The 57,671-nt window shown below is 70.6% G+C and carries 14 protein-coding genes and 2 pseudogenes (1 of these 16 running past the window's edge); 6 read left to right on the forward strand and 10 right to left on the reverse strand.

Going from position 1 to position 57,671, the window contains the following annotated elements; translation table 11 throughout:
- Positions 1-23: 23 nt before the first annotated feature.
- Positions 24-10,502: pseudogene (locus FHR32_RS43735) on the forward strand (type I polyketide synthase); the annotation flags it as partial.
- On the opposite strand, the gene FHR32_RS41640 reads toward FHR32_RS43735, so the two are convergent.
- A complete protein-coding gene (locus tag FHR32_RS41640) occupies positions 10,483-11,250 on the reverse strand; it encodes an ABC transporter permease (protein ID WP_184760102.1) in 768 nt (255 codons plus the stop codon). The pseudogene FHR32_RS43735 and the gene FHR32_RS41640 sit on opposite strands and share 20 nt — an antisense overlap.
- A 3-nt stretch (positions 11,251-11,253) precedes the next feature.
- Positions 11,254-12,219, reverse strand: coding sequence for an ATP-binding cassette domain-containing protein (locus FHR32_RS41645; protein ID WP_184760103.1), 966 nt, complete (start codon positions 12,217-12,219; stop codon positions 11,254-11,256).
- 149 nt (positions 12,220-12,368) lie between these two features.
- On the opposite strand from FHR32_RS41645, the gene FHR32_RS41650 reads away from it, so the two are divergent.
- Together FHR32_RS41650 and FHR32_RS41655 are read left to right on the forward strand one after the other, a co-directional pair.
- Positions 12,369-13,121 (forward strand): thioesterase II family protein, encoded by a 753-nt coding sequence (locus FHR32_RS41650; protein ID WP_184760104.1) that lies wholly within the window; start codon positions 12,369-12,371, stop codon positions 13,119-13,121.
- A 2-nt stretch (positions 13,122-13,123) separates the two neighbouring features.
- Positions 13,124-14,302 carry a cytochrome P450 gene (locus FHR32_RS41655; protein WP_184760105.1) on the forward strand — a complete coding sequence of 393 codons (1,179 nt, stop codon included), beginning with the start codon at positions 13,124-13,126 and terminating at the stop codon, positions 14,300-14,302.
- A gap of 53 nt (positions 14,303-14,355) precedes the next feature.
- On the opposite strand, the gene FHR32_RS47060 is transcribed toward FHR32_RS41655, so the two are convergent.
- Positions 14,356-16,089, reverse strand: coding sequence for a DUF4350 domain-containing protein (locus tag FHR32_RS47060; RefSeq protein ID WP_184760106.1), 1,734 nt, complete (start codon positions 16,087-16,089; stop codon positions 14,356-14,358).
- A 20-nt stretch (positions 16,090-16,109) separates the two neighbouring features.
- Positions 16,110-17,192: a DegT/DnrJ/EryC1/StrS family aminotransferase gene (locus FHR32_RS41665; RefSeq protein ID WP_184760107.1), complete on the reverse strand. Its 1,083-nt coding sequence runs from the start codon at positions 17,190-17,192 to the stop codon at positions 16,110-16,112.
- Positions 17,193-17,452: 260 nt separating this feature from the next.
- Here FHR32_RS41665 and FHR32_RS43740 point away from each other — a divergent pair.
- The 3 genes and pseudogenes from FHR32_RS43740 to FHR32_RS41710 form a co-directional block, all read left to right on the forward strand.
- Positions 17,453-21,130 (forward strand): annotated as a pseudogene (locus tag FHR32_RS43740) (type I polyketide synthase); the annotation flags it as partial.
- Positions 21,131-21,160: 30 nt separating this feature from the next.
- Entirely contained in the window at positions 21,161-52,390 is a 31,230-nt protein-coding gene (locus FHR32_RS45625) for an SDR family NAD(P)-dependent oxidoreductase (RefSeq protein ID WP_312882950.1), read from the forward strand.
- 181 nt (positions 52,391-52,571) lie between these two features.
- On the forward strand, positions 52,572-53,333 hold the full coding sequence (locus FHR32_RS41710) for a DeoR/GlpR family DNA-binding transcription regulator (protein WP_184760108.1): 762 nt from the start codon (positions 52,572-52,574) through the stop codon (positions 53,331-53,333).
- Positions 53,334-53,718: 385 nt separating this feature from the next.
- On the opposite strand, the gene ptsP is transcribed toward FHR32_RS41710, so the two are convergent.
- The 6 genes in view from ptsP to mtlA are tightly spaced (each overlapping or abutting the next) and all read right to left on the reverse strand, a layout consistent with a single transcriptional unit that may run on beyond the window.
- Positions 53,719-55,326, reverse strand: coding sequence for a phosphoenolpyruvate--protein phosphotransferase (gene ptsP / locus FHR32_RS41715; RefSeq protein WP_184760109.1), 1,608 nt, complete (start codon positions 55,324-55,326; stop codon positions 53,719-53,721).
- A complete protein-coding gene (locus FHR32_RS41720) occupies positions 55,319-55,576 on the reverse strand; it encodes an HPr family phosphocarrier protein (RefSeq protein ID WP_184760110.1) in 258 nt (85 codons plus the stop codon). Before FHR32_RS41720 ends, ptsP begins: the two co-directional genes overlap by 8 nt.
- Positions 55,569-56,579: a zinc-dependent dehydrogenase gene (locus tag FHR32_RS41725; protein WP_184760111.1), complete on the reverse strand. Its 1,011-nt coding sequence runs from the start codon at positions 56,577-56,579 to the stop codon at positions 55,569-55,571. Before FHR32_RS41725 ends, FHR32_RS41720 begins: the two co-directional genes overlap by 8 nt.
- Entirely contained in the window at positions 56,576-56,992 is a 417-nt protein-coding gene (locus FHR32_RS41730) for a PTS mannitol transporter subunit IIA (protein ID WP_184760112.1), read from the reverse strand. The genes FHR32_RS41725 and FHR32_RS41730 overlap by 4 nt, the downstream gene beginning before the upstream one ends.
- A complete protein-coding gene (locus FHR32_RS41735) occupies positions 56,985-57,293 on the reverse strand; it encodes a PTS sugar transporter subunit IIBC family protein (protein WP_184760113.1) in 309 nt (102 codons plus the stop codon). Before FHR32_RS41735 ends, FHR32_RS41730 begins: the two co-directional genes overlap by 8 nt.
- Positions 57,290-57,671: the end of a mannitol-specific PTS transporter subunit IIC gene (gene mtlA / locus FHR32_RS41740; protein ID WP_184760114.1), read on the reverse strand. 722 nt of this gene lie beyond the right edge of the window; 382 of the gene's 1,104 nt are visible here — the last part of the coding sequence; the start codon falls outside the window, past its right edge; it ends in the stop codon at positions 57,290-57,292. The genes FHR32_RS41735 and mtlA overlap by 4 nt, the downstream gene beginning before the upstream one ends.

Here is a 57,671-nt window from a genome sequence, read left to right on the forward strand (position 1 = left end):
TGCGCAACCGGCTCAACCCGGCGACAGGGCTGCGGTTGCCTGCCACGCTGGTGTTCGACTACCCGACGCCGACCGTGCTGGCCGAGTTCCTGCTGGCCGAGCTGCTCGGCGAGGACGCGGACGTGACCATCCCCACGGCCGTGATCCCGGTGGCCGACGACCCGATCGTGATCGTGGGCATGGCCTGCCGCTATCCGGGCGGGATCAGCTCTCCCGAGGATCTGTGGCGGCTCGTCACCGAGGGCGGGGACGCGATCTCCGCCTTCCCGACGACGCGCGGCTGGAGCCATGCCTCGTTCTATCCCGGCACGGAGGGCCGAGCCGTCAACTACGTGCAGGCGGGTGGCTTCCTGCACGAGGCAGGGGAGTTCGACCCCGAATTCTTCGGGATCTCGCCGCGTGAGGCGCTGGCCATGGACCCGCAACAACGATTGCTGCTGGAGACCACCTGGGAGGCGATCGAGCGGACCGGGATCGACCCGACCTCGCTGCGCGGCAGCCGCACCGGGGTGTTCGCCGGCGTGATGTACCACGACTACGCGGACAGCATGTCCTTCCCGCCCGAGGTGATGGGCTTCATGGCCACCGGAACCGCCGGTGGGGTCGCGAGCGGCCGGCTGTCCTACACCCTGGGGCTGGAAGGCCCTGCGGTGACGGTGGACACCGCGTGCTCGTCGTCGCTGGTGGCGATGCACCTGGCGGCGCAGGCGCTGCGCGGCGGCGACTGCTCGCTGGCGCTGGCCGGTGGCGTGACCGTGCTGGCGACCGCGAGGCCGTTCATCGACTTCGGGCAGGGCGGGCTGGCCGCCGACGGCCGCTGCAAGTCCTACTCGAACGCGGCCGACGGCGCGGGCTGGTCCGAGGGCGTGGGCATGCTGGTGCTGGAGCGGCTGTCGGACGCGCGGCGCAACGGGCACCGAGTCCTGGCGGCCGTGCGCGGGTCCGCGGTCAATCAGGACGGCGCGTCCAATGGTCTGACGGCGCCGAACGGTCCGTCTCAGCGGCGGTTGATCCGGCAGGCGCTGGCCAGTGCCAGGCTCACCCCCGCTGATGTGGACGCCGTCGAGGGGCACGGGACCGGAACCGTCCTGGGTGACCCGATCGAGGCGCAGGCCCTGCTGGCTGCCTACGGTCAGGACCGTGATCGGCCGCTGCTACTGGGGTCGATCAAGTCGAACATCGGGCACACGCAGGCCGCCGCCGGCGTGGCCGGAGTGATCAAGATGGTCATGGCGATGCAGCATGGGGTTCTGCCCAGGACGCTGCATGTCGACGAGCCGTCGTCGCACGTCGACTGGACCTCGGGAGCGGTACGCTTGCTGACCGAGCCGACGGAGTGGCCGCAGACCGGCCGTCCACGCCGGAGCGGTGTGTCGTCGTTCGGGATCAGCGGCACCAATGCGCACGTGATCCTTGAGCACATCCAAGCTCCGGAGGCGGAAGCGTCGCCGATGCCGGGCGGTGCCGTGCCGGTGCTGGTGTCGGGCCGGTCGGCGGAGGCGTTGCGGGCACAGGCCGAGCGGCTCGCGTCGTACCTGGACGGCGAGCCCGGCCTGGGGCTGGGCGACGTGGCGTTCTCGCTGGCGACGACGCGGTCGGCGTTCGAGCACCGGGCGGCCGTGGTGGCCGCCGACCTCCAGGACGCGGTCACCGGCCTACGGGAGCTGGCCGAGGACCGGCCGGGCGCGGGAGTGCCGCGTGGACTGGCCGCGCCCGAGCCGAAGCTTGCGGTGCTGTTCACCGGTCAGGGCAGTCAGCGGGCCGGGATGGGCCGGGAGTTGTACGAGCGGTTCCCGGTGTTCGCGCGGGCTCTGGATGAGGTGATCGCCGAGTTCGACCCGACGCTGTTCACCGAGACGGAACTGCTGGACCAGACCGGACGGGCGCAGCCGGCGCTGTTCGCGCTGGAGACGGCGCTGTTCCGGCTCGTCGAGTCGTGGGGTGTACGGCCCGCGGCATTGGCCGGCCACTCCATCGGGGAGATCACGGCGGCCCATGTGGCCGGGGTGCTGTCCCTGAAGGACGCGTGCACGCTCGTGGCGGCGCGGGCGCGGTTGATGCAGGCGCTTCCCGCCGGTGGGGCGATGGTGGCGGTGCGGGCGTCCGAGGAGGAGATCGCCGGGCTGCCCTACGAGGTGTCGATCGCCGCGGTGAACGGCCCGTCGTCCACCGTGATCGCCGGTGGAGAAGGGCCGGTGCTGGAGGCGGCCGCTGCTCTGGAGGAGCGGGGTTTCATAACGAAGCGGTTGCGGGTGTCGCATGCTTTCCATTCGCCGCTGATGGACCCGATGCTGGAGGAGTTTCGGGTGGTCGCCGAGACGCTGACCTATGACCGGCCACGGATCCCGATCGTGTCCACACTCACTGGGGAGCTGTCTGAGCAGGTGTGCTCGCCGGACTACTGGGTGGACCAGGTCCGCCGGGCCGTACGGTTCGCCGATGGGGTGCGGGCTCTGCACCGGCAGGGGATCACGGCCTACCTGGAGCTCGGCCCGGACGGGGTGCTGACCGCGATGGCTCAGGACACCCTGGACGACGCGGATCCGGTGATGGTGCCGGTGCTGCGCAAGGATCGGGACGAGCAGAGCGCGGTCATGGCCGCGCTGGCGAGGCTGCACGTGCACGGGGTGCCGGTGGACTGGAAGGCGGCGCTTCACGGCTTCCGCCGGGTCGAGTTGCCGACGTACGCGTTCCAGCACCGGCGTTTCTGGCCTGAATCGGCAGGCCCGCGGGTGGGGAACATGGCCGCCACCGGGCTGGCGGCGGCCGGGCATCCGCTGCTCGGCGCCACGGTCGGGCTGGCCGATTCGGATGAAGTGGTGCTGACCGGGCGTATTTCGCTGGAGTCGCACCCGTGGCTGGCCGATCATGCGGTGGCCGGAACGGTGATCTTCCCGGGCACCGGCTTCCTGGAGCTCGCCATCAGGGCGGGTGACCAGGTCGGCTGCGACCTGGTCGAGGAGCTGGTGCTCGCCGCTCCGCTGGTTCTCGGTGAGGACGCCGCGGTGGCGATCCAGATCTCGGTGAGTGCGCCGCAGGAGACCGGGCGCCGCAGCCTGAGCATCCACACCGGTGACGGCACAGCCTGGGTACGGCACGCCACCGGCACGCTCGCTCCCGACGGCAGGACCCCGGCGCCGTTCGACACCGCGGTCTGGCCCCCGCACGGCGCGGCCCCGATCGAGCTCGACGGCCTCTACGAGGAGCTGACCACCCGAGGCCTGGACTACGGTCCGGTGTTTCAGGGCCTGCGGTCGGCCTGGCGCGGCACGGGCGGCGAAGTCTTCGCCGAGGCCGCCCTGCCCGAGGCGGCTGCGTCAACCGCCGGCTCATACGGCCTGCACCCGGCCCTGCTCGACGCCGCGCTGCACACGGTCACGTTCGCCGGGCTGCAAGGTGAGGGCGGCATGCTGCCGTTCTCGTGGGGTGAGGTGTGCCTGCACGCGGGCGGCGCCGCCCTGCTGCGTATCCGGCTGACGAAGGCGGGCGACGACTCGGTCGAGCTCACGGCGGTAGACCTGTCCGGAGAGCCCGTGCTGTCGGCCCGCTCGCTCACCCTACGACCCTTCACTCCCGACCAGGTCAGCGGCCGGGAGGTGGAACGGGACTCGCTGTTCGGCCTGGACTGGACTCAGATGCAGGAGACGGAGCCACGCTTGACCGCGGTCGAACTGACCGGAGACCTCGACCCGGTCCCGGACGTGGTCACGGTCACCATCGGTTCGGCCGACCAGGAAAGCACGCTGGAGTCGACGCACGAACTGGTCGCGCGAGTCCTGGGCCTGCTGCAGACGTGGCTGGCCGATGAGCGATTCGAGGCTTCCCGTCTGGTGTTCGTCACCCGGGACGCCGTCGAGGCGCGGGAAGGCGACGCGGTCACCGATCTGGCGGCTGCGGCGGTGTGGGGTCTGGTGCGGTCGGCTCAGTCGGAGAATCCTGGCCGGTTCGTGCTGGTGGACGTCGACGTACAGGAGTTCACGCTGCCGGCGCTGGACGAGCCGCAGATGGCGCTGCGCGACGGTGACGTGTGGGTTCCCCGCTTGGCGCGGGTGACGCAGGCCGAGAGCCGGACCTGGGCTCCTGAAGGCACGGTGCTGATCACGGGTGGGACCGGTGGGCTGGGTGCGCAGTTCGCGCGCCACGTGGTGGCCGAGCGCGGGGTACGGCATGTGCTGCTGGCCAGCCGGAGAGGGCTGGACGCTCCGGGTGCGGTGGAGCTGCGGGCCGAGCTGATCGCGCACGGGGCCGACGTCACGGTCGTGGCGTGTGACCTGGCCGATCGGGATGCGGTGGCGGAGCTGCTGACGCAGGTGGACGCCGCGCACCCGCTGACCGCGGTGATCCACACGGCGGGCGTGCTGGATGACGGGACGGTCGCCTCTTTGACGCCGGAGCGGTTGGCTTCGGTGCTGCGACCCAAGGCCGATGCGGCCTGGCATCTGCACGAGCTGACCCGGGATCTGGACCTGGCGGAGTTCGTGCTGTTCTCGTCGCTTGCCGGGGTGATGGGCAACGCGGGACAGGGCAACTACGCCGCCGCCAACGTCTTCCTGGACGCGCTGGCCCAGTATCGGCGGGCGGCGGGTCTGCCCGCGTTGTCGCTGGCGTGGGGCGCCTGGACCCAGGAGGTCGGGCTGACCGGCACGCTGAGCGATGCGGAGATGGCGCGGCTCGCGCGTGCGGGGATGCCTCCGCTGTCGGTGGAGCAGGGCCTGGCGCTGTTCGAGGCCGCCACCCGAGTGCCGCGGCCTGTGGTGATCCCGGTCCGGCTGGAGCCGGCGGCGCTGCGCGCACGCGCTGCCGTACCGGCGTTGCTTCGTGGTCTGGTGCGGGGCATCCGGCGGTCGGCGGTATCCGGTTCGCTGGTGGCCGCGACGTTGCTGCAGCGGCTGGCTCCGCTCGAAGCGGACCGGCGCACCGAGCTCCTGATGGATCTGGTGCGCACCGAGGCGGCCGCAGCGCTGGGCTACGCCTCCCCGGAGATGGTGGGGGTGCGGCGGGAGTTTCGCGAGCTGGGCTTCGACTCGCTCATCGCGGTGGAGTTCCGCAACCGCCTCAACTCGGTGACAGGGCTGCGGTTGCCGGCCACGCTGGTGTTCGACTACCCGACACCGGCCGTGCTGGTGGACTTCCTGCTGGCCGAGCTGCTCGGGGAGGACGTCGGCGTGACCGTCCCCGTGCCTGCGGTCCCGGTGGCCGACGACCCCGTCGTGATCGTGGGCATGGCGTGCCGCTTCCCCGGTGGGGTCACCTCACCGGATGAGCTGTGGCGACTGCTGTCAGAAGGCGGCGACGGGATCGGTGAGTTCCCGTCGGACCGGGGCTGGGACCTGGGTGCTCTGTACAACCCGGATAGGGAGAGCCGGGGGACCAGCTACGCCCGCGAGGGAGGCTTCCTGGAGAGCGCCACGCAGTTCGATCCCGGATTCTTCGGGATCTCGCCGCGTGAGGCGCTGGCGATGGACCCGCAGCAGCGGTTGCTGCTGGAGGCGTCGTGGGAGGCGATCGAGCGGTCCGGAACGGACCCGGTGTCACTGCGCGGGAGCCGTACCGGTGTCTTCGCCGGAATCTTCTACCACGACTACGGCATGAGCGCCCAGTTCCCGCCCGAGGCGATGGGCTTCGTCGGCACAGGCACCGCCGGAAGCGTCGCGACCGGCCGCATCTCCTACACCCTGGGCCTGGAGGGGCCTGCGGTGACGGTGGACACCGCGTGCTCGTCGTCGCTGGTGGCGCTGCATCTGGCGGCGCAGGCACTGCGGTCGGGTGAGTGCGACCTGGCGCTGGCGGGCGGCGCGACCGTCATGGCGACGCCGGGGGCGTTCATCGAGTTCAGCACCCAGGGCGGGCTCTCACCCGATGGCCGGTGCAAGGCGTACGCGGACGCGGCCGACGGGGTGAGCTGGTCCGAGGGGGTGGGCATGCTGGTGCTGGAGCGCCTCTCCGACGCCCAGCGCAACGGCCATGAGGTGCTCGCGATCGTGCGCGGCTCCGCGATCAACCAGGACGGCGCGTCCAACGGCCTGACCGCGCCGAACGGGCCGTCGCAGCAGCGGGTGATCCGGCAGGCGCTGGCCGGTGCCGGACTGACCACCGCCGAGGTGGACGCGGTCGAAGGGCACGGGACCGGGACCACGTTGGGTGACCCGATCGAGGCGCAGGCGCTGCTTGCCACGTATGGTCAGGATCGGGAGCGTTCTCTGTTGCTCGGTTCGGTGAAGTCGAACATCGGCCACACGCAGGCCGCAGCCGGCGTCGCTGGTGTGATCAAGATGGTCATGGCGATGCGGCACGGGGTGCTGCCCAGAACACTCCATGTCGACGCGCCGTCCTCGCACGTGGACTGGTCGGCCGGTGCGGTGGAGGTGCTGGACGAGGCCACCGAATGGCCGGAGACCGGCCGTCCGCGCCGCGCGGGTGTGTCGTCGTTCGGCCTCAGCGGCACCAACGCCCACGTGATCCTGGAGCAGGGTCCGCAGGTTGTGGCGTCTTCTGGTACGGCCGGCGGTGTGGTGCCGTGGGTGGTGTCGGGAAAGACCGAGGAGGCGTTGCGCGCACAGGCGAGCCGTCTGATGTCGCACCTCGCCAACCGTGATGAGCTGGCACCGGTCGACACGGCGTTCTCGCTGGCCACGACGCGGTCGGTGTTCGAGCACCGTGCGGTGGTGATTGGCGGGGAGCTGCTGGCCGGTCTGGGTGCGGTCGCGGCCGGTGAGCCCAGGGCCGGGGTCGTGCGGGGTGTGGCCGACGTCGATGGGAAGTCGGTGTGGGTGTTCCCTGGTCAAGGGGCGCAGTGGGTGGGGATGGGTCGGCGGCTGCTGGAGGAGTCGCCGGTGTTCGCGGGGCGGATGGCGGAGTGTGCGGCGGCTCTTGAGCCGTTCGTGAACTGGTCGTTGCTGGAAGTGATCCGCGGGGGCGACTTGGACAGGGTGGATGTGGTCCAGCCGGTGTCGTGGGCGGTGATGGTGTCGCTGGCGGCGGTGTGGGAATCGCTCGGCCTGCACCCCGATGCGGTGGTTGGGCATTCGCAGGGTGAGATCGCCGCAGCCGTGGTGGCGGGCGGTCTGTCGCTGTCCGATGGGGCTCGGGTGGTGGCCTTGCGGAGCCGTCTGATCGGGGAGCGGCTGGCCGGGCTGGGGGCGATGGCGTCGGTGGCGCTGCCGGTGGAGCAGGTGGAGGAGCGGCTCGCGGCCTGGGGTGGCCGGGTGTCGGTCGCGGCGGTCAACGGCCCCACATCTGTGGTCGTGGCGGGTGAGGTTGGGGCCGTTGAGGAGTTGCTCGGGCAGCTCGATGGGGTGCGGGTGCGGCGGATCGCGGTGGATTACGCCTCGCATTCGGCGCAGGTGGACCAGATTCGGGAAGAGCTGGCTCAGGTGCTGGCGGAGGTGTCGCCGCGGCGGGTGCGGGTGCCGATGCTCTCGACGGTGACCGGCGGGTGGCTGGAAGGCCCGGAGCTTGATGCCGCCTATTGGTGTGAGAACCTGCGCCGCACGGTGGGTTTTGCTCCGGCGGTGGGGCAGTTGCTGCAGCAGCGGCATCGGGTGTTCGTCGAGGTGAGTCCGCATCCGGTGCTGACGGTCGGCATCGGGGAGTGCGTGGACGAGGCCGGTGTGGAGGCTGTGATCGCGGGCACGCTGCGCCGCGACGACGGCGGCCTGGACCGGATGCTGACCTCGGCGGCCGAACTGTTCGTCCGCGGAGCCGAGGTGAACTGGCAGAGTGTGCTGGCCGGTGGGCGCCGGGTGGATCTGCCCACCTACGCCTTCCAGCACCGGCGCTACTGGCCAGAGCCCGGCGGCGTCTTCGCCCGGCGCGCGGCCGACCCGCTGGACGCGGAGTTCTGGGCCAGCATCGAGCGCGAGGACTTCGGAACCCTGGCAGCCAGGCTGGACGTCGAGGAGGACACGCTCAGCGAGGTCCTCCCGGCACTGACGTCGTGGCGCCGGACCCGGCGCGAGGCCTCCGTCGCCGACTCCTGGCGATACCGCGTCACCTGGAAGCCGCTGACCAGCCTTCCCGCCACGGTCGTGCCAGGCTCCTGGCTGATCGTCGTCCCCGAGGAGCTGGAAGGCGACCCCTGGGTGGAGGCCGTGGTCCAGATCTTCGAGGCGGCCGTACGGTTGGACGTATCCGAGCCGGACCGGGCCGCGCTCGCCGACCAAGTGCGCGAGCGCCTCGGCTCGCAGACGGCACCCGCTGGAGTGGTGTCGCTCCTGGCACTGGGTGAGGCCGCCGAGACAGGTGTCACGGACGCGTCGGCGCTCACGATGACGCTGTTGCAGGCGCTCGGTGATGCCGGTGTCGACGCGCCGTTGTGGTGCCTCACGATGGGCGCCGTCTCGATCGGCCAGTCCGACATGGAGCCGAGCCCGGCCCAGGCAGGCGTCTGGGGTCTCGGCCGGGTGGCAGCCCTGGAGCACCCGCACAGATGGGGTGGCTTGATCGACCTTCCCCAGACGCTGGACGAGCAGGCGTTGACCTGGCTGGCGGGCATCCTCACCGTCCCGGACTCCGAGGATCAGGTGGCGATCCGCTCGACCGGGGCGTACGGCCGCAGGCTGGCCCATGCCCCGTACCAGGGTGCCGACGCCACGCCGGCACCGGGTGGCACGGTCCTGATCACCGGTGGTACGGGCGCGCTCGGCGCCCACGTGGCCAGGTCGCTGGCCGCCCGGGGCGTCGACCGGCTCGTGCTGACCAGCAGGCGAGGGATGGACGCCGACGGAGCCGCCGAGCTGTGCGACGAGCTGACCGGCCTGGGCGCCCAGGCGTCCGTCGTGGCCTGCGACGCGGCCGACGCGGATGCCCTCGCCACCGTCCTGGCCGACCACCAGCCGACCGGGGTGGTCCACGCCGCCGGCATCGGCCCGGCGAACACCCTGGACCGGCTGGACACCGCCGAGCTGGCCGAGGTGATGCGGGCCAAGGTCGTCGGCGCGCTGAATCTCGACGCGCTGCTGGCCGACCGCGAGCTCGACTTCTTCGTCCTGTTCTCCTCGATCGCCGGGACCTGGGGCAGCGGCGGCCAGGCGGCCTACGCCGCCGCCAACGCCGCCCTCGACGCGCTGGCCGGCCAGCGGCGGGCACGGGGACTGGTCGCGACCTCGGTGGCCTGGGGTGCTTGGGCCGGCGACGGCATGGTCGCCGACGACGGGGTCCAGGACTATCTGGCCAGGCGCGGCATCCGTGCCATGGAGCCAGGAGCCGCGGTGACCGCGCTGTGGCGGGCGGTCACGCACCAGGACGCGACCGTGGCGGTCGCGGACATCGCCTGGGAGCAGTTCGGCGCGACGTTCACGGCCGTACGGCACAGCGCCCTGCTCGGCGACCTGCCCGAGGTCCGGAGCCTCAGGCAGGCCCCTCAGGCGACGGAGACGTTCCTGGAGCGGCTGCGTGACCTCGGCGAGGAGCAGCAGCTCGAAACCTTGCGGAAGCTGGTGCGGCAGCATGTGGCCGTGGTCCTGGGCCACAGCGACGCATCGGCTGTCGATGTCGGCCGTGACTTCGCCGAGCTGGGCTTCGACTCGCTCATCACGACGGAACTGCGCAACAGCCTCGTCAAGGTGCTCCGGCTGGAGTTCTCGCCGGTGGTGGTCTTCGACAACAACAACGTGGCCGGCCTCGCCAGGTGGCTGCGGGAGGAACTGTTCAAGCGGCCGGGCGGTCAGAGCCGTGCCAGCGACGACGGCGTCAGCACATTGTTCCGCGAAGCCGTCCGCTCCGGCAAGGTGACGGAGGCGTTCAACCTGCTCCACGCGGTGGCGCAGGTCCGGCCCAAGAGCGACGATCTCTCACACGTGCCCCGGCCGGTGACGCTGGCAGAGGGGCCGGGAGGGCCTCGCCTGATCTGCGTGAGCTCCTCCACCGTCGGAGCGGGCGTCCACCAGTACGCCCGGCTGGCCGCGCGGTTCCGCGGGGTCAGGCACGTCTCGGCGGTTCCCCTGCTCGGTTACGCGCCCGGCGAGAGCCTGCCCGCCACCGGCGACACGGCTCTCGCGATCCTCACGGAGAGCATCCTGCGGGCCGCGGCGGGCGAGCCGTACGTGCTGGTCGGTCACTCGGCCGGTGGCAACCTCGCCCACGACGCGGCCGGGGTCCTGCAGCATGCGGAGAACCCGCCGGTGGCACTGGTCATGATGGACTCGTTCGACGCGCGCACGGTCGGGGACTCGCACGCTCTGACCGGCCAGGTCATGGCACAGTTGCTGCTGACAGAGGCGGCGCTCGGCGACTTCACGAGCAATGAGCTGTCCGCGATGGCCCACTGGCACGCCATCGCCTCCGGCCTGAAGGCGGGAGACATGACGGTGCCGGTGCTGTTCATGCAGTGCACGGAGCCCTTCGCCCCGGCCGAACCCGGGGCGGACTACTGGCGATCGACGCCGTTCGACCCCTCGCACGCCGTGCGGACCGTGGCGGCGAACCACTTCTCGATGCTCACCGACCAAGTCGGGGAAACGGCGCGGATCATCGAGGACTGGCTCAGGGGATCTCGCGGTTGAAGGTCCGGGTGCCCCACCAGAGCGACAACCCGGTCATCGCCAGAAGTACGGCACCGCCGATGACGACGGGCTGGAAGGCGTAGTGAACGTTGAAGGCCGCCCGCGATAGGTCCGCGACCCAGGTCAACGGGTTGAAGCGCGACAGGATGTACAGCCACTCGGGAGCCAGATCGCGCGTGATGGGCACCAGGATGCCGGAAAGGAGCGACAGCGGTAGCAGGCATGAGCTGATCACCGCGGTGAAGGTCGGCTCGCGCCTGGCCAGCAGGGCCAGCGTGATCGAGCAGGCGGTGAGCATGAGGGTGATCAGCGCTCCGACAGCCAGGGCGAGCACGATGCCGACGACGGTGATCCGCAGGTCGAAGAGCAGCCAGGCCACCACGAACACCAGCAGGCTCTGCACCGCTGTCTGGAGCACGTACACCACGACCTTGCCGAGCAGCAGAGCCGTACGGCTGGCCGGGGTGACCCTCATGCGCTCCAGCACCCCACTGCGCAGGTCGTTCAGCAGCCGGTACCCGCTGAACGCGCTGCTCATGAGCACCAGGTAGATCGTGATGGACGGCGTCAGAACCATCCAGGCGTCTTCGACCGGCAGACTCGGCGAGTTCTTCAGCGCTCCGGCCATCAGCGGGGTGAAGAGCAGCAGCCAGGCGATGGGCTGCGCGAGATCCAGGGCCAGGCCGGTCAGGGACCGGCTCACGAGGCGCAGTTCGCTCCTGACGATCAACGCTGTGTCGCGGATCATGGGTCACATCCCTGTGGAGTTGGCGTCGTCACGGAAACTGCGGCCGGTCAGCAGGAGGAAGATGTCGTCGAGGGTCGGCTGAACGACCTGGATCGACATCGTGGGGATCTGCGCGAAGTCCAGGGCGCGGATCAGGTGGGGGAGCATGACATCCGCCTTCGGCACCTGGAACCGCACGCTGTCACCGACGACGAAGAGGTTGCTCGCGTCGGCGAGGCGCTCGGTGACGGCGACCGCGGAGGGGATCAGCTCGATCGGCACCGTGATCTCGACCCGGTGCCCGGCCACCTTCGCCTTGAGCGCCTCCGGGGTGCCCTCCGCGATGATCCGCCCGTGGTCGATGATGATCACCCGGTCGGAGAAGGCGTCGGCCTCTTCGAGGTAGTGCGTCGTGACGAACACCGTGGTGCCCAGTTCGGAGCGCAACCTGTGGACGCGCCTCCACAGGGCCGCCCTGCTCTGCGGGTCCAGCCCGGTCGTCGGCTCGTCGAGGAAGACGACGGGAGGCGAGTGGACGAGCCCGAGGGCGATGTCCAGGCGGCGGCGCTGGCCGCCCGAGAGCGTCTTGACGAGCCGTTTGCGCAGCTCGGTCAGGTCGAGCTGCTCCATCACCTCGCCGGCGCGGCGCCGAGCCTCAGCCCTGGACATCCCGTAGAGCTGCCCCTGCAGCTCGATCTCCTCGTGAACCCGGTGCTCGCCGTTGGTCCCGCCGCCCTGGGCGACGTAGCCGATGCGCCTGCGGACGCCCGCCGGATCGGCCAGGAGGTCGTGGCCGGCTACCGTCGCGGTGCCGGCGGTCGGCCTGATCAGCGTCGTGAGCATCCGGAAGGACGTGGTCTTACCCGCTCCGTTGGGGCCCAGCAAGGTGACACCCTCACCCGCCGGCACATCGATGTCGACGCCCTTGACCGCGTCGATCCGCTGACCGCCGGACTTGAAACTCCGCGCCAGTCCACGGGTCGTGATCATGGCTCCGCCTTTCTCCGCAGATGGCAAGCGGAATGACCCTAGACAGCGCGGAGCCGGGAAATCCCCGGAGTTTCTAGTGATTTCGCGAGTCGTGGCCGGGTTTAACTGGTCCGGGCGGGTATTCATCGCGATGAAGGGACCAACGGATCGTGACTATCGCGGACGACGTAAGCACCCTGTGGATCCGTCGATATCATCCGGCGACGAGAGCGGGCACGCGCCTGGTGTGCTTCCCGCACGCGGGCGGATCCGCCACCTTCTTCCACCCGGTCTCGGCCACGTTCTCACCGAAGGCCGATGTGGTGGCCCTGCAGTATCCCGGGCGGCAGGACCGGCTGCGAGAGCCGTGCGTCAACGACATCGGCACGCTGGCGGATCGGATCGTCGACGAGCTCGTCAGGCTGCCGGAGCGGCCGACGGTCTTCTTCGGACACAGCATGGGGGCGGTAATCGGCTTCGAGGTGGCCTGCCGCCTCGAAGACAAGGGCGTCAACGCGCCCCACACCCTGATCGCCTCGGGACGCCGCGGGCCGTCCACCCTGCGGGACGAGGCGGTGCACCGGCGCGACGACGACGGCATCATCGCCGAGCTGAAGCTGCTGAACGGCACGGAGGCCGGAGTACTCGGCGACGAGGAGATCCTCCGGATGGCGCTGCCCGCGCTCCGGGGTGACTACGAGGCGATCGAGACCTACCGCGGCGATCCTGAACAACGCCTGCGTGCCGCGATCACCGTGCTGACCGGTGACGCCGACACGAAGACGACGGTCGATGAGGCGCGGGCCTGGAGCCGGCATACGGAAGGGCGCTTCCGCATCAAGGTGTTCCCCGGCGGACACTTCTTCCTCATCCCGCACAAGCAGGCGATGAACAGGGAGATCGCCCTGGAACTCGGGGTGTGACGATGAACGACGTCGGCCTGCCCGTCCTGGGAGCGCGAGGGTGCCTGGGCCGGCTGAACCCGCTGATCCGCCAGGTACGCGACAACGGCCCCGTCAGCCGGGTGCGTACCGTCACCGGCGACGAGGCGTGGCTGGTGACCCGGCATGCCGAACTCAAGCAGTTGCTCATGGACAGCCGCCTCGGGAACACCCACCCCGATCCGCAGAACAGGCCGCGGTATCTGGACAACGTGCTGCTGGACCTGCTGGTGTCCGACCAGGATCCGGCGGCGGCGCGCCAGTTCCACCTCGACTTCCGGGCGCAGCTCACGCCGCACTTCTCCGCCGCACGCATGTCCGGCCTGCGGGCGCGCGTCGGCGCCGTGGTCGACGAGCTCCTCGGCGACGTCCTCGCCGAGCCGTCGCCGGTGGACATGCACAACGCGTTCTCGCTGCCGCTCTCCTACCAGATCCTGTGCGACCTGATCGGCATCGCCGACAGGGACGAGTACATGGCGGTGCTCCATCCGGCCGGCAACGTCGGGGCCGAATCGGACAGCGTGGGAGGGCTCTACGACTATCTGGTACGGCTGGCAGGGCGCAAGCGCGAGCAGCCGGGCGACGACCTGGCCTCGGCGCTGTGCGCGGCGGGACACCCCGACGAGACCGTCGCCCTGCTTCTGGTCGCCGTGACCATGTCGTACCTGGTCACCCCGCACGGCATCAGCGCGGCGATCGGGCTGTTCGCGATGAACCCCGGCCAGCACAAGCTGGTGGCCGACGATCCGCGGCTGCTGCCCGGCGCCGTGGAGGAGACGCTGCGGCTGAGCAAGTTCAGCGAATCCATGGTGCCGCGGTACGCCAACGCCGACATCGACATCGCCGGGGTCACGATCCGCGCCGGTGACCTCGTGCTGTGCGACCACGGCTCCGTCGGGTTCGACGACCGGGTCTTCAGCGATCCTGAACGCTTCGATGTCACCCGCGCCCCCAACCCCCACCTGGTGTTCAGCCACGGGATCACCTACTGTATCGGCGCCCCGCTGGCTCGGCTGGAGATCCACGAGGTGCTGGCCAGGCTCCTGCCCCGGCTGCCCGTCATGCGACTGGCGATCCCGGTCGACGAGATCCAGCTCTACGGCGACCTGGGTGAGGGGCAACTCGGCGGCGGCATCGCCCATCTGCCGATCGCCTGGGACTGAAAAGGGGCCGGTCTTCGCTCGGAAGCGGCGAAGACCGGCCCCATTTCCCTGCCTCAGGATCCGGGAGGTACGAACTCCGTGTAGATCTCACGCGCTGACTGCTGCCTGTCCTCCTGGGCGGATCGAAGGTCTGTGATCACGTACATGCGCTGCAGCCATCGATCCATTCCGTCGTATCGGGCCGTGAACGGAGCTCGGCCGTGTACCGCCCGCCGGTTGTCGACCACGAGCAGATCGCCCTCATCGAGATACGCGTACTTGAGGTGCTTCTCCGCGGCCTCCCTGGCGTCCCGCAGGGCTGTCCTCGCCTTCTCGTTCAGCCCTTCCATGAGGTCGGGATCGAAAATCATCAGCGGATCCCACGGATCGCCCGACAGCACGGGCAGCACCGGGCCGTTGCCCTTGCACTCGTCGCTGTTGCCGAACGAATAGTCGATGCCCGTCCGGAAATCCGCCGCGAACAGGGCGGCACGGGATCTCGGCGGCAGCTCGCCCAGCAGCATGCGGGTGCCGGAGACGAGAGTGGCCGCCTGCTTGTGGTGGTCGGGACGGATGCAGTAAAGCAGCAGGTAATCGGGCAGATAGGGGTGGAACGCGGTCTCCGTGTGCAGGTCCAAAAGGATCGTCGAGCTCTCCGAGGAGAGCCTTTCCGCATTGCCCGGCGTCGGGCACATGTTCTGGAACAGCTCCCCGTCCTTCTCCTGTGCGTAGGAGATCGGCTCTCCCAGAGCGCACCCCAGCACGGCGAGCCACAGTTCGCTGGCGAAAGTCCTCTTCTCCATCGACCGCCATGAGCTCGGCGGCGTGAGAGGCGTCTTCGGGTCCGGCGGCAGCCCGCGGATCAGGAGGGCGCCGAAATCGTTCGAGCGCCGGCGGAAGTCGATGATCGCGTTCCTGACGGAGCGGGGCAGCTCGTGATAGATCAACTCCGCGTGGGTGAGGAACTCCTCCGGCTGCGCGTAGGGGTCGATGTCGAGCTTGGCCAGTGCCTCGGCCAGCCGGGGCACGTCACGCACGTCGACGACCGGCGCCCCCTCGATCTCCGTGAGGCGAGTCGGCGAGGTGGCCCGGGTGATGCCGGGGCTTCCCGCCGCCATGGCCTGCTCGACGGCATCCGCCTGGACGGCGGCGCCGTTCCCCGCCAACCACGAGAGCGTGCCGGCGAAGAGCCGGGCGTTGTCGTCGCAGCCCCAGAAGGGGAGGGCGAAGAGGTCGGAGTCACCGATCACCGCCACCCTGCCACGGCCGTGTTCGGCGACGGCGACGACGGTCTGTCCGTCTGGGCCGGACAGCAGGGGTACGGCGGCCGCCTCGAAGGTGTCGAGGGCGCTTCCGCCCCAGACGAGCACCTTCTCGACGCCCTCCAGGATCGGGTGCGGCCGAATCGGGGCGCAGGTGACCCTGCGGGTGCTCAGGCGGTGGTCCGTGACCTGGATTCCGAACGGTTTCAGGAGGCCGTTGAGGTCGGCCGACGGGTGCCTGCCCGGTTCGTCGCCGAGGATGAGTGCCGCTCCGCCCTCGGATATCCACTCCCGGAACAGCTCGATCTCCGCTCCCGTGAACTCCTCGCGCGGGTGGGCGATGATGAGGACGTCGCAGGCCGGCAGAGTCTCCTGGCGCCACGACCGCGTGATGGCGTTCGCCGTGCTCCCGAACATGGCCAGCGTGAGGTCGGCCAGGTGCCCGTAGTAGGCCTGATCCGGATTCTCCCGAGCCAGTTCCGCAGCACGTGCGGCGTCGATCGTCCAGCGTTCGCCGTGGGCCTCGTCGTATGCGAATGTGGGCACTCCGCGTCCCTTTCCGTAGGTCATATCCGGGTACGCAGCGTCGCCCGACCGTCCGCGTAGAACTCGCGGATCTTGCCGATCACGAAGTCCTGGTCCGATTCGGACAGCGCCGGGTCGGTGGGAAGATAGAGGCCATCGGCCGCGTAGCGGGCGGCGTTCAGCGACGTCCAGCCGGGGTCGAAGTACATCGGCTGGCGGCTCATGGGCTGGAAGAACACTCGGGTCTCGATGCCCGAGTCCGCCAGGAACTCCCGCAGCTCCTCCCGCCGCTCCGCCCGGATGTCGTACATCCACAGGACGTCGCGCGGCGGCATGAGGGTGATCCCGTCTATGCCGTCGAGCCCCTGGTCGTAGTGGCTCTCGATGCGCTTGCGGATATCGAGGATCTCCTCGATCCGCTCCAGTTGGGCCAGGGCGACCGCAGCCTGCATATTCGTCATGCGGAAGTTGTAGGCCAGTTTCTTGTGGATGAAGTTGTGTTCCTTGGTGAAGGCCATGCCGCGCAGGTGGGTCATCTGCCGGGCCAGCCGCTCGCTGTCGGTGACGCAGACGCCGCCCTCGCCGGCAGTGATGATCTTGTTGGCGTACAGCGAGAAGCACGCCACGTCGCCGACCGGGCGCACGCCGATCGCCTCCGCGGAGTCCTCGACCACGCGCAGGTTGTACTCGTAGGCCACGTTCATGATCGCGTCCATGTCGCACCGCCGGCCGTAGACGTGCACCGGCATGATGGCCTTGGTCCGCGGCGTGATCTTCTCCTCGATCAGCGACACGTCGATGTTGAGGTCGTCGGCGCAGTCCACGAACACCGGCACCGCACCCGTGTAGCTGACCGCCCAGGCCGTGGCGACCATGGTGAACTCCGGCACCAGGACCTCGTCGCCTGGGCCGACTCCCAGGGCGCGCAGCGCGAGGGTGAGCGCGGTCGTGCCGGAGGAGCACGCGACGCCGTACGAGAAGCCGTTGTACTGAGCGAACTCCTCCTCGAATCGTCCGACGAAAGGGCCCTGCGAGGATATCCAGCCGGAATCGACGGCCTCGTTGAGGTACTGCAGTTCCCGTCCGGTGAGGTACGGCTTCGACACGTGATATTTGAACGCCATTGTTTCCCTCACTCATAAGCCGTTCGGCTCGTCGGCACAGGGCGGGAAAGGATGCGCGCCGAACAGGCGCCGGGGCACGTATAGAAGAACCCGGACGGCACTCGTGAAATCACTAGGAATCCAGGTCACCGACTCCGCGGCGCCGGACTACTAGTGAAACGCGCAGCGGGTGCTCGGCATAGTTTGTCGCGGCTGGGAGCGGGAGCCGCGCTATTCCCGTTTCCGCCTGGTGGCACGACAACGGCATTGGGGAGCGGCGCGTGAATCGGTCCGAGTTCACGAGTGACGACGCCATCGCGATCGTCGGAGTGTCCTGCCGGCTGCCCTCCGCGCCGGGACCGGCCGAGTTCTGGCGGTTGCTGCACGACGGCGTCAGCGCCGTGTCCACCGTGCCGCCCGGCCGCTGGGACGCGGGCCAGGAGCCCGGACCCAGCGCATACGGCGCGTTCCTGGACGAGGTCGACCGGTTCGACGCCGCCTTCTTCGGGATCTCGCCCCGCGAGGCCCGCGCAATGGATCCCCAGCAGCGGCTGACGCTGGAACTCAGCTGGGAGGCCCTGGAGAACGCGCGCATCGCGCCCACCCGGGTCCGTGATGCCGACGTCGGCGTGTTCATCGGCGTGATGGCCGACGACTACGCCCTGCTGAGCCGCCAGGCCGGTACGGCGGGCATCGGCCGTCACTCGCTCACGGGCGTCAACCGCGGCATCATCGCCAACCGCGTCTCGCACTTTCTCGCTCTGACCGGCCCGAGCGTGGCGGTGGACACCGGCCAGTCGTCGTCGCTGGTGGCGGTGCACCTGGCCTGCGAGAGCATCCGCAGCGGCGAGTCCAGCATGGCCCTCGCCGGCGGGGTCCAGCTCAACCTGGCCGTGGAAGGCGCCATGGCGCCCGCGGAGCTCGGCGCACTCTCTCCCGACGGCAGGTGCTTCACCTTCGACGAGCGGGCCAACGGGTACGTCCGCGGCGAGGGCGGCGCCGTCGTGCTGCTCAAGCCGTTGTCGCGGGCCGTCGCGGACGGCGACCACGTCTACTGCGTCATCGCGGGCAGCGCGGTCAACAACGACGGCCCCGGCGACACGCTCACCACACCGAGCGCCCTTGCCCAGGAGCGCGTGCTGAGGTCGGCGTGCGGGCGCGCCGGCGTGGATCCGGCGAGCGTCGGTTACGTGGAGCTGCACGGAACCGGCACCAAGGTGGGCGACCCCACGGAGGCCGCTGCCCTCGGCGCGGTCTACGGCGCGGAACGACCCCTGTGGGTGGGGTCGGCCAAGACCAACGTCGGCCACCTGGAGGGTGCCGCCGGGATCGTCGGCCTGCTCAAGACCGTGCTGGCCGTCGAGCAGCGGGTGCTGCCGCCGAGCCTCAACTTCGAGCGGCCGAACCCCGCGATCCGCTTCGACGAGTGGAACCTGCGGGTGGTGCGGTCGGCGATGCCGTGGCCGGCCGGTGAGGGTGCCCCGATCGTGGCGGGCGTCTCGTCCTTCGGGCTCGGCGGTACCAACTGCCACGTCGTGCTGACCTCCGCTCCGGCGCCTGTTGCCGGGACCGCGTCCGCTGCACGCGAGAGTGGGTATTGGACGCTGTCCGGCCACACCGAGAGCGCGCTGCGAGCCCAGGCGGCCCGGCTGGCGAGCCACATCAGGGAACGCGCGGACCTGTCGATCGCCGACGTGGCCTTCTCACTGGCGACGACCCGGGCGGGCCTGCGTCATCGGGCGGTCGTCGTCGGGGACAGACGCGAGCAGCTGCTGCGCGGGCTCGACGCCTTGTCGGAGGGGCGCTCGGCACGCGGGGTGGTGCGCGGCGGGGAACGTCCCGGCGATCAGGTGTTCGTCTTCCCCGGCCAGGGATCGCAGTGGGCCGGGATGGGGGTGGAGCTGCTCGACTCGGCGCCGGTGTTCGCGGCCGCCATGGCGGAGTGCGAGGCGGCGCTGGCACCCTTCGTCGACTGGTCGCTGACGAGCGTCGTCCGCGGTGAACCCGGCAGCCCGCCCAGGGAACGCGCCGACGTGATCCAGCCCGTGCTGTGGGCGATCATGGTCTCGCTGGCGGCGTTGTGGCGGTCGTACGGCGTGTGGCCCGCCGCGGTCGTGGGGCACTCCCAGGGGGAGGTCGCCGCCGCATGCGTTGCGGGCGCGCTGTCACTCGAGGATGGGGCCCGGATCGTGACCGCCAGGTCCCGGCTGGTCACCGAGGTGCTCGCCGGCGCCGGCGGCATGGTCTCCGTGGGACTGCCCGCGGATGTCGTGAACGAGCGGCTGGCCCGCTGGGAGGGCCGGCTGTCCGTTGCGGTCGTCAACGGCCCGTCCTCCGTCGTCGTCTCGGGTGACGACGAGGCGCTGGCCGAGATGATGGCCGAACTGGCGGGCACGGCGCAGGTGCGGCGGATCAAGGTCGACTACGCCTCGCACTGTTCCATGGTCGAGCGGATCGAGGACCTGCTGGCGCCGATGCTGGCATCGATCCGGCCTCGCGGCTCGGAGATCCCCTTCTACTCGACGGTGACCGGCGCGCTCCTGGACACGGCGGAGCTCGACGGTGATTACTGGTACCGCAACCTGCGCCGGCCGGTCGACTTCCAGGGCACGGTCGCGCGGATGCTGGCCGATGGGTTCGGCGTGTTCGTCGAGGTGAGCCCGCATCCGGTGCTGACCGGGAGCATCCAGGAAAGCGCGCAGGCCGCCGGGCGTCCGGCGGTGGCCGTCTGCACCAGTCGGAGGAACGCCGCCGGGATCTCCCGTGTGGTCACCTCTCTGGCCGAACTCCATGTCAACGGGGTGGAGGTCGGCTGGGAGAGGGTCGTTCCCGCCGCATCCCGGGTCGAGCTGCCGACATACGCGTTCCAGCGGGAGCGGTACCGGCTCGAAGAGCCCCGGCGCACGGAAGTGGGCTCGGCCGTTCTCACCCCCGTTGTCGCGGGGCTCACTATGAGCCCGCAGGCGGTGGGCGACGGAAGGAGCGGTCCTGGCGACGATCTGCTCGCGGTGGTCCGTGACGCGTGCGCGACCGTCCTCGGAACGGACGATCCCGACGCGGTCGAGCTCGGCCTGCCCTTCAAGGAGCTCGGTTTCGACTCCGCGATGCTCGTCGAGCTCACGACCAGGCTCAACGCGGCCGCCGGGCTGACGCTGACCGCGAACACCCTCTTCGACCACCCCACCCCGGCGAGACTCGCCGCCTTCCTGCGCTCCACACCCGGATCCCCGGAACCGGTGGAGTCCACTCCCACGGCCGACGAGCCCATCGCGATCATCGGGATGGCCTGCCGCTACCCCGGCGGGATCGACTCACCGGAAAGCCTGTGGCGGCTGGTCCACGCCGGGACGGACGCCGTGTCCACGATGCCATCCGACCGCGGCTGGCGGACCGCCGCCGTTCCCGGCGGCTTCCTCTACGATGCGGCCGACTTCGACGCTGCGTTCTTCGGTATCTCGCCGCGTGAGGCGCTGGCGATGGACCCGCAGCAGCGGCTGGCGCTCGAAGTGTCCTGGGAGGCGGTGGAGCGGGCAGGAATCCTGCCTTCGACCCTGTACGGCACGCGGACCGGCGTCTACCTCGGCGCGATGGCGCAGGACTACGGCGCCCGGATGCACGAGGTGTCCGGCGACGCCGAGGGCTACACGCTGACCGGTACCTCGCCCAGCGTCCTGTCAGGCCGCGTCGCCTACACCCTGGGCCTGGAAGGTCCCGCGATCACGGTGGACACCGCGTGCTCGTCGTCACTGGTCGGCATGCACCTGGCCGCGCAGGGACTGCGGTCGGGGGAGTGCTCGCTGGCGCTGGCGGGCGGTGTCACCGTCATGTCGACGCCCGGCATCTTCCTGTAGTTCGCCAAGCAGGGCGGCCTGTCCCCGGACGGGCGTTGTAAGGCGTTCTCCAACGCCGCCGACGGAACGGGATGGGCGGAGGGCGTCGGCGTCCTGCTCCTGGAACGGCTGTCGGACGCGCGCCGCCACGGGCACGAGGTGCTGGCCGTACTGCGTGGTTCCGCCGTCAACTCCGACGGGGCCTCCAACGGCCTGACCGCCCCCAGCGGCGCCTCCCAGAAGCGGGTGATCGGGCAGGCCCTGCGCAGCGCCGGCCTGACCCCGGCGGATGTGGACGTGGTCGAGGCGCACGGGACCGGCACCACCCTGGGCGATCCGATCGAGGCCCAGGCGGTGCTGGAGACGTACGGCCAGGACCGCGAGAGGCCGCTGCTGCTCGGGTCCATCAAGTCGAACATCGGTCACAGCCAGGCGGCCGCCGGTGTCGCGGGTGTGATCAAGATGGTGATGGCCATGCGGCAGGGGATCGTGCCGCGGACGTTGCACGCCGGCGAGCGCACGTCCCGGGTCGACTGGTCGGCCGGCGCCGTGGAACTGGTGACCTCGCCGGTGGAATGGCCCGAGAGCGGTCGTCTGCGCCGGGCGGGTGTGTCGTCGTTCGGGATCGGCGGCACCAACGCGCACGTGATCATCGAGGACGTCCCGGCCCCTGAACCAGGGACGGCATCCGGCATGGTACCGGCGGTTGTGCCGTGGGTGGTCTCCGCCAAGAGCGAGGCCGCGCTCGGCGCCCAGATCGAACGGCTGATGTCCTTCGAGACCGGGGCGGATCCGGCCGATCTCGGATACTCGCTGCTGACGGCTCGCTCGGTATTCGCCCACCGGGCCGTCCTGCTGGCCACCGGCGACGGCGTGGTCGAGGCCGCACGTGGTGTGGCCGGTCCGCCCGGCGCGCTGGCGGTGCTGTTCGCGGGACAGGGTGCGCAGCGGATCGGGATGGGCCGCGACCTCGCCGCCCGGTTCCCGGTCTTCGCCCACGCGCTCGACGACATTCTCACGCGGCTGCCCGAAGGCCTGAAGCAGGTGATGTACGGCGAGGATCCGGAGCTGTTGGACCGTACCGAGTTCGCCCAGCCGGCGCTCTTCGCGATCGAGGTCGCGCTCTTCCGCCTGATCGAGTCCTGGGGCGTGACGCCTGACCTGCTGCTGGGGCACTCGATCGGCGAGATCGCCGCCGCCCATGTGGCCGGTGTGCTCTCCCTGGCCGACGCCTGCACGCTGGTCGCGGCCCGTGGCCGCCTGATGCAGCGGCTGCCTGAGGGCGGGACGATGGTGTCCGTACAGGCCGGCGAGACTGAGGTCGAGCCGCTGCTGGAGAGCGGAGCCGTCATCGCCGCGGTGAACGGGCCGTCGTCCGTCGTGATCGCCGGGGACGAGGACGCCGTCCTTGAGACCACCGCGCGCTTCGCCAAGTCCACCCGCCTGCGCGTGAGCCACGCTTTCCACTCGCCGCTGATGGAACCGATGCTCGCGGAGTTCAGGGAGATCGTCGAGGGGCTGATCTTCCACGAGCCGAGGACGCCGATCATCTCCACCGTGACCGGCGAGCCGGTCGACGCCGCGTACCTGTGCTCGCCGCAGTACTGGGTGGACCATGTCGTGCGTCCGGTGCGGTTCGCCGCGGCGGTGCGCGCCGCCGGAGCCGAGCTGTTCCTGGAGCTCGGTCCCGACGGCGGGCTCTCGGCCCTCGTCCATCAGAATCTCTCGGACGTCGCCGCCTTCCCGATCCTGCGCAGGGACCGAGGCGAGGAAGAGACTGCGCTCACCGCTGTCGCCCGGCTGCACGTGCACGGCGTGCCGGTGCGCTGGCAGGAACTGGTCCCGGCCGCGCGCCGCGTGGACCTGCCGACCTACGCCTTCCAGAGGGAGCGGTACTGGCCCAAGCTCTCGCAGGTCGCGGGCGACGTCACCGCCGCCGGGCTGGACCGGCCGCGTCACCCGCTGCTCGGCGCGGCCACGGAGTTGCCCGACACCGGCGGATTCCTGTTCACCGGCATGGTCTCGACCGCCGCGCATCCCTGGCTGGCCGATCATGTGGTGGCCGGTCAGGTGCTGCTCCCCGGCACGGCCTTCGTCGAACTGGCGCTCGGGGCCGGTGACGAGGTCGGCTGCGGCCTGCTGGAGGAGCTCACGCTCACCTCCCCGCTCGTGCTGCCAGAGCGGGGAGGTGTCCAGGTGCGGGTGGCGCTCGGCGCCGACGCGGGCGGCAGCCGTACGGTCGGCGTGTACTCCCGTCCCGAGGGCGAGCCGGACGCGCCGTGGATCCAGCATGCCACCGGCGTGCTGTCGTCTGGTGTGCCGAGCGCCCAGGACGCCGGATGGTCCCACGCGGACGCCGTTCCGGTCGATCTCGACGGCTTCTACGAGCGGCGGGCGGAGGCGGGTTTCTCGTACGGCCCGGCGTTCCAGGGGGTGCGTGCCGCCTGGCGGACCGAGCGGGAGGTGTTCGCCGAGGTCGCCCTGCCGGAAGACGCCGACGCCGGCTCCTACGGTCTGCATCCCGCGCTGCTCGATGCCGCGCTGCAGGTGGCATCCCTGGCCGGGCTCGACGAGGCTGGGCTGCTGCCGTTCGCCTGGAGCGGGGTGTCCCTGCACGCGTCCGGCGCGTCGGCGCTCCGGGTCCGGATGAGCTTGGCTGGTCAGGACACGATCACGCTGGTCGTGGCCGATGCGGGGGGCGTGGTCGCCTCGGTGCGCTCCCTCGCCTTCCGTGCGCCCAGCCGTACGGCACGCGCCGGCGGCGGGCCGCTGCTGCGGCTGGACTGGCAGCCCGCGGCGGCATCCGGGGAGCCTGCGGCCAGGCGGTGGTCGGTGCTCGGCCCGGACGAGTGGGGTCTGGCCGCTGCCCTGCGCGAGGCGGGGCACGCGGTGGAGACCGGTTCCGCTGCGGAGGTGACGCTCGTGCCGATGGCGATCCCCGCCGGGAACGACGTTCCGCTCGCCGTACGGTCGGCGACCTCGACGGTGCTGGCCCGGCTGCAGGAGGCAGGAAGCGGCGAGCGCATCGTCTTCGTGACCTCAGGGGCGATGGACACCGCGCCCGACCCGGTCGCGGCGGCGGTCTGGGGCCTCGTGCGTTCGGCGCAGGTGGAGAACCCGGGGCGGTTCGTCCTGCTGGACCTCGACCCCGATCACCTCGACGGCCGGACGCTGGCCGCGGCGCTCGACTCCGCGGAGCCGCAACTGGCGGTGCGCGACGGTCTGCTCAAGGTGCCGCGACTGATCAGAGCCGACGCCCCCGCTGCGGATGACGTCGCGACGACCTGGAGTGCCGATGGCACCGTGCTGGTCACCGGCGGCCTGAGCGGCCTCGGCGCGCTCGTCGCCCGCCACCTCGTCACCGAACACGGTGTACGCCACCTGACCTTGGCCGGTCGTCGCGGCCCGGACACCGAGGGCGCCGCTGACCTGGTGGCGGATCTGACCGACCTGGGCGCCGAGGTCATGGCCGTCACCTGCGACGTGTCCGACCGTGACGCCCTGGCCCGGCTGATCGCCGCGATCCCACCGGAGCACCCCCTCACCGGCGTGGTCCACGCCGCCGGAGTGATCGACGACGCCCCGGCCGAGACCCTGCCCCCGGAACGGATGGAAGCCGTACTCCGTCCCAAGGTGGACGGTGCCTGGCACCTGCACGAACTTACCCGCGACCTCGGCCTGACCGCGTTCGTGGTGTTCTCCTCGGTCTCCGCGATCCTCGGCAGCGGCGGCCAGGCGAGCTACACCGCCGCGAACGCCTTCCTCGACGCTCTCGTACGGCAGCGCGCCGCCCAGGGTCTGCCGGGCATGTCCATCGCGTGGGGTCCCTGGGCGCAGGACACGGGGATGACCAGCGCCCTCACCGACACGGACCTGCGCCGAATGGCCAGGTTCGGCCTGCGACCGCTCTCCGCAGATCAGGGACTCGCCTGGTTCGATGCCGCCCTGGTGAGCCCGGAACCGGTGCTGGTGGCAGCCCGGGTGGACCGGGCAGCGCTGCGGGCACAGCGCCGGGTCCCGGCGGTGTTGCGCGCGCTCGTCCCCGCGCCCATGCGCCAGGCGGCCGCCCCCGCTCCCAGCGAGTTCTCGGGAGAGGAAGCGTCCACGCTGGTGCTCGCGCAGGTGGCGGCCGTTCTGGGGCATGCCTCCGCGAACGCGATCTCGCCGGACCTGACCTTTCAGGACCTCGGCCTCGACTCCCTCACCTCGGTGGAGCTGCGCAATCGGCTGATCGAGGCAACAGGACTGCGCCTGCCCGCCACACTGGTGTTCGATCACCCGACCCCGGCGGCGGTGGCCCGCTTCATCCACGGCCGGTTCGATGGCGTCGAGTCCGCGGCTCCCGTGCACGTCACGGCTCCTGTCACCGGAGACCCGATCGTCATCGTCGGCATGGCCTGCCGGTATCCGGGCGGCGTCACCTCACCGGAACAGCTCTGGGAGCTGGTCGCCGAGGGCAGGGACGCCATCTCCGGCTTCCCCGCCGACCGCGGTTGGGAACTCCAGGACACCTCGTTCGCACGCGCAGGCGGATTCCTGTACGACGCGGCCGAATTCGACGCGCAGTTCTTCGGCATCTCACCCCGCGAGGCCCTCGCGATCGACGCCCAGCAGCGGCTGCTGCTGGAGACCTCCTGGGAAGCCATCGAACGGGCGGGCATCGACCCGCTCTCCCTGAAGGGCAGCCCGACCGGTGTCTTCGCCGGGATGATGTACCACGACTACCCATCCACCGGGGACGTCGTCAACGGGACGACGGGCAGCATCACCTCCGGCCGTGTGTCGTACACGCTGGGCCTGGAGGGCCCGGCGGTGACCGTGGACACGGCGTGCTCGTCGTCGCTGGTGGCGCTGCATATGGCGGCCCAGGCGCTCCGCTCGGGGGAATGCTCGCTGGCGCTGGCGGGCGGTGTGACGGTGATGTCCACGCCGGACACCTTTGTCGGCTTCTCCCGCCAGGGCGGGCTGAGCTCTGACGGGCGATGCAAGGCGTTCTCCGACAGCGCCGACGGCGTGGGCTGGTCGGAGGGCGTGGGCGTGCTCGTGCTGGAACGGCTGTCCGGCGCTCGGCGCAATGGTCACCAGGTGCTCGCGGTGGTCCGTGGCTCCGCGATCAACCAGGACGGCGCGTCCAACGGCCTGACGGCGCCGAACGGTCCGTCGCAGCAGCGGGTGATCCATCAGGCGCTGGCCGGTGCGGGACTGTCCCATACGGATGTCGACGTGGTCGAGGCCCATGGGACGGGGACCACCCTGGGCGACCCGATCGAGGCCCAGGCGCTGCTCGCCACCTACGGTCAGGACCGTGATCGTCCCCTGCTTCTGGGGTCCATCAAGTCGAACATCGGTCACACGCAGGCCGCTGCCGGTGTGGCCGGTGTGATCAAGATGGTCATGGCGATGCGCGAGGGTGTGGTGCCGCGCACGTTGCACGTGGACGCGCCGTCGTCGCACGTGGACTGGACCGAAGGCGCTGTCGAACTGGTGACGTCGCCGGTGGAGTGGCCGGAGGGCGATCGTCCGCGCCGCGCGGGCGTGTCGTCGTTCGGGATCAGCGGCACCAACGCCCACGTGATCATCGAGCAGGGGCCGTCGGTTGCCGCGGCTGAGGCCCCCGCGGGCGGGCCCGTCCCGTGGGTCGTGTCCGGCCGTACGGCAGGCGCGTTGCGAGCGCAGGCGGCGCGGTTGCTGTCGCACGTCGAGAGCTCGCCCGGCGTGGGATTGGCCGAGGTGGGACTGTCGCTGGCGACTGCTCGCTCGGCATTCGAACACCGCGCGGCCGTGGTGGGTGCTGATCGTGCGGAGATGGTGCTGGGGCTGGTCGCGCTGGCTGAGGACGGGCCGGCCGCGGGTGTGGTGACCGGATCGGCGGGAGGTCCGGCGAAGCTCGCGTTCCTGTTCACGGGCCAGGGGAGCCAGCGCGCGGGGATGGGCCGGGAGCTGTACGACCGCTTCCCGGTGTTCGCGGAGGCGATGGACGAGGTGAGTGCCGAGCTCGGCGCGTCGTTGTTCACCGAAACAGAGTTGCTGGATCAGACGGGGTGGGCGCAGCCGGCGTTGTTCGCGTTGGAGACGGCGCTGTTCCGGCTCGTCGAATCGTGGGGCGTGCGTCCGGATGTTCTGGCCGGGCACTCGATCGGGGAGATCACGGCAGCGCATGTGGCCGGGGTGCTGTCCCTGAAGGACGCGTGCACGTTGGTGGCGGCCCGGGCCCGGTTGATGCAGGCCCTTCCCCCTGGTGGGGCGATGGTGGCGGTGCAGGCCGGCGAGGAGGAGGTCGCCGGTCTGCTTTCCGGGCGTGAGGTGTCGGTCGCCGCGGTGAACGGCCCGGCCTCGACGGTGATCTCCGGGGTGGAGGACGCGGTGGTCGAGGTGGCCGCCGTTCTGGAGTCCCGCGGCGTACAGACCCGCCGGTTGCGGGTGTCGCACGCCTTCCACTCGCCGTTGATGGACCCGATGCTGAACGACTTCCGTGCCGTTGCGGAGACGCTGACCTACCACCCGCCGCGGATCCCGATCGTGTCCACGCTGACCGGGCAGGTGGCCTCCGCGGAGGAGCTGTGCTCGCCGGACTACTGGGGGGACCAGGCCCGCCAGGCCGTACGGTTCGCCGACGCCGTTCGCGCCCTGCATGGTCTGGGCGTGCGGGCCTACCTGGAGCTCGGCCCCGATGGGGTGCTCACCGCGATGGCCGGAGACACGCTCGCCGACCCGGGCGCTTATGCGGTTCCGGCGCTGCGCAAGGGCCAGGACGAGCAGAAGACGATCATGACGGCGCTGGCCGGGCTGCACGTCCATGGGGTCCGGCTCGACTGGCATCCGGTGTTCCCCAGCACCAGGAAGGTGGAGTTGCCCACGTACGCCTTCCAGAAGGAGCGCTTCTGGCCGAGCGCCCGGCGCGGCGGGGACGCACGTGGGTTGGGGCTGGGATCGGTGCTCCACCCGCTACTCGGGGCAGTGGTGGCGTCGCCGGAGTCCGGTGGGGTGGTGCTGACCGGCCGGTTGTCGGCGTCGGCCCACCCGTGGATCGCCGATCACCGGATTCTGGGCCGGGTGCTGCTGCCCGGAACCGGGTTCGTCGAGCTGGTCGTCCGCGCGGGTGACGAGGTCGGCTGCGCGGTGGTCGAGGAACTGGCATTGCAGGCACCGCTGACCTTGCCCGACTCCGGTGGGGTTCAGGTCCAAGTGGTGGTCGACGGCGCCGACGAGTCCGGCAGGCGCGCGGTGCGCGTGTACTCGCGGGCGGACGAGCACGACGGCGGCGAATGGACGCTGCACGCGCAGGGTGTGCTCGTGGAGCGGGCGGCGGAGCCAGGCTTCGACCTCGTGCAGTGGCCGCCGGTGGGCGCGACCGAGCTCGACCTCGCGGGCGCCTACGAGCGGCTGGTCGAGGTCGGTTACGGCTATGGACCCGCGTTCCGGGCCTTGCGTACGGCATGGCGCCGGGGAGAAGAGCTGTACGCCGAGGTCGTTCTGGATGAGCGGGCGGCTGCCGAGGCTGGACGGTTCGGGATGCACCCTGCCCTCTTGGACGCGGCGATGCACGTGTCGCTGTTCGACCCCTCCGGCGTTGCCGGTGGCGGGCGGGCGGTGCTGCCGTTCGTGTGGCGGCAGGTGGCCTTGCACGCGGCGGGTGCCTCGACGGTGCGCGTGCGGGTGCGGCATACAGGTGAGTACACGTTGACCTTGAACGTGGCCGATGAGAACGGGCGTCCGGTGCTGTCGGCCGGGTCGATGGTGGGGCGTCCGGTGTCGGCGGAGCAGTTGGGCGGAGCGGGCGAGCGGTCCCTGTTCCGGGTGACGTGGAACCCGATCGAGCTGCCCGCTGCTGCCGACGAGGCCGGACCGGCTGAGCTGCTGGACTGCTCGGAGCGGCCCGCCGGTGACGTGCCGGACGTAGTGCGTTCCGTGGCCGGTGACGTACTGGAAGCGCTGCAGAGGTGGTTGGAGAGCTCGGCTTTGGGGCCCTTGGTGGTGGTGACCAGGGGTGCGGTGGCGGTTGGTCAGGGCGAGGGCGCCGATGTGGCGATCGCGCCGGTGTGGGGGTTGGTGCGCGCGGCGCAGGCCGAGCATCCGGGCCGGTTCGTGCTTCTGGACCTGGAGGAGGGACAGGACAGGGACGCGGCGGTGCGTACGGCCGTGGCAAGCGGTGAGCCGGAGCTCGCGGTGCGATCGGGGGCGTTCCTGGTGCCGCGGCTCGTCAGGATGGCCCAGCCCCGGGTCGGCGGTTCCGCCGCTGAGCCGTACCTGGACTCGACCGGGCAGCCTGGCGGCTTCATCGGGGCGGCCGCAGTGCCGTACATCGGCTCACCGGAGGTGGCCGGGGGAACGGTGCTCGTGACGGGCGGTACCGGCGGGTTGGGGGCGTTGCTGGCTCGTCGCCTGGTGACCGATCACGGCGTGCGGTCGCTGCTGCTGGTGAGCCGGCGGGGACCGGCGGCCAAGGGGGCCAAGCGGCTGGTGGAGGAGCTGACCGCCCTCGGGGCCGAGGTCCGGGTGGTGGCCTGCGACGTCGCCGATCGGGAGTCACTGGCGCAGGTCGTGGGATCGGCGCCGCTGGTGGGCGTCGTCCATGCGGCGGGCGTGGCGGACAACGCGATGGTGGAGTCGTTGTCTCCGGAACGGCTGGACGCGGTGCTGCGGCCGAAGGCGGACGCGGCATGGCACCTGCACGAGCTGACGCGAGATCTGCCGCTGGCGATGTTCGTCCTGGTGTCGTCGGCGGGTGGCCTGGTGCTGGCGGCGGGCCAGGGCAACTACGCGGCGGCCAATGTGTTCCTGGACGCGCTGGCGGCCCATCGGCGGTCGTGCGGGCTGGTGGCGACGTCGCTGGCCTACGGGCTGTGGGATGTGGCCACCGGGATGAGCGCGGAGTTGTCCGATGCCGACCGTGATCGGCTGGCCCGGCTAGGACTGCCTGCGTTGTCCGCGGACGAGGGGAGGCGGCTGTTCGATCTGAGCCTGCGTGCGGACGAAGCGATGACGGTGCCGCTGCGGGTAGACGTTGAGGTACTGCGGAGCCGCGGCGAGCAGGTGCCTGCGTTGCTGCGAGGGCTGGTGCCCACGGCCAGGCGGGCGGTGCGCGCGGTCGCCGGCGGCGGCGATGAGGGTGGGTTCAGGCGGCGAGTGACCGGTCTGGACGAGGCCGAGCGCCATCGGGTGCTGGACGAGCTGGTACGACGGCATGTGGCGGCGGTGCTGGGGCACGCGTCCTTGGACGCGGTCGGTCCCGATCAGGCCTTCAGCAAGATGGGACTGGACTCACTGGCCGCGGTGGAACTCCGCAACCAACTGGCCGCCGCGACCGGGTTGTCGTTGCCGGCCACGATGGTCTTCGACTACCCGACGTCACGCAGCGTCGCGGATCTCCTGGCCGCTGAGCTCTCCGGGGCGGTGGAGTCCGAGCCGGTGGCGGAGCTGCCGGTGATGCGGTCGGTGGCGGATGATCCGGTCGTGATCGTGGGGATGGCGTGCCGGTATCCGGGTGGGGTGGTTTGTCCGGAGGATCTGTGGCGGTTGGTGATGGAGGGGACTGATGCGATCAGTGGGTTCCCGGTGAATCGGGGGTGGGATCTGGAGGGGATCTATGATCCGGATCCTGGTCGGGTGGGGACGTCGTATACGCGTCATGGTGGGTTTTTGCATGAGGCGGATGAGTTCGATGCGGGGTTCTTCGGGATTTCGCCGCGTGAGGCTTTGGCGGTTGATCCGCAGCAGCGGTTGTTGCTTGAGGTGTCGTGGGAGGCGGTGGAGCGGGCGGGGATCGAGCCGGGGTCGTTGCGCGGTAGCCGTACTGGCGTGTTCACCGGGGTGATGTACAACGACTACGGCCTGGCCTTGGGCAACGCGGCCGGTCGGCTGCACCAGGTCGCCGTCGGCGAGGTCGTCGAGGGGCTCGGCCAGCGTGACGCCGTCGAAGGCTACGAAGGCACCGGCACCGCACCGAGCGTGGCCTCCGGCCGGGTGTCGTACACGCTGGGGCTGGAGGGTCCGGCGGTGACCGTGGACACCGCGTGCTCGTCGTCGCTGGTGGCGCTGCATCTGGCGGCGCAGGCGCTGCGCTCCGGAGACTGCTCGCTGGCGCTGGCGGGCGGAGCGACCGTGATGTCCACGCCGAACACCTTCATCGGATTCGCGCGCCAGCGCGGGCTGTCCGTCGACGGCCGGTGCAAGTCGTTCTCCGACAGCGCCGACGGCGTGGGCTGGGCGGAGGGCGTCGGCGTGCTCGTCCTGGAACGGCTGTCGGACGCCCGGCGCAACGGCCACCAGGTGCTGGCCGTGCTGCGCGGCTCGGCGGTGAATCAGGACGGCGCGTCCAACGGCCTGACGGCGCCGAACGGTCCGTCGCAGCAGCGGGTGATCCGTCAGGCGCTGGCCGGCGCGGGGCTGTCGGCCTCGGACGTCGATGTGGTCGAGGCACACGGGACGGGGACCCGGCTGGGCGATCCGATCGAGGCGCGTGCCCTGATGTCCACGTACGGCCAGAGCCGTACCGGTGATCAGCCGTTGCTTCTCGGCTCCGTGAAGTCGAACATCGGTCACACGCAGGCCGCTGCCGGTGTGGCCGGTGTGATCAAGATGGTCATGGCGATGCGCGAGGGTGTGGTGCCGCGCACGTTGCACGTGGACGCGCCGTCGTCGCACGTGGACTGGACCGAAGGCGCCGTCGAACTGGTGACGTCGCCGGTGGAGTGGCCGGAGGGCGATCGTCCGCGCCGCGCGGGCGTGTCGTCGTTCGGGATCAGCGGCACCAACGCCCACGTGATCATCGAGCAGGGGCCGGTGGTCGCCGAAAGCAGGGTCGACGCCCGCGCGGAGGTGACTCGGGGCGTGGAGGCCGCCTCGGGTGCCGGGATTGCACCGGATGCGACCCTGGGGTCGCTGCCGGTGGTGGTGTCGGGTCGGACTGAGCAGGCGTTGCGGGCGCAGGCCGGGCGGCTGGCGTCCTTCGTGGGCGGCGAGTCGGGCGTGGGGCCGGCCGACGTCGCGTTCACGCTGGTGACGGCTCGATCGGCGTTCGAGCACCGGGCGGTGGTGGTCGCCGAGGACCGCGACGGTCTGCTGGGCGGGCTGAGAGCCCTGGCCGAGGATCGCCCCGGTGCCGGCGTGGTGCGCGGAGTGGCCGGCTCGGAGCCTCGGCTCGCGGTGCTGTTCACCGGTCAGGGAAGTCAGCGGGCGGGAATGGGCCGCGAACTGTATGACCGCTTCCCGGTGTTCGCGCAGGCGTTGGACGAGGTGCTGGCCGAGTTCGACCCGTCGCTGCGGGAGGTGCTGTTCTCCGGGGCCGAACTGCTCGACCAGACCGGATGGGCGCAGCCGGCGCTCTTCGCCCTGGAGACGGCGCTGTTCAGGCTCGTCGAGGCGTGGGGTGTACGGCCGGGCGTGCTGGCGGGCCACTCGATCGGGGAGATCGCCGCGGCGCATGTGGCCGGAGTGTTGTCGTTGAAGGACGCGTGCACACTGGTGGCGGCGAGGGCGCGGTTGATGCAGGCGCTTCCCGCCGGTGGGGCGATGGTGGCGGTGCGGGCGTCCGAGGAGGAGGTCGCCGGACTGCTTTCCGAGGTGTCGATTGCTGCGGTGAACGGCCCGTCGTCCACCGTGATCGCCGGTGTTGAGAAGGCGGTGCTGGAGGCAGCTGCTGCTCTGGAGGCGCGGGGATTCAGAACACATCAGCTTCGGGTGTCGCATGCGTTCCATTCGCCGTTGATGGACCCGATGCTGGACGATTTCCGTGCCGTGGCCAGGAATCTCACCTACAACGCTCCGCGTATTCCGATCGTGTCCACGCTGACCGGGGAGCTGGCCACGGCTGAGCAGGTGTGCTCGCCTGACTACTGGGTGGACCAGGTTCGCCGGGCCGTACGGTTCGATGACGGTGTTCGTGCGCTGCACGCGCAGGGTGTGCGGGCCTATCTGGAGCTGGGGCCCGACGGGGTTCTCACGGCGATGGCCCGGGAAACCCTCGGCGCACTCGGCGACCAGGACGCGGTGCTGGTGCCGGTGCTGCGCAGGGACCGCGATGAGCAGCACACCGCGATGTCGGCGCTGGCCGAACTGCATGTCCATGGAGTGCGGCTCGATTGGCGTGCGGTGGTGCCGAGTGAGCGACCTGTGGAACTGCCCACGTACGCCTTCCAACGTCAGCGCTACTGGCCCGATGGCGCCGGCTCACGAGCGGGGGACGTGACGGCTGCGGGGTTGGCGGCTGCGGGCCATCCCCTACTCGGGGCTGCTGTTGGGCTGGCGGGGTTGGACAGCGTGCTACTGACCGGCCGGATCTCCTTCTCGTCGCATCCGTGGCTGGCAGATCACATGGTCGGCGGCACGGTGATCTTCCCCGGCACCGGGTTCCTGGAGTTGGCGATCCGAGCGGGTGATCAGGTCGGCTGTGACGTCGTCGAGGAGTTGACCTTGACGACCCCGCTGGTGCTGGGTGAGCGGGATGCGGTGGCCGTGCAGGTGTGGGTGGCGGCGCCGGATGAGTCGGGTCGTCGTGATCTGGGTGTCTACGGACGAGCGGCCGAGGCCGGCGACGAGGTGCCGTGGGTACGGTATGCCACCGGTGTGCTGGCGGTGGACGGCCAGGCCGGGAAGCGGTTCGACGCCGGAGCATGGCCGCCGCCGGGTGCGTCCGTGATCGACGTGGCTGGGATTTACGAGCGGCTGGCCGAAGAGGGGTTCCACTACGGGCCGGTGTTCCAGGGGCTGCGGGCGGCCTGGCGGGGTGCCGACGGTGAGGTGTTCGCCGAGGTCGTGCTGCCCGAGCAGGTTGCTGATGCGGCGATGTTCGGCGTGCATCCGGCACTGCTGGACGCGGTCCTGCACGTGCTGCCGTTCGCCGGGCTGGGGGGTTGGGGCCTGGATGGTGCGGGGGGTGGCCGGTTGCCGTTCTCGTGGGGTGGGGTGTGTCTGCGGGCGAGCGGGGCGTCCGTATTGCGGGTGCGGCTGGCCGGGACGGGTGTCGATTCGGTCGCGTTGACGGCGGTGGATGCCGCTGGTGAGCCGGTGTTGTCGGTGGGGTCGTTGGTGTTGCGTCCGTTCTCGCCGGACCAGCTCGCCGCTGCGGGTGGTCGGGTGTCGGAGCGGGATGGGCTGTTCCGGCTGGAGTGGAGCACGCTCGCCGACCTGCCTGCGGCGGATGTGACGGTGGCCGGTCTGGAGGGGCTGGGGCCGGATCTTGTGGAGGCGTGGCCGGTCGAGGTTCATCCGGATCTGTCGGCGCTGGCCTCGGCCGGGCCGGTTCCCGGTGCTGTGCTGGCCGGGGTGGCCGGGCAGGGGATGGATGCGGTGGCAGGTGCGCACGAGGTGGCCGCTTCGGCGCTCGGTCTGTTGCAGGAGTGGCTGGCCGATGAGCGGTTTGCGGCTTCGCGGCTGGTGTTCGTGACGCGCGGTGCGGTGGCGGCGGGCGAGGGTGAGGCGGTGGCGGATCTGGCCGCTGCGGCGGTGTGGGGGCTGGTGCGGTCGGCGCAGTCGGAGAATCCGGGCCGGTTCGTGCTTCTGGATGTGGGTTCGGGCGCGGGGCCGGCTGTGCTGGATGGGGGCGCGGGTCTGGGGCTGGAGACGCTGGCTGGGGTTCTGGCTTCGGGTGAGCCGCAGGTGGCGGTGCGGGCTGGGCAGGTTCGGGTGTTGCGGTTGGCGGTGCTGGGGTCGGGGGCGGGGTTGTTGCCGCCGTCGGGTGGGGTGGCGTGGCGGTTGGGCAGTCGGGCCAAGGGGAGTCTGGATGCGCTGGAGCTGCTGGAGTTCCCGCAGGCCGCTGCTCCGCTGACTGCTGGGCAGGTGCGGATTGAGGTCCATGCCGCGGGGGTGAACTTCCGGGATCTGCTGGATGGGCTGAATGCGCTGGGCTGGTTCCAGGACAAGGTCGGCTTGATGGGCGGCGAGGCGGCCGGGGTGGTCCTGGAGGTGGGTCCCGAGGTCGAGGACTTGGTGCCTGGGGATCGCGTGGTCGGACTGGTCGATGGGGGGTTCGGGCCTCTTGCGGTGACTGGCTCCAGCGTTCTGGCCAAGATCCCCGACGGGATGTCGTTTGAGGAGGCGGCGACGATCCCGGTGGTGTTCCTGACGGTCTTCTACGGGTTGATGGATCTGGCCGGGTTGCGGGCTGGTGAGTCGTTGCTGGTGCATGCCGGCACGGGCGGTGCGGGGATGGCGGCGATCCAACTGGCGCAGCGGCTGGGTGTGGAGGTGTTCGCCACGGCGAGTCCGGCCAAGTGGGACGTGCTGCGGTCGCTGGGTATCCCGGACGATCACATCGCCTCCTCGCGGGATCTGGACTTCGAGGAGAAGTTCCGCCGGGAGCGGGGGATCGACGTGGTCCTCAATTCGTTGACCGGGGATTTCGTCGATGCCTCGGCGCGGTTGTTGCGTCCGGGGGGCCGGTTCGTCGAGATGGGCAAGCTCGATATCCGTGACGCGGACCGGTTCCCGGGGTTGGTTTATCGCTGGTTCGATGTGCTGGATGCGGGCACCGATCGGCTGCGCGAGATCCTGATCGAGCTGATGGGGTTGTTCGCGGCTGGTGAGTTGCGGCCGTTGCCGGTGACGGCGTGGGACGTGCGACGCGGCCGGGAGGCGTTCCGGTTCATGAGTCAGGCCAGGCATACGGGCAAGATCGTGTTGACGATGCCGCGCCGGTGGGATCCGGATGGGACGGTGCTGATCACCGGCGGCACGGGTGGTCTGGGTGCTGAGGTGGCTCGGCACGTGGTGGCCGAGCACGGGGTGCGGCATCTGCTGCTGACCAGCCGGCGGGGACTCGACGCTCCTGGAGCGGCGGAGCTGCAGGCCGAGCTGATCGCTCACGGCGCAGACGTCGAGATCGCCGCCTGCGACATGGCCGACCGAGACCAGGTGGCGGCGCTGCTGTCCGGGCGTGCGCTGACCGTGGTGATTCACGCGGCGGGTGTGCTGGATGACGGCACGATCGCCTCACTGACACCGGAACGGCTGGACACCGTCCTGAGGCCGAAGGTCGATGCCGTCTGGCACCTGCACGAACTCACCCAGGGCATGGACCTCGCCGCGTTCGTGCTGTTCTCGTCAGTGGCGGGCACTTTCGGCGGGCCGGGACAGGGCAACTACGCGGCGGCAAACGCCTTCCTGGACGCGCTGGCCGAGCACCGGCGTGCGCTGGGCCTGGCCGGAGTGTCGGTTGCGTGGGGCGCCTGGGCGCAGGGTGCGGGAATGATGGGCACGCTGGGCCAGGCCGACATGCGGCGCATGGAACGTTCGGGGATCTCAGCTCTGACGATCGAGCAGGGTCTGGCGCTGTTCGACGTGGTTGCTTCGGTGGATGGGGCGATCGTGGTGGCGGCCCGGCTGGACGCGGCGGCAGTGGCGCGGGCCGGTGGCGAAGTGCCGCATCTGCTGCGTGGCCTGGTACGGGGAGCCCGCCGGTCGGCGGCCTCGGCCTTGACACCGGCCGGAGGTGAGACGCTGGGCGGGCGGCTGGCCGGTCTGAGCCGGGCGGATCGGATCCGACTGGTGGCGGATCTGGTCCGCGGGCAGGTGGCCGCGGTGCTGGGGCATGCCTCACCGGAGATGGTGGAGATGCGGCGTGAGTTCCGCGATCTGGGCTTCGACTCGCTCACCGCGGTGGAACTGCGCAACCGGCTGAGCACGGTGACGGCGTTACGGCTTCCGGCCACGCTCGTGTTCGACTACCCGACCCCGACGGTGCTGGCGGACTTCCTGCTGGGCGAATTGGTCAGTGAGCAGGCCGACGCGGTCGCGCTGCCGCCTGAGGTACGTCTGGTGGAGGATGATCCGGTCGTGATCGTCTCGATGGCGTGTCGCTTCCCGGGCGGGGTCGACTCTCCCGAAGACCTGTGGCGTCTGGTGGCCGAGGGCGGGGACGCGATCGGGGGGTTCCCGACGACGCGCGGCTGGGACCTGGGGGCCGTCTACGACCCGGATCGGGAGAGTCGGGGGACCTCGTATGTGCGTGAGGGTGGGTTCCTGCATGGGGCGGGGGAGTTCGATCCGGGGTTCTTCGGGATCTCGCCGCGTGAGGCGTTGGCGATGGATCCGCAGCAGCGGCTTCTTCTGGAGGTGTCGTGGGAGGCGTTGGAGCGGGCGGGGATCGATCCGGTGTCGCTGCGCGGTAGTCGTACCGGGGTGTTCGCTGGGGTTATCTATCACGATTACGGGCCGAGTGTGGAGTTCCCGCTGGATGTGCGGGGTTTCGTGACGACCGGGACCGCCGGGAGTGTCGCGACGGGGCGGATCGCCTACGCGTTGGGGTTGGAGGGCCCGGCGGTGACGGTGGACACGGCGTGTTCGTCGTCGCTGGTGGCGTTGCATCTGGCGGTGCAGGCGTTGCGGGGTGGGGAGTGTTCGCTGGCGTTGGCGGGTGGGGTGACGGTGATGGCGACGCCGGGGATGTTCATCGATTTCAGTGCTCAGGGTGGGTTGGCGGGTGATGGGCGGTGTAAGGCGTTCGCTGAGGGGGCGGATGGGACGAGCTGGTCGGAGGGGATCGGCCTGCTGGTGTTGGAGCGGTTGTCGGACGCGCGCCGTAACGGCCACAACGTTTTGGCGTTGGTGCGGGGGTCGGCGGTCAATCAGGATGGCGCGTCGAACGGGTTGACGGCGCCGAATGGTCCGTCGCAGCAGCGGGTGATCCGGCAGGCGTTGGCCGCTGCGGGGTTGACGTCCGCTGGTGTGGATGTGGTGGAGGCGCACGGTACGGGTACGAGGTTGGGTGATCCGATCGAGGCTCAGGCGTTGCTGGCGACCTATGGTCAGGATCGGGAGCGGCCCGTGCTGCTGGGGTCGGTCAAGTCGAACATCGGTCACACGCAGGCAGCTGCCGGCGTGGCGGGTGTGATCAAGATGGTCATGGCGATGCGGCACGGGCTGCTGCCCAGGACGCTTCATGTGGATGCGCCGTCTTCGCACGTGGACTGGACGGTTGGCGCGGTCGAGTTGCTGACCGAGGCCAAGCCGTGGCCGCAGGTCGATCGGCCGTGGCGGGCGGGCGTGTCGTCGTTCGGCTTCAGTGGCACCAACGCCCACATGATCATCGAACAAGGTCAGGTACTCGCGGAGAAGCCAGACGCAGGCATAGCCCAGGACGGGGCGATGGCGTCGGATGCCGCGATGGTTCCCGTGCTGGTGTCGGGCAGATCGGCTGAGGCGTTGCGGGCACAGGCTGGGCGTTTGGCCTCCTCCCTGGATGGCGAGCATGGTCTGGGGCTGGCCGATACGGCGTTCTCGCTGGCCACGACGCGCTCGGCGTTCGAGCACCGGGCGGTGGTGGTCGCCGGGGATCGCGAAAGTGTGCTGGCTGGGCTGAATGCGCTCGCCGACGATCAGCCCAGTGGCGACGTGGTGCGTGGGGTGGCGAGCGCGGAGCCGCAGCTTGCCTTCCTGTTCACCGGCCAGGGGAGTCAGCGGGCGGGAATGGGGCGGGAGCTGTACGAGCGGTTCCCGGTGTTCGCGCAGGCGCTGGACACGGTGCTCTTCGAGCTGGACCCGCTGCTGGAAGGGGCGGCGCGGGAGGTGCTGTTCGCCGAGCCGGGCAGTGACGCCGCAGGACTGCTCGACCAGACATGGTGGGCGCAACCCACGTTGTTCGCGCTGGAGACTGCGCTGTTCCGGCTGGTGGAGTCGTGGGGCATCAAGCCTGACTATTTGGCAGGCCACTCGATCGGGGAGATCACGGCGGCTCACGTGGCCGGGGTTCTGTCCCTCAAGGACGCGTGCACCCTTGTCGCAGCACGGGCCCGGTTGATGCAGGCGCTTCCCCCCGGGGGGGCGATGGTCGCGGTGCAGGCGGCTGAGAAGGAGGTCGCCGACCTGCTCGCCGGGGGTGAAGTCTCGCTCGCCGCGGTGAACGGCCCGGCCTCCACGGTGATTTCCGGGGCGGAGGAAGCGGTGGTCGAGCTGGCCGCCATATTGGAGTCCCGTGACGTACGGACGCGGCGGTTGCGGGTGTCCCATGCCTTCCACTCATCCCTGATGGACCCGATGCTGGAGGACTTCCGCGCGGTCGCCGAGACGCTCACCTACCACCCCCCGCGGATCCCGATCGTGTCCACCCTGACCGGGGAACTGGCCACGGCCGAGCAGGTGTGTTCGCCGGGCTACTGGGTGGATCAGGTCCGCCAGGCTGTACGGTTCGACGACGGTGTTCGTGCGCTGCACGCGCAGGGTGTGCGGGCGTATCTGGAGCTCGGTCCCGACGGCGTGCTCACAGCGATGGCCCAGGAAACGTTCACCGACGCGGTGCTGGTGCCGGTGCTCCGCAGGGATCGCGGTGAGCAGCACGCGGTCCTGTCGGCGCTGGCCGAGCTGCATGTGCATGGTGTACGGCTCGACTGGCAGGCCGTGTTCCCCGGCGCCCGCCGAGTGGAACTGCCCACGTATGCCTTCCAGCGGCGGTGGTTCTGGCCGGGTCCCGCAGGAGCGGGGGACGCCCGGGGGCTGGGTTTGACCGCTGCGAGCCATCCGCTGCTGGGCGCCGCCGTGGGGCTGGCCGACTCCGATGAGGCGTTGCTGACCGGCCGGATCTCCTTGGGATCGCACCCATGGCTGGCTGATCACGCGGTGGGTGGTGCCGTGGTGTTCCCCGGGACGGGGTTCCTGGAGCTGGCGATCCGGGCGGGTGACCAGGTCGGGTGTGACGTGGTCGAGGAGCTGACCTTGACCGCGCCGCTGGTGCTGGGCAGAGACGAGGCTGTCACGGTTCAGGTGCGGGTGGGACCCGCTGACGAGTCGGGTCGCAGGGAACTGAGTGTTCATGCCAGGGCCGCTGAGGCGGGCGATCGTGATGGGTGGGTACTGCATGCCAGTGGTGTGCTGGCGAGCGGCGCGGGACACGATCAGGTACTCGGTGGCGCGGAGGTGTGGCCGCCTCGGGGCTCGTCTGTGATCGAGCTGGACGGGCTATACCAGCGGCTGGCCGAGATCGGGCTCGACTACGGGCCGGTGTTCCAGGGGTTGCGGGCGGCGTGGCGGGGTGCCGAAGGGGAGGTGTTCGCGGAGGTCGTCCTGCCCGAGCCGGCGGCTGACGCTGGTTCGTTCGGGGTGCATCCGGTGCTGCTGGACGCGGCGCTGCACGTGCTGCCCTTCGCCGGGCTGGGCGGTTACGAGGGCGTGCTGTTGCCGTTCTCGTGGAGGGGGGTGTGCCTGCACGCAGGTGGTGCGTCCGTCCTGCGGGTGAGGCTGGCCAGGGAGGGCGATGATTCGGTCTCGGTGAGCGCGGTGGACGCCTCCGGGGAGATGGTGCTCTCGGCGCGGTCGCTGGTGTTGCGGCCGTTCTCGGTTGACGACCTGCCGGTCGCCGGCAGTCATGAGTTGTTCCACCTGGAGTGGGCGACGTTGCACGAGCCGGCGTCCGGACCGTTGGGTGACGTGGCCGAGTTGAGGGCGGGTTCGGGCGCTGACCTTGCCGCGGGACTGGCCTCACTGGAGGTGGTGCCGGACGTGGTGACGGTCGCGGTCGGGTCGGACGGTCGCGGCGACACGGTGGGGGCGGTTCACGAGCTGGCCGCGCAGGTGCTGGGGCTGGTGCGGGCATGGCTGGCCGATGAACGGTGCCGCGGTTCCCGCCTGGTGTTCGTGACCAGCGGTGCCGTGGCGGTCGATGACAGCGAGAGCACGGTTGATCTGGCTGCTGCGGCGGCGTGGGGGCTGGTGCGAAGCGCGCAGACGGAGAATCCTGGCCAGTTCGTGCTGGTGGACGTTGTGGCCGGGCGTCCCGAAAGTGATCTGGATCTGTCGCCGGTAGGGGAGCCGCCCGTGCCGGGGACGCCGTTGGTGGCGCCCGAGGTGCTGGTCGCGGTGCTGGCGTCGGGTGAGCCGCAGGTGGCGGTGCGCGGCGGCGCGGTGACGGTTCCCCGCCTGGCGCGGGTGGTGACGGCCGGCGCCTCTGGCGCTCGTGCGTGGGACGCGGAGGGCACCGTGTTGATCACCGGTGGCACCGGTGGTCTGGGCGGGCTGCTGGCGCGGCATCTGGTGGCCGAGCAAGGGGTACGGCGTCTGCTGCTGGCCAGCCGCCGCGGAATGGACGCTCCAGGTGCGGTGGAGCTGCGGGCCGAGCTGATCGCGCATGGCGTCGAGGTCACCATCGCCGCCTGCGATGTGGCCGACCGGGGTCAGGTGGCCACGTTGCTCGCGCAGGTGGATCCCGGGCATCCACTCACGGCGGTCGTTCACACCGCTGGAGTGCTGGCCGACGGCACTATCCCGGTACTGCCGGCGGAGCGGCTGGCAGCCGTACTGAAGCCGAAGGCGGACGGAGCCTGGCACCTCCATGAGCTGACCCGCGACCTGGACCTGGCCGCGTTCGTGCTGTTCTCGTCGGTGGCGGGCACATTCGGTACGGCGGGGCAGGCCAACTACGCGGCCGCGAACGCCTTCCTGGACGCGCTAGCCGAGCATCGGCGTGCACTGGGCCTGGCCGGATCGTCACTCGCATGGGGTCCATGGGCGCAGGACGCCGGGATGACCGGTGGACTGGACGACGCCGAGCTTCGCCGCATGACGCGGGCCGGGATGCCGCCGCTGACGGCCGAGCAGGGGTTGGCGCTGTTCGACGCGGCCGTTGCGGTGGGCCGTGCGGCGGTGGTGGCGGCCCGGTTCGATGACTCGGCGGCACGGGCGCAGGGCTCGGTGCCGCATCTGCTGCGGGGACTGGTGCGAGGAGTACGCCGGTCGGCGGCTTCGGCGCCGGTCGTTGACGGGGCGCTGGGCGGGCGGCTGGCCGGCATGGGGCGGGCTGATCAGGTTCGGTTCGTGATGGACCTGGTCCGGGGCCAGGTGGCTGCGGCGCTGGGACATGCCTCGCCGGAGCTGGTGGAGATGCGGTGGGAGTTCCGCGAGCTGGGCTTCGACTCTCTCACTTCGGTGGAGTTGCGTAACCGGTTGAGCACAGCGACCGGGTTGCGGCTGCCGGCGACGCTGGTGTTCGACTACCCGACGCCGGTACTGCTGGCGGACTTCCTACTAGCCGAACTGCTGGGCGAGCAGGCCGACACGGTGGTTCCCACCGTCGTAGCCCCGGTGTCGGATGATCCGGTCGTGATCGTGGGGATGGCGTGCCGGTATCCGGGTGGGGTGGTTTGTCCGGAGGATCTGTGGCGGTTGGTGATGGAGGGGACTGATGCGATCAGTGGGTTCCCGGTGAATCGGGGGTGGGATCTGGAGGGGATCTATGATCCGGATCCTGGTCGGGTGGGGACGTCATATACGCGTCATGGTGGGTTTTTGCATGAGGCGGATGAGTTCGATGCGGGGTTCTTCGGGATTTCGCCGCGTGAGGCTTTGGCGGTTGATCCGCAGCAGCGGTTGTTGCTTGAGGTGTCGTGGGAGGCGGTGGAGCGGGCGGGGATCGAGCCGGGGTCGTTGCGCGGTAGCCGTACTGGCGTGTTCACCGGGGTGATGTACAACGACTACAGCGTGCCCCTGGCCGCCGCTGCTCAAGGGCCTGACCAGAGCGAAGGGTATGAAGCCACCGGGACCGCGCTGAGCGTGGCCTCCGGCCGGGTGTCGTACACGCTGGGGCTGGAGGGCCCGGCGGTGACCGTGGACACCGCGTGTTCGTCGTCGCTGGTGACGATGCATCTGGCGGCGCAGGCGCTGCGGTCGGGTGAGTGCTCGCTGGCGCTGGCCGGTGGCGTGACGGTCATGTCCACGCCGCAGACCTTCATAGGGTTTGCCCGGCAGCGCGGGCTGTCGGTGGACGGGCGGTGCAAGTCGTTCTCCGAAGCCGCCGACGGAGTGGGCTGGTCAGAGGGCGTCGGCGTGCTCGTACTGGAGCGGCTGTCGGACGCTCAGCGCAACGGCCACCAGGTGCTGGCCGTGCTGCGCGGGTCGGCGATCAACCAGGACGGCGCGTCGAACGGGTTGACGGCGCCGAATGGTCCGTCGCAGCAGCGGGTGATCGCTCAGGCGCTGGCCGGTGCGGGGCTTACCCCGGCTGACGTGGACGCGGTGGAAGGCCACGGGACCGGCACCACGTTGGGCGACCCCATCGAGGCTCAGGCGCTGCTGGCGACCTACGGGCAGGATCGGGAGCGGCCGCTGTTGCTGGGGTCGATCAAGTCGAACATCGGTCACACGCAAGCTGCCGCGGGCGTCGCCGGTGTGATCAAGATGGTCATGGCGATGCGGCACGGGGTGCTGCCCAGGACGGTGCACGTGGATACGCCGTCGTCTCACGTGGACTGGTCGGCCGGTGCGGTGGAGGTGCTGGCTGAGGCCACTGGCTGGCCGGAGACCGGGCGTCCGCGGCGGGCGGGTGTGTCGTCCTTCGGGATCAGTGGCACGAACGCGCACGTGATCATCGAGCAGGGGCCGCTACCGGGGCCGGTGACGGGTCAGGGGCCGGTGCAGGCGGCAGTGCCGGTGGTGGTGTCGGGCCGGACCGGGCAGGCGTTGCGGGCGCAGGCCGGGCGGCTGGCGTCCTTCGTGGGCGGCGAGTCGGGCGTGGGGCCGGCCGACGTCGCGTTCACGCTGGTGACAGCTCGATCGGCGTTCGAGCACCGGGCGGTGGTGGTCGCCGAGGACCGCGACGGTCTGCTGGGCGGGCTGAGAGCCCTGGCCGAGGATCGCCCCGGTGTCGGCGTGGTGCGCGGGCTGGCCGGCTCGGAGCCTCGGCTCGCGGTGCTGTTCACCGGTCAGGGGAGTCAGTGGGCGGGGATGGGGCGGGAGCTGTACGAGCGGTTCCCGGTGTTCGCGCAGGCGCTGGACTCGGTGGTCGCGGAGCTCGACCGTCATCTGGACGGTTCGGTTCGCGAGGTGATGTTCGCCGAGCCGGGCAGTGACGCTGCCGACCTGCTCGACCAGACGGGGTGGGCGCAGCCGGCGCTCTTTGCGCTGGAGACTGCGTTGTTCCGGCTGGTGGAGTCGTGGGGCATCAAGCCTGACTATTTGGCAGGCCACTCGATCGGGGAGATCACGGCGGCGCATGTGGCCGGGGTGTTGTCGCTCAAGGATGCGTGCACGTTGGTGGCGGCGCGGGCGCGGTTGATGCAGGCGCTTCCCGCCGGTGGGGCGATGGTGGCGGTGCAGGTGTCGGAGGAGGAGGTCGCGAAGCTGCTGAGCGGGTCTGAGGTCTCGATCGCGGCGGTGAACGGTCCGGCCTCCATCGTGATGTCCGGGGCCGAGCGGGCGGTGCTGGAGACGGCCGCCGTCTTGGAAGAGAGCGGACACAAGGTCCGGCGGTTGCGGGTGTCGCATGCCTTCCATTCGCCGTTGATGGACCCGATGCTGGAGGACTTCCGCGCGGTCGCCGAGACGCTGGCCTACAACCCGCCGGAGATCCCGATCGTCTCCACCCTGACCGGCGAGGTGGTCACGGCCGAGCTGCTGTGCTCGCCGGGCTACTGGGTGGACCAGGCTCGCGGTGCCGTACGGTTCGCCGACGGCCTCCGCACGCTGCACGCCCAGGGCGTACGCGCCTACCTCGAACTGGGCCCTGACGGTGTGCTCACAGCGATGGCCCAGGAAACGTTCACCGACGCGGTGCTGGTGCCGGCGCTCCGCAGAGACCGTGGCGAGCAGCACACGATCATGTCGGCGCTGGCCGGACTGCACGTCCATGGCGTTCCGCTCAACTGGCAGGCACTGCTCCCAGGGGCCCGCCGCGTGGACCTGCCCACGTACCCCTTCCAGCGTCGTCGCTACTGGCCGAAGCCTTCGCCCACCCGCCCAGGAGATGTGACCGCCGCCGGTCTGGGAACCCCGGATCACCCCTTGCTGGGAGCCGCCGTCGAACTGGCCGACGGTGACGAAGTGATCTTCACAGGCAGGCTCTCGACCCGGTCCCACCCGTGGCTCTCCGACCACGCCGTGTCGGGCCAGGTGGTGGTTCCCGCGACCGTCTTCCTCGAACTGGCGATCCGGGCCGGCGACGAGGTCGGCTGTGCCAGAGTGGAGGACCTGACTCTCGCCGCCCCGCTGACCCTGTCAGACCAAGGCGTCCAGGTGCAGGTACGAGTGGGCGGACCGGATGCGAACGGTCGCCGGCCGCTGAGCGTCCACGCGCGGCAGGAAGACGAGAAGGACCGCCCCTGGGTACGGCACGCCGCCGGCCACCTGGCGGTGGAACTCACCACGATGCCACCCTTCGACACCACGGTATGGCCGCCGGCAGGAGCGGAGCCGGTCTCGCTGGAGGGCTTCTACGAGGAGCGGACGGCCAACGGGTTCGACTACGGACCCTCGTTCCGAGGCTTGACCGCGGTGTGGCGGCACGGCGCCGACATGATCGCCGACGTCGCCCTGCCCGAGGAGACCGCTCACGAGGCAGGGTCGTACGGTATGCATCCCGCGTTGCTCGACGCGGTGCTGCACCTGTGCCTGCTGCTCGACCGGAGCGAGGCGGCCGGCCGCAAGGTGCCGTTCGCCTGGGAGGGCGTGTCCTTGGCCACGGCGGGCGCGTCGGCCGTCCGGGTACGGATGTCTTGGGCAGGGCCGGACACGATGTCGATCGCCATCTCCGGCGCCGGAGGCCCCGTGGCCTCGATCGAGTCGCTGAGCCTGAGAATCCTTGCGGAAGAGGAGACCACCGGCCCGCGCTTGATCGGAAAGGACTCCCTGTTCCGGCTGGACTGGGTCCCGCTGGCCGTACAGCAACCGGGGATGGACGACGAGAAGTCCGTAGAAATCAGGTCAAGTGCTGACCTGCGGTCGCTCGAAGAGGTACCGCGCACGGTGCTGGTCACCGTGACGGGAACCGATGATGTGCCTGCGGCCGCGCACAGCCTGGCGTCGAACGCGCTGGACCTGGTCCGATCCTGGCTCGCCGACGAGCGGTTCGAAGACTCGCGGCTGGCGTTCATCACCCGGGACGCGCTGGACGGCGGCGACCTGGCGGCCGCGACCGTCTGGGGCCTCGTCCGAGCAGCCCAGGCAGAGCACCCCGGCCGGTTCGCCCTGATCGACCTCGATCAGGAAGCCGACCTCGAGAACGTGGCGTCGGCTCTGGCCGCAGGCGAGCCGCAAGTCAAGGTCAGGAGCGGTGCCGTGCTGGCAGGTCGCCTGGCCAGGGTCTCCCCGCCCGCCGAGCTAACGGACCTGGCCTGGGACCCCGAGGGGACAGTACTGATCACCGGCGGCACCGGAGGCCTGGGCGGCACGCTGGCCCGCCACCTCGTGACCAGGCACGGCATCAGGCACCTGATGCTGGTGAGCCGTAGTGGCGACAGAGCCGAGGGCGCCCGCGAGCTGGTGGCAGCGCTCCCCGGCGCCGAGGTGACTGTCGTGGCCTGCGATCTGGCGGATCGAGCCGCCGTCGCGGACCTGCTGGCCAAGGTCCCGGCCGAACACCCGCTGACCGCGGTGGTCCACGCCGCGGGCGTCCTGGACGACGGCCTGATAGACACCCTGACGCCGGAGAGCCTGGAGAAGGTGTTCCGTCCCAAGGTGGACGCGGCCTGGCACCTGCACGAGCTGACCCATGACCTGTCGGCGTTCGTCCTCTTCTCGTCAGTGGCAGGGACGTTCGGTACGGCAGGGCAGGCCAACTACGCCGCGGCCAACACCTTCTTGGACGCGCTCACCCAGCGCCGCCGGGCGGAAGGCCTGCCGGGCCTCTCACTCGGGTGGGGCCCGTGGGCCCAGAACGGCGGTATGACCGGCGCCCTGAGCCAGGCCGAGATGGACAGGCTCGCCAGGCGCGGCATGCTCCCGCTCGCTCCTGAGCACGGCCTGGCCCTGTTCGACGCCACGGTCACGGGCGACGAACCGGCCCTGGTGCCCGCCCGCCTGAACCTGGCTGCGTTCCGCACGGACATCCCGCCCCTGCTCCGAGGGCTGATCAGGCCGACAGCCGGGCAGCGAGCGCCTGCCGTACCGAATGATCGCCTCGCACAGCTAGGGGCGGATGCACGGCGGGCCGCCCTGCTCGAACTGGTCCGTACCGAGATCGCCCTGGTCCTCGGCCACGCGGACGGCGCCGCGATCGAGCCGCTGAGCAGCTTCCAGAGCATGGGCTTCGACTCGCTGACCGCCGTCGAGGTCAGGAACCGGCTAACCGGCGTCACCGGGTTGCGCCTGCCGGTCACCCTGGTGTTCGACTACCCGAACGTCACGGCGCTGACGGAACTGCTGCTCGCCGAGTTGTACGGCGAGGCGCCCGCCCAGGAGACGGTGACGGTCATGCCCACCGATGACGATCCCGTGGTGATCGTGTCGATGGCGTGCCGCTACCCGGGCGGAGTGACCTCCCCCGAGGACCTGTGGCAGCTGGTCGTGGACGGCGGCGACGCGATCTCGGCGTTCCCGGACTCCCGAGGCTGGGATCTGGACGCGCTGTACGACCCCGGCCGCGAGCACCGCGGCACCAGCTACGTCCGCCAGGGCGGGTTCATGCATGATGCGGGCGCGTTCGATGCCGCCTTCTTCGGCATCTCGCCTCGCGAGGCGCTCGCGATGGACCCGCAGCAGCGGCTCCTGCTCGAAGTGTCGTGGGAGGCGATCGAGCGGGCAGGGATGGACCCGCTCTCCCTGCGCGGCAGCCACACAGGCGTGTTCGCCGGGATGATGTACCACGACTACGCCACGAGTGCGGAGTTCCCGCCGGACGTGATGACCTTCATGGGCACCGGTACGGCAGGCAGCGTCATGTCGGGACGTCTGTCCTACACGCTCGGCCTGGAAGGCCCGGCGGTCACCGTGGACACCGCGTGCTCCTCCTCGCTGGTGGCGTTGCATCTCGCGGCGCAGGCGCTGCGAAGCGGTGAATGCTCGCTCGCCCTGGCAGGCGGGGTCACCGTGATGGCCACCCCGGGAGCGTTCGTCGACTTCAGTGCCCAGGGCGGGCTGGCCGGTGACGGCCGGTGCAAGTCCTTCTCCGAGGCGGCCGACGGGGTCGGCTGGTCAGAGGGCGTCGGCATGCTGGTGCTGGAACGGCTGTCGGACGCGCGGCGAAACGGTCACCGGGTGCTGGCCGTCGTCCGCGGGTCGGCGGTGAACCAGGACGGCGCCTCCAACGGGCTGACCGCCCCGAACGGGCTGTCGCAGCAGCGGGTGATCCGCCAGGCGCTGGCCTCCGCCGGGCTCGCCCCGGCGGACGTGGACGCGGTGGACGGACACGGGACAGGGACGAGACTGGGTGACCCGATCGAGGCCCAGGCACTGCTGGCCACGTACGGGCACGACCGGGAGCAGCCGCTGCTGCTGGGCTCGATCAAGTCGAACCTCGGCCACACCCAGGCCGCCGCGGGCGTCGCCGGTGTGATCAAGATGCTCATGGCCATGCGTCACGGCCTGCTGCCGAGAACCGTGCACGTGGACGCGCCCACGTCGCATGTTGACTGGGACCAGGGCGCGGTGCGACTCCTCACCGAGGACCACCCGTGGCCGGAGACCGGGCGGCCACGGCGAGCCGCGGTGTCGTCGTTCGGCATCAGCGGCACCAACGCCCACGTGATCATCGAGCGGTCCCCGGAGCCGGTCGAGGCGGTGCGGGAGCCGCTGACGGGAACGGTGCCCGTGCTGGTGTCGGGGAAGAGCCCTGACGCGCTGCCCGCACAGGCGGCGGCCCTGCTGTCGCGGGTCCAGGCCGACCCGGACGTTTCGCTCGCGGATCTGGGCTTCTCGCTGGCCACGACCCGTTCGACGTTCGAGCATCGGGCCGTGCTGCTGGCCGGTGACCGGGACGAGCTGATGTCCGGCCTGGCGGGCCTGGCGGGCGGACAGGCCGCACCCCGGGTGCTCCACGGACGTGGCACGCGGCAGGGCAGACTCGCGCTGCTGTTCACCGGGCAGGGTGCTCAGCGGGCCGGAATGGGCCGTGAGTTGTACGAGCGCTTCCCGGCGTTCGCCGACGCCTTCGACGCCGTGCTCGCCCACCTGGAGCATCCGCTCCGTGAGGTGATGTTCGGCGACGGTGACCTGCTGGACCAGACTGCGTACACCCAGCCGGCGATGTTCGCGCTGGAGGTGGCGCTGTTCCGCCTGGTGGAGTCCTGGGGCATCAAACCGGACGTCCTGGCCGGGCACTCGATCGGCGAGATCGCGGCCGCGCACGTGGCGGGCGTGCTGTCGCTGGAGGACGCGTGCCGGCTGGTGGAGGCACGTGGCCGCCTGATGCAGGCGCTGCCGCCTGGTGGCGCGATGCTGGCCGTACAGGCTTCTGAACAGGATGTTCTGCCGCTCCTGGATGGGCACGAGGTTTCGCTCGCCGCGGTGAACGGTCCCGCCTCTGTGGTGATCGCCGGTGCCGAGGCGGCGGTCGGCCGGATCGCCGCGCTGCTGGAAGCGGACGGGCGCAGGACGACCCGGCTGAAGGTGAGCCACGCGTTCCACTCGCCGCTCATGGAACCGATGCTGGCCGGCTTCCGCCGGGTCGCCGAGGGCATGACCTTCTCGCCGCCGCGGATCCCGATGGTGTCGAGTGTGACCGGCGGACTCGCCACGGACGAGCTGTGCTCGCCGGACTACTGGGTGGAGCAGGTGCGGCGCCCGGTCAGGTTCGCCGATGCGGTGGAGGAGTTGCACCGGCAAGGAATCACCGCCTACCTCGAACTGGGACCCGACGCCGTGCTGACCGCGATGGCCGAGGACATCGTCACGGCCGAGCTGGTCTCGGCGCTGCGCAGGGACCGCGACGAGCAGACCGCGATCATGACGGCGGTGGCCGCGCTGCACGCGAGTGGGGTCACAGTGGACTGGCCGGCGGTGTTCGGGACCGCGTTCGCCGCCGCTCGCCGGGTGGACCTGCCGACGTACGCCTTCCGGCGCCAGTGGTTCTGGCCGAGCGGACGGCGCATCGGCGACGTCCGTGATCTCGGGCTGACAGCGGCGGCGCACCCGCTGCTGGGCGCCGCCACGACACTGGCCGGATCGGACGGTCTCGTGCTCACCGGCCGGCTCTCGCCGCGGTCGCAGCCGTGGCTCGCCGACCACGTCATCGGCGGCACCGTGGTGTTCCCCGGCACCGGCCTGCTGGAGCTCGCCATCCGGGCGGGTGATCAGGCCGGGTGCGACCGGGTGGAGGAGCTCACCCTGGCCGAACCGCTCGTGCTCGGCGAGGGCGAGGCGGTGGCCGTCCAGGTGTCGGTAGGCGCGCCGGACGCGTCGGGTCACCGCGACCTGGGCATCTACGCCCGGCCCGCCGACGACGAGCCGTGGACGCTGCATGCGAGCGGCGTGCTCTCGCACGGCGATCACGTGACCGGGGGCGGGGTCGAGGCGTTCGAGGTGTGGCCGCCCCGTGGCGCGTCGCCCGTCGAGCTGGGCGGCCTCTACGACCGGTTCGCCGAGGGCGGGTTCGGCTACGGACCGGTGTTCCAGGGGCTGCGCACGGCCTGGCGGCGCGACGGCGAGGTGTTCGCCGAGGTCACCCTGCCTGACGACGCGGGCGCGTACGGGATGCACCCGGCGCTGCTGGACGCCGCCCTGCACGCGGTGCCCTTCCTGGAATCGGTGGAGCCCGAGGCAGGGCGCGTGCCGTTCGCCTGGGGCGGGGTGAGCCTGCACGCCGCGGGTGCGACGACGCTGCGCGTACGCGTGACCAGAACCGGCGAGGACTCCGTGTCGATGATCGCGGTGGACCCGGAGGGTGCCGCCGTGCTCGCCGCCGAGTCGCTGGTCACGCGTACGGCACCGCCGGCCGGTGATCGGCGGTCGACACGGGATGCGCTGTACCGGCTGGAGTGGACACCTTTGCCCCGGGTGGCGGGCGCCGCCGCTGGGCCGTACGTGGAGATCCTGACCGGGGACCTCGCCACAGTGGAGAGCCCGGATGCGGTGGCCGTGGTCGTGGGCTCGTCCTCCCGCACCGATGTCATTGCCGCGACGCGCGAGGCCACCACCCGGGTCCTGGGGCTCCTGCAGCAACGGCTCGCGGGCGACACCTCGCTCATCGTGGTGACGAGTGGCGCGGTCGCGGTCCTGGACGACGACCACGTGACCGACCTGCCGGGGTCCGCGGTGTGGGGCCTGGTCCGCGCCGCGCAGGCCGAGAACCCCGGCCGCTTCGTGCTCGTCGATCTCGATACCCGGCAGGAGCCGTCCAGCGCGCTGCTTTCGGCCGTTCTGGCCTGCGGCGAGCCGCAGATCGCGGTGCGCGACGGGGTCCTGAGCGCGGCGCGCCTGGTGCCTGCCGCGCCGGAACAGGACACCGTACGCCGGTGGGACCCCGAGGGCACGGTGCTGATCACTGGTGGCACAGGCGGTCTCGGCGCCGAGGTGGCCCGCCATCTGGTGCGGAAGCACGAGGTACGGCACCTACTGCTGGCCGGCCGCCGGGGGCCGGACGCACCGGGCGCACCCGCACTGCGGGCCGAGCTGGCGGCCTGTGGGGCGGAGGTCACCGTCGCCGCGTGCGACGTCTCAGACCGCGACGCGCTCACCGCCCTCCTGGCCACCGTCCCCGCCGAGCGCCCGCTGACCGCGGTGGTCCACGCGGCAGGCGTGCTGGACGACGCGACGATCACCTCCCTCACACCCGAGCGGCTGGACACCGTGCTGTGGCCCAAGGCGGGCGCCGCCTGGCACCTGCACGAGCTCACCCGGGACATGGATCTGGCCGCGTTCGTGCAGTTCTCATCGATGGCAGGCCTGGCAGGCGGCGCGGGGCAGGGCAATTACGCCGCCGCCAACGCCTTCCTCGACGGCCTGGCCCACCACCGGCGGGCCGCCGGACTGCCCGCTCAGTCCCTGGCCTGGGGCCCCTGGGCAAGGGATATCGGGATGACCAGTGGACTCGACGAGCCCGACCGGAGGCGGATGGAGCGCGCGGGCATCCGCCCGCTCTCGGTGGAGCAGGGGCTGGAGCTGTTCGACGCCGCCCGCGCCATCGACCGTCCGGTGCTGGCACCGGTCCGGCTCGATCTGCGTCCGCGCGAGGCTGCGCCGCCGCTGCTGCGAGGCCTCATGCCCACCAGACGTCGTACGGCCACAGGCCGGCAGGAGGAGCCGGACACCCTGGTCCGCAGACTGACCTCGTTGAGCACCGCGGAGCGTGCCGACGCGCTGGTGAATCTCGTACGGGCCGAGGTGGCCGGCGTGCTCGGGCACGCCGGAGCCGACACCGTCGAATCCGGCCGCGCCTTCATGGAGCTGGGTTTCGACTCCCTCACCGCTGTCGAGCTACGCAACAAGCTGAACGGCGCCACCGGGCTGCGCCTGCCGGTCTCCCTGGTGTTCGACCACCCCACGCCGCTCGCCCTCGCCGGCCATCTGCTCGACCGCCTCGGCCTGAGTGAGCAGGCCGGGTCCGCGGCGCTTCTGTCCGAACTCGCGAAACTGGAGAGGGCTTTCACCGAGCTGGCCGTCGACAAGGACGTGCACAAGCAGGTCGTGGCACGTCTGGACATCCTGAGGACCAAATGGGCGGCACTGGTGCACGATTCCGGTGACGCGGACCTCGACCTCGACGCGGTCACGGACAGCGAGATGTTCGACATTCTCGACAACGAACTCGGCCTGTCGTGAGGTAAGGGGAGCGGGCCACATCATGAAGGCACGAAAATTGACGGAGTTCTCCGGCCGCTGGCTGGTGCGTCGGGGCCTGGTGATGACGGCCATCGCTGTCGCCGCCTCCGCATCGTATTAGCTCACAAAATCGGGTATAAACACACGTAAAACACCATTGAAACGGTGGTGAATCCACACCATGTACGCCGAGGAACGACAGCAGGACATCCTGTGCGCGGCACGGGCCGCCGGTCGGGTGGACGTCGTGACGCTCGCGGAGCAGTACGGCGTGACGACGGAGACGATCCGCCGGGACCTGACGGCTCTGGAGCGCGCCGGTGTCCTGCGGCGCGTGCACGGCGGTGCGATCCCGGTCGAACGGCTCGGTTTCGAACCCGCCCTCTCCGCGCGAGACGAGGTCATGACGGTGGAGAAGGAACGCATCGCCAAGGCGGCGCTGGCCGAACTGCCGCAGGACGGCGCGATCATCATCGACGCAGGTTCGACCATGAGCCGCCTGGTCCAGTTCCTGCCACCGGACCGCGAACTCACCGTCGTCGTCAACTCCCCGCCGCTCGCGTCCGCCCTCGCGACCCGTCCTGCGCTCACAGTCCTGATGCTGGGCGGCAGGGTCAGAGGCCGCACGCTCGCGACGGTCGAGGACTGGGCGCTTCAGCAACTCTCGCAGTTGCATGTGGACGTGGCCTTCATGGCAACGAACGGCTGCTCGGTAGCGAAGGGGCTGACCACGCCCGACCCGGCGGAGGCGGCCGTCAAACGGGCGATGATCGCCTGTGCGCAGAGGTCCGTGCTGCTAGCTGACCATACGAAGTTCGCCGGGAGCTATCTGGCCCGTTTCGCCACGCTGTCGGAGATCGACATGATCATCACGGATATGGAGATCAGCCCGGACCTCGCCGCCACCCTGGCCGCCTCAGGCCCGGAGATCGTCAGAGCATGACTGCCCAAGGTATGGCGAGCAGCAGGGTGAGAGCGCGTTCCCTCGAAACGCATGGACATGACCGGGAGTCGGGCATCAGGTCTGGAGGGTTGTCCAGGACTCCACAGTCGCTTCGGCGATGATTTCTATGCGGCGGCCATATGCCAGATGCCCATCAGGCACGAAGCTACCGTCCTTCCACCTGCCAAGCTCACATCTATGCCGCATCGGCGGTGAAGGTGGCCTGCGCTTCGAGAAGATCTCCGAGGTACGCGGCAGCTACCGGGTGCGGGTGACCGACACCGGGCCGAGCCGGGTCGGGTCCGCCTCGCTCATGGCCGGCCATTTCAACACCGACTGCGGAGGCCCCTGGAACACCCGGGCATCTCGCGCGCCAGGCAGCGGCTCACCGTCCTGCGGCGTCCGGTCCAAGAAGGTCCGCCGGCTGCGGGACAAGGAGCTGGTCTGACAGCACACCGTCGGCCGCGGCACGGCACTGGTCGAGCGTGACCCCGGCCAGGGACTCCCGTACGGCGGGCACGCTCGTGGCGGACATCGACAGGCTGGTGACGCCGAGCCCGACCAGAACGGGAGCCAGCCGGGGGTCCCCAGCCGCCTCACCGCAGACGCCGACCGGCTTGCCCGCCTCCAGCCCGGCCCGCGCGCACGCGCCGACCAGCCGTAGCAACGCCGGCTGCCAGGGGTCGAGCAAATCGGCCAGCCTGGCATGCTGCCGGTCGGCGGCGAAGGTGTACTGGGACAGGTCATTGGTGCCGATGCTGAGGAAGTCGACGTGTTCGAGCAGCTCGCGCGCCATCAGGGCGGCAGCGGGCACCTCGATCATCACGCCGGCACGCGTCACCCCGCGTTCCCTGGCCCGCGAGGCGAACGCGGCGGCTTCCTGCCAGGTGGTGACCATCGGCGCCATGACCCAGACTTCCGCCGACGGGTGCGCGGCAGCGGCGCGGACGATGGCGTCGAGCTGGGTGTCCAGGACCTGGGGCAGCACCCGGTCCACGCGGAGCCCGCGGATGCCGAGCGCCGGATTCTCCTCCTCGGCCAGGCCCAGGAAGGGAAGCGGCTTGTCGGTGCCCGCGTCGAGGGTGCGGACGACGACCTTGCCGCCGCGCGAGAAGACCGCGGCGTAGGCCGCCTCCTGCTCCTCCAGGCTGGGTGCGGTGCGCCGGTCGAGGAAGAGGAACTCGGTGCGGAAGAGCCCCACGCCCTCCTCGCCGACCGGGTCCGCAGCCGAGCCGATGTTGCTCATCAGCGGCACCGCGTGCCCGTCAGCAGTACGGCCGGGGCCACGGCTGGCGAGCAGTCGTGCCCTGGTGGCCAGGAAGGCGTCGCGGATCTCGGTGACCTCGCCTTCCGTGACGCCCTGCCGTACGGACCCGAGAGAGCCGTCGACGGCGACCAGCTCTCCGTCTGCGAGTACTTCGGCGGTCGGGCAGGCGACGACGGCGGGGATGCCGCGGGCCCTGGCCAGGATGGCGGTGTGGCTGGTCGGTCCGCCGCGCTGGGTGACGATGGCCAGCACGGAGGAGTCCAGCGTGGCGGTGTCGGCGGGTGACAGGTCGTCGGCGACCAGGACGTACGGGTGGCCGGGCTCGGGCAGTCCTGGCATGGGCTGTCCGAGTGCCGCGGCGACGGCCCGGTTGCGCAGGTCCTCCAGGTCGGCGGCCCGTTCTGCGAAGTAGCCGCCGAGTTCGAGCATGGCCTTCTCATGGGCGGAGAAGGCCCGGTCGAGAGCGCGGGCGGCGTCCAGGCCATCGGCGGTCAGCCGCTCGGCCTCCTCCAGCAACTGAGGGTCCTCGACCATCATGATCTGGGCTTCGAGGATCTCCGCGGCTTCGCCGACCGCTCGGCTGCGGAGCTGAAATGCCACTGCAGAAAGCGCCTCCGAGACGTTCAGCACCGAGGAACCGGTGAGTGCGGGAGGCCCGGCCATCCGGGCCACGGGTCCGGCGATCAGGCCGGGGCTCACCCCGATACCGGTCAGCGGCTCACTCATCGTCGAGATCCTTGGACAGCAACTCAGCCAGGATGTCGAGAGCATCGGATGAGTCGGAGCTCAGCGTCACCAGCGTGCCCTGGGTCGCGCCGAGCGACAGCACGCCGAGCATGCTGGTCGCGGGTACGCTCTTGGAGCCGACCCCGATGCGCACCGGCACCCCGAGCCGCTGCGCCTCCTGGACGAAGATCTTCGCGGGGCGGGCGTGCAGGCCGCTGCTGGAAGCCACGGCGACGGTCAGTTCAGGCATGGGAGCTCCCGGGTTCGATGGTGACCTTGATGGCCGCTCCGCGGGCGACCAGGTCGATCGCGTCCAGGACGCGGTCGAGGGGCAGCCGGTGGGTGATGAGGTCCGCGACGGGCACCGCTCCTGAGGAGATCAGCTCCAGCGCGGCGGCGTTGTGCGCAGGGGAGGAACCGTTGGCGCCGACGATGGTCAGCTCGCGGTAGTGCACTAGGTTGGAGTCGATCGAGGCGATCGGGTTGTCCTTGGCCAGACCGCCGAAGAAGCTGATGCGTCCCTGGCGGGCGGCCATACGGACAGCGGACTCCTGGGCGGCGCCCGAGGCCGCCGCGGTGATCACCACGTCGGCGCCGCGTCCACCGGTGAGCTTCAGCACCTGCTCCTCGACGTCGCTGTCGATGGCGGCGTCCGGGTGGACCAGGTCAGAGGCCATGGCGAGCCGGGTCGGGTTGACGTCGACCAGGAAGACCCGCGCCGCGCCGCGTGCCCGCGCCAGGCGTACGTGAAGGCAGCCGATCGGACCTGCGCCCATGACCACCACGTCGTCGCCCTCGCCGACCCTGGCCAGCCCCTGGCCGTTGAGCACGCAGGCCAGGGGCTCGGCCACGGACGCCTCGGCGAAGGAGACGTTGTCGGGGATGCGGTTGACGCCGTTGACGGCCACGACCTTGTCGGGGATCGCCATGTACTCGGCGAAGCCACCGTCGTAGTGGTAGCCCATCGACTCCTGATTCGGGCAGACCGTCATGCGGCCGCGCATGCACTCGGCGCACACGCCACACGGGATCGCGGCGATCACCTGGACCCGCTCGCCGGTGCCCACGACCTCACCGGCGATCTCGTGACCCATCACGCGCGGAGGCCTGATGTGATGGTGCCCGTGCCGGTAGATCTTGTTGTCGGTGCCGCAGGTGGAGCAGTTGACCACCTGGATGACCAGGTCGCCCTCCGGCATCGGGGCATCTTCGATGCGGATGTCCCCAGGGGCATGGAAACGGGCGACCTTCACGACAGCTCCTTCAGAATGGTCTTGACGTCCTGCGCCTCGCGCAGCGTCCTGGCCCGGTCGGGATCGAGCAGGATCTCGGCCAGCTCGGCGAGCAAGGCGACATGCCCGTCGCCGAGGGCGGCGATGCCGACGCAGAGCACGACCCTGTCGCCGTCCCAGTCGACGCCGTCAGGGAAACGCACGACGCAGATCGCGTCACGCCTGATGTGCTCGCGCGAGACGCCGTGCGGGATGGCCACGCCCTCGCCCACGTACGTGGAGATTGAATGCTCGCGATCGAGCATGGCCTGGATGTACGGCTCGGCCACCGCTCCGGTGGCCACCAGGAGACGACCGCACTTCTCGATCGCCTCCTCCCGCGAGGCCGCACTCTCGTTGAGGAGTACGGCACGCGGCTCCAACACCTCACGCACCGACCGTTCCACCCTTCTTGATGGTGTCGACGAGCTTGGTGACGGCGGGATCCCCGAGGAAGATCTGGAAGGAGATGACGACCTTGCCAGGCGCAATGGCACGGGCGCGCTCGGCCAGTCCAGCGTGGGTGACGACCACGTCGGCGTCCGCGGGGATCTCGTTGACGGGGGTGTGAGCCACCTCGACGCCGGTGCCCTTAAGCTGCTTGCGCAGCGTGCTGGCGAGCATGACGCTGCTGCCCATGCCGGCGTCGCAGGCGACAATGAGTTTGTGGATGTCCTTGCTCTCGATGGTGCTCACTTGGCCTCCTCGGGCTGAGGCTCGGGTTCCTCAGCCTTCTCGTTCCTGCCGAATCCGAGCAGCACGGACGCGACGGCGAAGGTCACCGCTGCGGCGATGAGGATGCCGAGCAGCATGCCGAACCAGCCGCCCTTGGGCGTGACGGCGAGGTAGGCGAAGATGCTGCCGGGCGAGGGGGTGGCAACCAGGCCGGAGCCGGTGACCAGGAAGGTCGCGATGCCTGCGGCACCGCCCGCGATCATCGCCAGGATCAGGCGCGGCTTCATCAGGACGTACGGGAAGTAGATCTCGTGGATGCCACCGAAGAAGTGGATGATGATCGCGGCGGGGGTGCTGGGACGCAGGGCGCGCGGGCCGAAGAAGAAGAACGCCAGCAGC

It is taken from the genome of Streptosporangium album, from assembly GCF_014203795.1.
Taxonomy (GTDB): domain Bacteria; phylum Actinomycetota; class Actinomycetes; order Streptosporangiales; family Streptosporangiaceae; genus Streptosporangium; species Streptosporangium album.

What these genes read in the sequence shown, in the direction of transcription:
- FHR32_RS41645 (WP_184760103.1), bottom strand. Translation starts at nt 12,219, where the DNA reads ATGATCACGACCCGTGGACTGGCGCGGAGTTTCAAGTCCGGCGGTCAG.
- FHR32_RS41655 (WP_184760105.1), top strand. Translation starts at nt 13,124, where the DNA reads ATGAACGACGTCGGCCTGCCCGTCCTGGGAGCGCGAGGGTGCCTGGGC.
- FHR32_RS41640 (WP_184760102.1), bottom strand. Translation starts at nt 11,250, where the DNA reads ATGATCCGCGACACAGCGTTGATCGTCAGGAGCGAACTGCGCCTCGTG.
- FHR32_RS41720 (WP_184760110.1), bottom strand. Translation starts at nt 55,576, where the DNA reads ATGCCTGAACTGACCGTCGCCGTGGCTTCCAGCAGCGGCCTGCACGCC.
- FHR32_RS41665 (WP_184760107.1), bottom strand. Translation starts at nt 17,192, where the DNA reads ATGGCGTTCAAATATCACGTGTCGAAGCCGTACCTCACCGGACGGGAA.
- ptsP (WP_184760109.1), bottom strand. Translation starts at nt 55,326, where the DNA reads ATGAGTGAGCCGCTGACCGGTATCGGGGTGAGCCCCGGCCTGATCGCC.
- FHR32_RS41710 (WP_184760108.1), top strand. Translation starts at nt 52,572, where the DNA reads ATGTACGCCGAGGAACGACAGCAGGACATCCTGTGCGCGGCACGGGCC.